The 53,124-nt window shown below is 48.5% G+C and carries 49 protein-coding genes and 1 pseudogene; 19 read left to right on the top strand and 31 right to left on the bottom strand.

Annotated elements, in window-relative coordinates; translation table 11 throughout:
- Window positions 1-166: 166 nt before the first annotated feature.
- From FTU69_RS11905 to FTU69_RS11850, 12 genes are all read right to left on the bottom strand, one after another.
- On the bottom strand, window positions 167-445 hold the full coding sequence (locus FTU69_RS11905; protein ID WP_005182110.1) for a hypothetical protein: 279 nt from the start codon (window positions 443-445) through the stop codon (window positions 167-169).
- Between the two features lie 102 nt (window positions 446-547).
- On the bottom strand, window positions 548-1,051 hold the full coding sequence (locus FTU69_RS11900; protein ID WP_005182107.1) for a DUF6586 family protein: 504 nt from the start codon (window positions 1,049-1,051) through the stop codon (window positions 548-550).
- A 178-nt stretch (window positions 1,052-1,229) separates the two neighbouring features.
- A complete protein-coding gene (locus FTU69_RS11895) occupies window positions 1,230-1,481 on the bottom strand; it encodes an RNA-binding protein (protein WP_005182105.1) in 252 nt (83 codons plus the stop codon).
- Between the two features lie 92 nt (window positions 1,482-1,573).
- A complete protein-coding gene (locus FTU69_RS11890) occupies window positions 1,574-3,565 on the bottom strand; it encodes an ATP-dependent helicase (RefSeq protein ID WP_168417218.1) in 1,992 nt (663 codons plus the stop codon).
- Between the two features lie 68 nt (window positions 3,566-3,633).
- Window positions 3,634-3,987, bottom strand: coding sequence for a hypothetical protein (locus FTU69_RS11885; RefSeq protein WP_005182099.1), 354 nt, complete (start codon window positions 3,985-3,987; stop codon window positions 3,634-3,636).
- 48 nt (window positions 3,988-4,035) lie between these two features.
- Window positions 4,036-5,175 carry a glycerate kinase gene (locus FTU69_RS11880; protein WP_168381746.1) on the bottom strand — a complete coding sequence of 380 codons (1,140 nt, stop codon included), beginning with the start codon at window positions 5,173-5,175 and terminating at the stop codon, window positions 4,036-4,038.
- Between the two features lie 56 nt (window positions 5,176-5,231).
- On the bottom strand, window positions 5,232-5,990 hold the full coding sequence (locus FTU69_RS11875; RefSeq protein WP_152342203.1) for a hypothetical protein: 759 nt from the start codon (window positions 5,988-5,990) through the stop codon (window positions 5,232-5,234).
- A 4-nt stretch (window positions 5,991-5,994) separates the two neighbouring features.
- Window positions 5,995-6,798, bottom strand: a complete 804-nt coding sequence (locus FTU69_RS11870; protein WP_180103935.1) for an NYN domain-containing protein — start codon at window positions 6,796-6,798, stop codon at window positions 5,995-5,997.
- 93 nt (window positions 6,799-6,891) lie between these two features.
- Complete coding sequence (gene topA, locus FTU69_RS11865) at window positions 6,892-9,528, bottom strand: type I DNA topoisomerase (RefSeq protein WP_180103934.1); 2,637 nt, start codon at window positions 9,526-9,528, stop codon at window positions 6,892-6,894.
- A gap of 33 nt (window positions 9,529-9,561) precedes the next feature.
- Window positions 9,562-10,011, bottom strand: coding sequence for an ammonium transporter (locus tag FTU69_RS11860; protein WP_005182089.1), 450 nt, complete (start codon window positions 10,009-10,011; stop codon window positions 9,562-9,564).
- Between the two features lie 70 nt (window positions 10,012-10,081).
- Window positions 10,082-11,104: a hypothetical protein gene (locus FTU69_RS11855; RefSeq protein WP_180103933.1), complete on the bottom strand. Its 1,023-nt coding sequence runs from the start codon at window positions 11,102-11,104 to the stop codon at window positions 10,082-10,084.
- Between the two features lie 221 nt (window positions 11,105-11,325).
- Entirely contained in the window at window positions 11,326-11,571 is a 246-nt protein-coding gene (locus tag FTU69_RS11850; protein WP_005182087.1) for a SlyX family protein, read from the bottom strand.
- A 35-nt stretch (window positions 11,572-11,606) separates the two neighbouring features.
- On the opposite strand from FTU69_RS11850, the gene FTU69_RS11845 reads away from it, so the two are divergent.
- Window positions 11,607-13,517: an ATP-binding cassette domain-containing protein gene (locus tag FTU69_RS11845; protein ID WP_180103932.1), complete on the top strand. Its 1,911-nt coding sequence runs from the start codon at window positions 11,607-11,609 to the stop codon at window positions 13,515-13,517.
- Window positions 13,518-13,617: 100 nt separating this feature from the next.
- Window positions 13,618-14,553 carry an LpxL/LpxP family Kdo(2)-lipid IV(A) lauroyl/palmitoleoyl acyltransferase gene (gene lpxL / locus FTU69_RS11840; protein WP_016659582.1) on the top strand — a complete coding sequence of 312 codons (936 nt, stop codon included), beginning with the start codon at window positions 13,618-13,620 and terminating at the stop codon, window positions 14,551-14,553.
- Between the two features lie 339 nt (window positions 14,554-14,892).
- Here the strand turns inward: lpxL and FTU69_RS11835 are convergent, their stop codons facing one another.
- Window positions 14,893-16,020, bottom strand: coding sequence for an endonuclease/exonuclease/phosphatase family protein (locus tag FTU69_RS11835; RefSeq protein ID WP_016659584.1), 1,128 nt, complete (start codon window positions 16,018-16,020; stop codon window positions 14,893-14,895).
- A 194-nt stretch (window positions 16,021-16,214) separates the two neighbouring features.
- Here FTU69_RS11835 and asd point away from each other — a divergent pair, with 194 nt between their 5' ends.
- The 5 genes from asd (at window position 16,215) to truA (ending at window position 22,115) form a co-directional block, all read left to right on the top strand.
- Window positions 16,215-17,333 (top strand): aspartate-semialdehyde dehydrogenase, encoded by a 1,119-nt coding sequence (gene asd, locus FTU69_RS11830; protein WP_005182074.1) that lies wholly within the window; start codon window positions 16,215-16,217, stop codon window positions 17,331-17,333.
- Window positions 17,334-17,458: 125 nt separating this feature from the next.
- A complete protein-coding gene (locus FTU69_RS11825) occupies window positions 17,459-18,871 on the top strand; it encodes a FimV family protein (RefSeq protein WP_180103931.1) in 1,413 nt (470 codons plus the stop codon).
- A gap of 66 nt (window positions 18,872-18,937) precedes the next feature.
- The gene (locus tag FTU69_RS11820; RefSeq protein ID WP_180103930.1) at window positions 18,938-20,284 is read left to right on the top strand and encodes a fimbrial protein FimV; all 1,347 of its coding nucleotides are present in this window, start codon (window positions 18,938-18,940) and stop codon (window positions 20,282-20,284) included.
- 46 nt (window positions 20,285-20,330) lie between these two features.
- Window positions 20,331-21,299: an asparaginase domain-containing protein gene (locus FTU69_RS11815; protein WP_180103929.1), complete on the top strand. Its 969-nt coding sequence runs from the start codon at window positions 20,331-20,333 to the stop codon at window positions 21,297-21,299.
- A gap of 18 nt (window positions 21,300-21,317) precedes the next feature.
- Window positions 21,318-22,115, top strand: coding sequence for a tRNA pseudouridine(38-40) synthase TruA (gene truA, locus FTU69_RS11810; RefSeq protein WP_180103928.1), 798 nt, complete (start codon window positions 21,318-21,320; stop codon window positions 22,113-22,115).
- A gap of 135 nt (window positions 22,116-22,250) precedes the next feature.
- On the opposite strand, the gene FTU69_RS11805 is transcribed toward truA, so the two are convergent.
- Window positions 22,251-23,258 (bottom strand): AraC family transcriptional regulator, encoded by a 1,008-nt coding sequence (locus FTU69_RS11805; RefSeq protein WP_005182061.1) that lies wholly within the window; start codon window positions 23,256-23,258, stop codon window positions 22,251-22,253.
- Window positions 23,259-23,488: 230 nt separating this feature from the next.
- Here FTU69_RS11805 and infA point away from each other — a divergent pair, with 230 nt between their 5' ends.
- Entirely contained in the window at window positions 23,489-23,710 is a 222-nt protein-coding gene (gene infA / locus FTU69_RS11800) for a translation initiation factor IF-1 (RefSeq protein ID WP_001284370.1), read from the top strand.
- A 163-nt stretch (window positions 23,711-23,873) separates the two neighbouring features.
- Window positions 23,874-24,269 (top strand): hypothetical protein, encoded by a 396-nt coding sequence (locus tag FTU69_RS11795; protein ID WP_127799033.1) that lies wholly within the window; start codon window positions 23,874-23,876, stop codon window positions 24,267-24,269.
- A gap of 80 nt (window positions 24,270-24,349) precedes the next feature.
- On the opposite strand, the gene leuB is transcribed toward FTU69_RS11795, so the two are convergent.
- From leuB to leuC, 4 genes are all read right to left on the bottom strand, one after another.
- Window positions 24,350-25,429 carry a 3-isopropylmalate dehydrogenase gene (leuB, locus tag FTU69_RS11790; protein WP_005182055.1) on the bottom strand — a complete coding sequence of 360 codons (1,080 nt, stop codon included), beginning with the start codon at window positions 25,427-25,429 and terminating at the stop codon, window positions 24,350-24,352.
- Window positions 25,430-25,469: 40 nt separating this feature from the next.
- Window positions 25,470-26,033: a hypothetical protein gene (locus FTU69_RS11785; protein ID WP_016659592.1), complete on the bottom strand. Its 564-nt coding sequence runs from the start codon at window positions 26,031-26,033 to the stop codon at window positions 25,470-25,472.
- Window positions 26,034-26,134: 101 nt separating this feature from the next.
- Window positions 26,135-26,785, bottom strand: a complete 651-nt coding sequence (gene leuD, locus FTU69_RS11780) for a 3-isopropylmalate dehydratase small subunit (protein WP_005182049.1) — start codon at window positions 26,783-26,785, stop codon at window positions 26,135-26,137.
- A gap of 75 nt (window positions 26,786-26,860) precedes the next feature.
- Window positions 26,861-28,294: a 3-isopropylmalate dehydratase large subunit gene (gene leuC / locus FTU69_RS11775; RefSeq protein ID WP_005182046.1), complete on the bottom strand. Its 1,434-nt coding sequence runs from the start codon at window positions 28,292-28,294 to the stop codon at window positions 26,861-26,863.
- 257 nt (window positions 28,295-28,551) lie between these two features.
- Between leuC and FTU69_RS11770 the strand changes: the two genes are divergently transcribed.
- The 3 genes from FTU69_RS11770 to ovoA all read left to right on the top strand — a co-directional run bounded on the left by FTU69_RS11770 (window position 28,552) and on the right by ovoA (window position 32,172).
- On the top strand, window positions 28,552-28,788 hold the full coding sequence (locus FTU69_RS11770; protein ID WP_005182043.1) for a DUF2061 domain-containing protein: 237 nt from the start codon (window positions 28,552-28,554) through the stop codon (window positions 28,786-28,788).
- Window positions 28,789-28,993: 205 nt separating this feature from the next.
- Window positions 28,994-29,860, top strand: a complete 867-nt coding sequence (locus tag FTU69_RS11765) for a LysR family transcriptional regulator (RefSeq protein WP_168381739.1) — start codon at window positions 28,994-28,996, stop codon at window positions 29,858-29,860.
- Window positions 29,861-29,997: 137 nt separating this feature from the next.
- On the top strand, window positions 29,998-32,172 hold the full coding sequence (gene ovoA / locus FTU69_RS11760) for a 5-histidylcysteine sulfoxide synthase (RefSeq protein ID WP_180103927.1): 2,175 nt from the start codon (window positions 29,998-30,000) through the stop codon (window positions 32,170-32,172).
- Window positions 32,173-32,248: 76 nt separating this feature from the next.
- Here ovoA and FTU69_RS11755 read toward each other — a convergent pair whose 3' ends face one another.
- Window positions 32,249-32,497, bottom strand: a complete 249-nt coding sequence (locus tag FTU69_RS11755; protein ID WP_005182035.1) for a DUF2789 family protein — start codon at window positions 32,495-32,497, stop codon at window positions 32,249-32,251.
- Window positions 32,498-32,680: 183 nt separating this feature from the next.
- Window positions 32,681-33,340 carry an HAD family phosphatase gene (locus tag FTU69_RS11750; protein ID WP_005182034.1) on the bottom strand — a complete coding sequence of 220 codons (660 nt, stop codon included), beginning with the start codon at window positions 33,338-33,340 and terminating at the stop codon, window positions 32,681-32,683.
- A 183-nt stretch (window positions 33,341-33,523) separates the two neighbouring features.
- Between FTU69_RS11750 and FTU69_RS11745 the strand changes: the two genes are divergently transcribed.
- Together FTU69_RS11745 and ptsP are read left to right on the top strand one after the other, a co-directional pair.
- Window positions 33,524-34,006 carry an RNA pyrophosphohydrolase gene (locus tag FTU69_RS11745; RefSeq protein WP_005182032.1) on the top strand — a complete coding sequence of 161 codons (483 nt, stop codon included), beginning with the start codon at window positions 33,524-33,526 and terminating at the stop codon, window positions 34,004-34,006.
- 85 nt (window positions 34,007-34,091) lie between these two features.
- Complete coding sequence (ptsP, locus tag FTU69_RS11740) at window positions 34,092-36,389, top strand: phosphoenolpyruvate--protein phosphotransferase (protein WP_180103926.1); 2,298 nt, start codon at window positions 34,092-34,094, stop codon at window positions 36,387-36,389.
- 13 nt (window positions 36,390-36,402) lie between these two features.
- Here ptsP and FTU69_RS11735 read toward each other — a convergent pair whose 3' ends face one another.
- On the bottom strand, window positions 36,403-36,582 hold the full coding sequence (locus tag FTU69_RS11735) for a hypothetical protein (protein WP_005182025.1): 180 nt from the start codon (window positions 36,580-36,582) through the stop codon (window positions 36,403-36,405).
- A gap of 427 nt (window positions 36,583-37,009) precedes the next feature.
- On the opposite strand from FTU69_RS11735, the gene FTU69_RS11730 reads away from it, so the two are divergent.
- Window positions 37,010-37,501, top strand: coding sequence for a macro domain-containing protein (locus tag FTU69_RS11730; RefSeq protein WP_016659595.1), 492 nt, complete (start codon window positions 37,010-37,012; stop codon window positions 37,499-37,501).
- A 151-nt stretch (window positions 37,502-37,652) separates the two neighbouring features.
- Here the strand turns inward: FTU69_RS11730 and FTU69_RS11725 are convergent, their stop codons facing one another.
- Complete coding sequence (locus FTU69_RS11725) at window positions 37,653-39,305, bottom strand: acyl-CoA dehydrogenase family protein (RefSeq protein WP_168396765.1); 1,653 nt, start codon at window positions 39,303-39,305, stop codon at window positions 37,653-37,655.
- An 80-nt stretch (window positions 39,306-39,385) separates the two neighbouring features.
- Here FTU69_RS11725 and FTU69_RS11720 point away from each other — a divergent pair, with 80 nt between their 5' ends.
- Window positions 39,386-40,027 carry a TetR/AcrR family transcriptional regulator gene (locus FTU69_RS11720; RefSeq protein WP_168396764.1) on the top strand — a complete coding sequence of 214 codons (642 nt, stop codon included), beginning with the start codon at window positions 39,386-39,388 and terminating at the stop codon, window positions 40,025-40,027.
- 292 nt (window positions 40,028-40,319) lie between these two features.
- Window positions 40,320-41,840, top strand: coding sequence for a catalase (locus FTU69_RS11715; RefSeq protein ID WP_005182013.1), 1,521 nt, complete (start codon window positions 40,320-40,322; stop codon window positions 41,838-41,840).
- A gap of 69 nt (window positions 41,841-41,909) precedes the next feature.
- Here the strand turns inward: FTU69_RS11715 and FTU69_RS11710 are convergent, their stop codons facing one another.
- From FTU69_RS11710 to hcaE, 8 genes are all read right to left on the bottom strand, one after another.
- Window positions 41,910-42,959 (bottom strand): MBL fold metallo-hydrolase, encoded by a 1,050-nt coding sequence (locus FTU69_RS11710; RefSeq protein WP_005182011.1) that lies wholly within the window; start codon window positions 42,957-42,959, stop codon window positions 41,910-41,912.
- A 183-nt stretch (window positions 42,960-43,142) separates the two neighbouring features.
- Window positions 43,143-44,051: a DMT family transporter gene (locus FTU69_RS11705; protein WP_180103925.1), complete on the bottom strand. Its 909-nt coding sequence runs from the start codon at window positions 44,049-44,051 to the stop codon at window positions 43,143-43,145.
- A 312-nt stretch (window positions 44,052-44,363) separates the two neighbouring features.
- On the bottom strand, window positions 44,364-45,593 hold the full coding sequence (hcaD, locus tag FTU69_RS11700; protein WP_104484194.1) for a 3-phenylpropionate/cinnamic acid dioxygenase ferredoxin--NAD(+) reductase subunit: 1,230 nt from the start codon (window positions 45,591-45,593) through the stop codon (window positions 44,364-44,366).
- Window positions 45,594-45,597: 4 nt separating this feature from the next.
- Complete coding sequence (locus FTU69_RS11695) at window positions 45,598-46,563, bottom strand: 3-carboxyethylcatechol 2,3-dioxygenase (protein ID WP_168381732.1); 966 nt, start codon at window positions 46,561-46,563, stop codon at window positions 45,598-45,600.
- 67 nt (window positions 46,564-46,630) lie between these two features.
- Complete coding sequence (hcaB, locus tag FTU69_RS11690; RefSeq protein WP_168408474.1) at window positions 46,631-47,446, bottom strand: 3-phenylpropionate-dihydrodiol/cinnamic acid-dihydrodiol dehydrogenase; 816 nt, start codon at window positions 47,444-47,446, stop codon at window positions 46,631-46,633.
- Window positions 47,447-47,448: 2 nt separating this feature from the next.
- Entirely contained in the window at window positions 47,449-47,775 is a 327-nt protein-coding gene (hcaC, locus tag FTU69_RS11685) for a 3-phenylpropionate/cinnamic acid dioxygenase ferredoxin subunit (RefSeq protein WP_005181999.1), read from the bottom strand.
- Entirely contained in the window at window positions 47,775-48,293 is a 519-nt protein-coding gene (gene hcaF, locus FTU69_RS11680; RefSeq protein WP_005181997.1) for a 3-phenylpropionate/cinnamic acid dioxygenase subunit beta, read from the bottom strand. Before hcaF ends, hcaC begins: the two co-directional genes overlap by 1 nt.
- Window positions 48,290-49,657, bottom strand: coding sequence for a 3-phenylpropionate/cinnamic acid dioxygenase subunit alpha (gene hcaE / locus FTU69_RS11675; protein ID WP_163142924.1), 1,368 nt, complete (start codon window positions 49,655-49,657; stop codon window positions 48,290-48,292). Before hcaE ends, hcaF begins: the two co-directional genes overlap by 4 nt.
- 284 nt (window positions 49,658-49,941) lie before the next feature.
- On the opposite strand from hcaE, the gene hcaR reads away from it, so the two are divergent.
- Window positions 49,942-50,841, top strand: a complete 900-nt coding sequence (gene hcaR, locus FTU69_RS11670) for a DNA-binding transcriptional regulator HcaR (protein ID WP_168396762.1) — start codon at window positions 49,942-49,944, stop codon at window positions 50,839-50,841.
- 306 nt (window positions 50,842-51,147) lie between these two features.
- Window positions 51,148-51,825 (top strand): annotated as a pseudogene (locus tag FTU69_RS11665) (DUF1345 domain-containing protein).
- A 75-nt stretch (window positions 51,826-51,900) separates the two neighbouring features.
- Here the strand turns inward: FTU69_RS11665 and FTU69_RS11660 are convergent.
- Complete coding sequence (locus FTU69_RS11660) at window positions 51,901-52,761, bottom strand: alpha/beta fold hydrolase (protein ID WP_005181976.1); 861 nt, start codon at window positions 52,759-52,761, stop codon at window positions 51,901-51,903.
- Window positions 52,762-53,124 lie beyond the last annotated feature (363 nt).

The raw sequence follows: 53,124 nt of genomic DNA, 5'->3' as shown, positions 1-53,124 counted from the left end.
CTCATGAAATACGGTATTCTGATGTGACAAAACCTGAATCCTGGTCGTTAAAGTGTTTGTTTGCACTCATATTTTAACTGTTAGGACTCAGGTTTTTTTATTTAAAGCAAACTATGGGACAGCAGTGACCTTCAGGTGCGCTTTTGCATTCCAGAGCATGAGCCGACTAGCTCAGATACTTCGGCTGCTCATCAACCACTTCGGCCTGCCATTCATTGACCTGCTTTTCCAGCAGCCCGAATAATGCGGCCTGAATCATGTGCTGGGCGACAATTGGCGTCTGATCTCCCAGCAGGGCTTTGACTTCATCATTAAACTGGATTTTGACCAGAGGTTCCTGTTCTGAACCAGCATTACGCAATGCCAACTCACCACCTTCAAGCTGAACCAATTCCAAAATCGCGTCCTGATTTCCAAATAAGGCTTTTAACTGTTCTATAGACATAATTCCTCCATGTTCAACATGGTGGCAAAGATGGACTCTTTGCATCGCTTAGATAGTTAATATGATGTCAGGTTTTCAGAATTCAAGGGACTCTGGTCGGGTTTAGAATTCCACCATTTCATTTCTGAAACCATCAATTAACTGCATCAGCTCACGATGCCATTCACGCAGGATTTTGGTATCTGGCAGCCATGCTTGCGGGGTTTGAGTGACTTTAATAATCAGATTCGATGAAGTCTCATCTTCCGGTTCAGGCGCGCTTGGCTCCGGCGTATACTGACAAAGACGATAAGCGCGTTTTAATTCGGCAATAAAGCCTTCTTTGGCCAGTTTTTGCAGAATCACCACTTCAGGCGATACCTGACCTTTGGCCGCCATCGCTTCTTCAATTGATTTTAAAGTCGGCTGCAGCTCATTCAGGCGGTAGTAACGCACCAGTTCCTGCAAAAAGGCCAGTACAGCACCATGCAGATGAAACACCGCTGCTTCGCGATGTGCCTGCGCCTGCTGGATATGTTCGGTTTGTTCGGCTTGCTGACATGAAAGACGGGCAAAATACAGTTTTTGATTGGTACGGTCGGCATGAAAGCGAGCAACACGGGACATGAATAGCGTTCCTAAATTTTGGCTTTTATTTCAACATTAAGCTTAAACGCTCTGCGTCCAAATGCCCAACAAAAAATACATATGAGCGCTATCATCAGCATCGATATTTTCTACGATAAGTTTAAATAGAGAAAAATGCAGCGCTAAAAAAGGAGCCACTAAGGACTCCTGTTGATGTTCAAGCTTTCGGCTTGTCTTCCGCAGCTTTAACGCGAATGCCAGCACCTTTGACTTTCAGGGTATTCAGGCCCTTAATCGCTTTGACGGCTTCACGACCATGCGGCATTTCCACAAAGCCAAACCCTTTGGACTTGCCACTGTCAGCCTCTTTAACAATCACCGCAGATTCGACTGTGCCAAACGGCTGAAACAGCGCCAGCAGTTCAGCATCGGTGATGGAACGTTCTAAATTACGTACAAGAATTTTCATTTACTTTTTCCAAATAGGCCAAATCATCCAAAAGCATGCGCCTACTCTACTCTGGAGATTGTGCATCAAGCTGCACAACACATGACTCTAGTTTAATCGAGATCAATCCCAAAATCTAAACGAATCTTCTGGCGTTCGATCAGCGCACTTTTAACAGTTTGTTCACGGGTTTTATAGTGGGTTTCACTTTGACACAGGTTACGGGTCAAATCGTTCAGAAAATAGCTTTCCACAGTACGCCCCTGTTCATCGACCGTATCTCTGGCCCACCAGCTGATGTTCTGCTTGGTCAGAATCAGCTCGTTTTGCGCCCGGGTTAAAGCCACATACAGCACCCGGCGTTCTTCTTCAACTTCGTCAAAATTCCCTTGCGCCCGTGCATGTGGATACTGCCCGGCAGTGACATTGGCCACATAGCAGACCTTCTGCTCGGTGCCTTTGGCCGAGTGGATGGTAATGAGCGTGACCACGTCATCATCTGACTGGCGCTCAATTTCACTAATTGAAATTGGATCGAGTACATATTCTTCCAGAAACTCGCTGAGCTGACCGTGTTTGCTGGCCAGCTGCTTGACCAGATCAAAATCTTTAAGCCGTTTTGACCAGTCTTTTTTGGCGTAATTCTGTTCCAGCTGCTCCACCAGTGCCTCAATCGCCAGACTGACACAGACGTCGACTTTCTGTTTCAGTACCGCCATTTGCTTCATAATCAAAATGGTTTTATCCGGAATCCGGCCAAATTTCTCCAGCTTTTCCGCAATCTGCTCCATTTCCGGATTCAACAATAACTGCTGTGCCAGTTTACTGGCACCGACATCTCCCACGCCATTCCACAGGGTCAGAAAACGCATCCAGGCAATATCATCGGCCGGATTGGCAATGACCCGCAGCAGACTGAGCAAATCCTTGACATGCGCCGATTCCAGTAATTTCATGCCGCCAATAAAACGATACGGAACATTGGCGGCAATAAAGGCCGCTTCAATATGCCGCGCGGCAAAACTGGAACGCACCAGCACCATATGCTCCTGCCATGCTGCGCCCTGGATAAAGTGACGCTCTTTGATATCAATGGCAATCCATTTGGCTTCATCAAACTCATTCGGGAAAATGTGCATGCGCGGTTTTAAGCCGCTGCCACGATACGCCTCCAGCCGTTTGTCATAGCCGATCGGACTTTGATCCAGCAACCAGTTCGACAGGTCCAGAATTTCCTGGGTTGAACGATAGTTGCGTTCCAGTTTATAAATCTGGGCGCCCGGAACACGTTCTTTAAAGTGATGAATATTTTCAAAGTCAGCACCACGGAAACCGTAAATCGACTGCGCATCATCACCAACACAGAACAGCTGCACCCGCTCTTTTAACGGCTCCAGCAAGGCCCATTGCAAAGGATTGGTGTCCTGCATTTCATCGACCAGCATGTGCTGGCACAATGATGCGACATAATCGACCAGCCCCTCTGACTGGGCCAGCGCCGAGGCGACAATTGCCAGAATATCGTCATAATCCAGAAAATGACGCGCCTGCTTGCGCGCTTCATATTCTTTCATGATCTCGGCAATCTGATCTTTATAATCCAGACATTCCGGCAGCTGCTTTTCCAGGGCAATACTCAGTTTTTGCCGGGTATTGCGGGCAAATGAATAAAGATCACATAGCTGCTGCGGCTTGGGCAAGGCATTTGGATTTTTCTTGTCATCTTTACCACGCAGTAAACGGAACATCATGATCTGGTCATCACGATCAATAATCGAGAACTGTTCCAGCCCAAAGGCTTTTGGAATCCGGCGCAGCAGATACATACAGAAGGTATGGAAGGTCGAAGCACGCAAGCCCTTGGCCTGCTCGCCCAGTGCCAGTTCGACCCGCGCTACAATTTCGGCAGCGGCACGGCGGGTAAAGGTTAAAATCTGAATCTGGTTGGCCGGAACGCCCTGATCAATCAGATAAGCCGCACGCGCCACAATGGTTTTAGTTTTGCCACAGCCTGCCCCAGCCAAGACCAAACTGTGCTTTGCTTCAGTGGTGGCTGCATTTTTCTGTTGGGGATTTAACTCGTCGATGAGCTGTGCAAGTGACATACCAAATCATTTCTCGAAAATTCAAAGCGAGATCTTATCATAAGCATCCCATCAACATAAAAACTAGCCTATTTGTAAACCCGGATCGTTTTCGAATTGAGTACTTCGTATTGCAGCCCCAGCTGTCGGGTCGTTACGTCCAAAAATTCAAGAAAGTTCGCATTGCGTAAATGAAGGGGAAATTGATGATTCATATCGACATCTGAATCCACAATCAGCGTGACCTTCTTTTCAATTGCCAGCAGATTTTTTAAAACACTCAGATGCATCTCATCAAAATGAAAAGACAGTACTCTCGGCTGTGAGTACTGCTGTACAGGATTTTTCCTGAGATAATTTTGCATATTTTCGCGGTAGGCCGGTTTTGCAAAACTGTGTACGGTGATGCAGCTTAATATCAAAACCAAGATGATCTTTTTCATAATTTCCCTATTTATCATTTTTTTAAACCCTATTGGCATCTGGGTTTATCACGCTTTCTTTAGCGATCGCATGACATTTTCGACGCTGTCGGTTAAATTATTTTCCGCATTTCGAATCGCATCTTCTACTGAAATATCAGGTGGATTAATGCCAATAATCTGTGTAAATCCCGCCTCTAGCAGTGGCTCAATGCCTTCACCAATCATTCCTGCAAACGCATAGACCGGTTTATTCAAGCTTTTCGCAACCTGTGCCACGCCAAATGGGGTTTTGCCCATGAAGGTCTGCCGATCAATTTTCCCTTCGCCGGTCAGGACCACATCGGCCTGTGTAATTTTTTCAGTCAACCCGGTTTGCTGAATCAGCAGTTCAACACCTGACTGAATTTTTGCGCGTGCAAAAGCAAGCAAGCCAAAGCCCAGTCCACCCGCTGCACCGGCCCCGGCCTGATGTTGCACATTAACCCCGAGCGTTGTTTCAACCAGATTGGCAAAATAACCCAAGTTCTGATCGAGAATTTTGACCAGCTCCGGTGTGGCACCTTTTTGCGGTCCAAAAATGGCCGAGGCACCATATTCCCCACAGAGCGGATTATTGACATCGCTGGCAATCAGCATCTCGGTGGTTGCCAAACGGGCATCCAAAGCACTAAGGTCAATCTCGCAGATCTGCTTTAAATTGCCGCCACAAGGTTGCACCTCCAGGCCAGCCTGATCTAAAAATTTCACCCCCAACGCTTGCGCCATTCCACTGCCGGCATCATTAGTGACACTGCCGCCCAGTCCAATCACGATTTTAGACACGCCCAGATCCAGCGCCTGGCGGATCATCTCGCCAGTGCCATAAGTAGAAGTAAGCGCCGGATTGCGCTGCGCCAACGGAATAAGATGAATACCATTGGCCTTGGCCATTTCAATGACTGCAGTTTTGCCGTCGTCAATCAGGGCAAAGTAGCTTTCAACCTGTTGCTGCGGCAAAGGACCGCGTACCCGACACGAAACTTTCTGCCCGGTACATGCATTTAACAGGGCATCGACGGTGCCTTCACCGCCATCGGCCAGCGGTACCAAGCGACAGATTGCATCCGGAAACTGCCGCAAGATTCCGCGCTGCATGGCCTGGGCGGCCTGTACTGCGCTCAGGCTTTCTTTAAAGGAATCTGGTGCAATCACAAAACGAAGTGGCATGTGGTTTATCCCCAGCGTGGGTGTCCATTGTGGATAAGTGTTGACTTATCCGCATATTAGCGTAGCCAGCCAATTTCCGCAGCGGTCAGGTCATTAATGACGGTGTATTGCAGGCTGTCCGGCATTTTGCTGGTGCTGCTACTTAGCGGAATATGCCCGCCCATTAACTCAGCTTTCTGCTGTGGATAGCGTGGCTGTTGCTGCGGGTTGGCATAACCCAGCGGATAAATCGGCAGTCCGGTGGCCAGATCATATTTATCACGGGCGCCAAAAGCATGCAGTAATTCATGTGCCAGTACCACATGATTCTGCTGGTTCTGACGCTCGGCGGCAAACAGGTTAACCGAACCAATCCGGCCTTTTTCCAGCGCGGTAGAATGTTTTAAAGCTTTTTGATGAGCTGGATCATAATAGTTTAAATACAGGGTCACATGCGGTGCGCCATCAACTGACTGATGCTGACGCCAGGCATAAAACCGGAACTTGAGACTCCAGATGATGCTATCGAGTAAAGAAGCCTGTTCCGGTACCTGTGGCGGCAACTGTTTCAGTTCCCGGCCAAGCTGCAGATAAAAATATACCGGTTGCTGGCGATACTGTGCTGCGGCCTGCTGCAAATACTGCTGCACCGTTTGAAAACTGCTGTTAGACAGCTGCTGGATATAAAGCTGCGTGCTGTCCTGTCCATCAGCATTCACCGGATGCAAGAGCACCCGCACTGGTTTATTCCAGTCCTGATTCTGGTCACGATAGGCATTTACCGCCACAATGAAAAGAATCAGCAACAGGATCAGGATACGAATCTTTTTCCACATCGGCTTAAGCGCTCTGTTTTTTGAGTTTTCTCAGATACATCTGACTCATTTCAATTTTGGTTTCAAACAGATTCAGAGTTTTAATGAGTCCGGAAAGCTTGGCCCGGCCATAGTTTCTGGAATCAAAATCCGGTTTTACCGCGCTGATATATTGCCCGACCATGCCCAGATTGGCCCAGCCATTTTCATCGGCATTGTCTTTGACTGCTTTATAAATCAGATTCAGTGTGGCGCGATCCATCATCTCTGCAGCCGGGTTTTCTTTCGGCACAGTGCTGGATTTTAGCTCGGAATTTTTTGCACTTTCTATGTTCTTTTTGTCCTGAACCGGGCTTATTTCATCTTCTTCGGCATTTTTCAGTTCATTTTCAGAGATCAGGTTTTCAATATAAATAAATTTATCACAGGCTTTTTTAAATGCTTCCGGGGTCGATTTTTTGCCAAAACCATAAACACTGAGGCCATTTTCACGAATCCGCGAGGCCAGCGGAGTAAAGTCACTGTCACTGGATACAATACAAAAACCATCCAGCGCTCCGGCATAGAGTAAATCCATGGCATCAATAATCAGGATCATGTCGGTGGCATCTTTGCCTTTGGTATAGGCAAACTGCTGTACCGGGGTAATAGCATGCGGCAACAGCACATCATGCCACTTTTTCAGAGTTTCACTGCTCCAGTCCCCATAGACCCGTTTCACGCTGGCAATGCCATATTTGGCCACTTCTTCAAGCACCGAAGCAATAGCGTGAATCGAAGAGTTATCGGCATCAATTAACACCGCAAATTTTTTTGTTTGGATATCCACCGGTTCCCCAAGCGCTTATTATTCAAATTTATTGTGGAGTTGATTTTGACATAAAAAATGCCGACTGATGTCGGCATTTTTTATTTTTAGCTTTTAGGCTTCAACCCATTTGCCATCCTGATATACCAGACTCCATTTGGTCTGCTTGCCTTCAGGGGTTTCAGAGCCAATATATTGCGCCTGATTTTTACGGCTGAATTTCACCAGAGTCGGGTTGCCTTCTGGGTCTACATCGGGTGCTTGCAAAATGAATTGATATTTTGGATCAAGCTGGTCAGCAACCGTACGCAGTTCCGCCACCTTCGGTGCACGGGTTTCACGCACTTTCGGGAACTTGCTGGCCGCCAGGAATAAACCGGCAGCGCCATCACGCAGGACAAAAAAGTCATCATGCTTGGTCGAGCGTAAATGTTCCATCTTGATTGGGTCGACACGCGGCGGCGCAGGCTGACCGTTTTTCAAGACTTTACGGGTATTGTCACAGCTAGTGCAGGCAAAATACGGACCAAAACGGCCAGTTTTCAGCTGCATTTCGCCATCACATTTATCGCATGGAATGGTCGGGCCATCATAGCCTTTAATCTTGAACTCGCCTTCTTCCAGCTCAAAACCGGCACAGTCCGGGTTATTACCGCAAATATGCAATTTACGGCCCCCATCAATCACGTAGCTATCCATGGCAGTTTCACAGATCGGGCAGCGTTTTTTCGACATCAGGTCGGCGGTTTCAGCACTGTCATCATCTGACAGGGCCGCCAGAGATTCAACTGGCGTTAAATTCAAAGTGCCTTTACAGCGTTCTTTTGGCGGCAGGTTATAACCGGAACAGCCCAGGAATACCCCGGTGGTACCGGTACGAATCTGCATTGGACGTTCGCATTCCGGACAATGCACGGCATCCACTTCCACCGGCAGGTTACGGCGCATGCCCTGTTCGCCCTGTGCATTGGTCAAACGGGTTTTAAAATCGCCATAGAAGCTGTCGAGCAGATCTTTCCAGTTGCGTTCACCATCGGCCACTTTATCCAGCTGACCTTCTAAGTCCGCGGTAAAGTCGTAGTTCATCAGGTTGTTAAAGCTTTCATCCAGACGGTCGGTGACAATTTCACCCATCTTTTCCGCAAACAGGCGGCGGTTTTCCAGCTTGACATAACCACGGTCCTGAATGGTAGAAATAATCGCCGCATAGGTCGATGGGCGGCCAATGCCACGTTTTTCCAGTTCTTTCACCAGCGAGGCTTCGGTAAAACGTGCAGGCGGCTTGGTAAAGTGTTGTGATGGGTCCAGCTTTTGCAGTTTCAGCACTTCGCCGACTTTCACTGCAGGCAGCAATACATCATCATCAGACTTGTTCTGACCACGTACTTTGGTAAAACCATCAAAGACCAGGGTACGGCCTTTGGCTTTCAGTTCCACGCCATTAGCATTGACCAGAATGGTCGATGATAAATACTCGGCCGGAGTCATCTGACAGGCCACAAACTGACGCCAGATTAAATCGTATAAACGCTGGGCATCACGCTCGACACCGGCCAGGCTGTCGCCTTTCAGACCAACATTGGATGGACGAATCGCTTCGTGGGCCTCTTGCGCGCCGGCTTTGTTGCCGTAGCGGTTTGGCTTGGCTGGTAAATATTTCTGGCCATACTCGGATTCAATATGCGTACGCACCATATTCACGGCGTCATCACTCAGGAACGTCGAGTCGGTACGCATATAGGTAATAAAACCAGCTTCATACAGACGCTGTGCCAGCATCATGGTTTTCTTGACCGAGAAACCTAACCGGGTACTGGCCGCCTGTTGCAGCGTTGAGGTGATATACGGCGCACTCGGATTCACCTTGGTCGGCTTGTCTTCACGTGCAGCCACCGTATAGTCTGCATCTTTAATCAGGTTCAGCAAGTCATCGGTTTCAGCCTTGTTACGCAGCTTTAGGGTCTTGCCATTTTGCTTGACTGCTTCCAGACGAATATCATCTTGTGCAGATTTGGTATCGGCAAATACCTGCCAGTATTCTTCCGGAATGAAGGCGCGAATTTCACGTTCACGCTCCACCACCAGCTTGACGGCTACTGACTGGACACGACCGGCTGACAGACCACGGGCAATTTTTTCCCAGAGCAATGGCGAAATCATAAAGCCAACCACACGGTCCAGGAAACGGCGCGCCTGCTGTGCATTGACTTTATTGGTGTCTAGACGTGCCGGATGCTTAAAGGCTTCCTGAATGGCATTTTTGGTAATTTCGTTAAATACCACACGCTGATAACGCGCATCATCACCGCCAATGACTTCTTTTAAATGCCAGGCAATGGCTTCCCCTTCACGGTCCAAATCCGTTGCCAGATAGACTTCATCGACCTGCGATGCCAGTTTTTTCAATTCAGCAACAACATTTTCCTTGCCAGGCAGCACTTCATACTGGGCTTTCCAGCCATGCTCCGGGTCTACCCCCATGCGGTTGACCAAGGCCTGCTGGGCTTTTTCTGCTTTTTGTGCTTCGGTCAGTTTGGCACGTGTGGTGGTTTTCTTTTCTGTACTTTTACTGGCGCCTGTAGGCAAATCACGCACGTGACCGACCGACGACTTTACAATGTAATTCGAACCGAGGTATTTGTTGATTGTTTTCGCTTTTGCAGGCGACTCCACAATCACCAAGGCACGCTTAGCGCCATCGGCAGATTTTGCTGTAGTGCTTTTCGATGTGGAGCGAGGAGCGTTCGCCATAGTTAACCGTAGTTCCTGTGAAAATGTTTTAAATTAAAGTTCAGCCAAAGAATGTAAATATGCCTTGATGTCATCCAGTTGGGTGGCTTTCAGGTCAGCTTCTTCATCCCAATAGAGTCCTACACAGTTTGCCTGCATATCAATAGCATAAATGCCCTTTAATGCAACGGGTGTATGATTAAATTTTTCTTCACCATGCACCAGCTCAAGCTGCTGATCGACCACCCGGGCGCGCATTAACGGCAAGCGGGCCTCTGGAATCAGTACGCTATAATAGGCCACCATACTGGCGCGGCTTTCTGTGGCCATCGGAATTTTGGTCCAGTCCGGCGCAGCCACCAGACGCGGATGCAGGCCCATCTTGCGGGCTTTTTCACGCATCAGGCCGAGGGCTTTTTCTCTTGGACTGACACGCAAACCAAAAATCGAGCCCAGCACAAAAATGATGATGGCCAGTGCCACCCAAATTCCAGTATTTTCCATAGCTCAACCTTTATGTTCTTTTATTAGAGTTGCATAAGCGCCATATAAAACGCAAGTTTGCACGATAAAATTAATTCAGGAACATTTCGTGGCTATAGACCACTTCATGCCCATTCCAGTAGATATAGCCTTTTTCCAGCAGTTCCTTGAGCAATAACCGCACGTCGGACTGGGGAAACATCTGTTCTAACAGGTCACGCAAGGCATAAATATCTTTGGGTTTATCGGCTTTCAGTTCGCGCAGTTTACGCGCCACTTCCAGCTGTACCGGATCAATCTGGTCAAAGTTTTTAAACAGCGGCTGCTGCGCACTTTGAATCGGCGCGGCGACAGAGTCCTGTTCAATAACAGGAGCAGCTCCGCTTTCTGTCGACTGTAACTGTTTTAAGGCCTGATCCAGACTGCTGGCCACCGGTGTTTTTTCAGCAGAGGCATTTAAATCCAGCTGAATCCACTGTTTCAGCACCTTCTTGCGAAAGGCAATTTGCTCATCATAACGCTTGATAATTTTCAGATTAATTAACAAACCGACCAGACGCTGGGCTTTTTCCGGCACCACCTGCAAAATATTGCTGAGAGAGTTTTTCAGCTTCTCGACCGTATTCGGTTTACCGCTCATTTTTGCCAGAGCATCGTAATATTTTTTGACCAGTTGCAAATACGGTTTTTGCTGGATGGTGGCAATACTCGGCAAGCTGTATTTTGGCGTATGAAGTGGCTGCGCCGCATCTTCTGGCTGAATTAGAATCAGATGGGCACTGATATTCGAGGCCTGTAGCATCTGCACCAGAATATCGCTGCTGTCCTGGGCCGAAATAATTTCGACATGGCTATCTGGCTCAAGTAATGCCATTAACTGCCCGACCACCACGGCATATTCAAACTCTTTATGTGGCGCTTCTGGGGTTTCCAGCACCACCACCTGAGCGCTGTTCATCCAGCTGGCCAATTCAGTCAGGTCATCCAGCGCGTACTCAAAGCGACCGGCACAATTAAACAGGTAGAGCGTCGAATAATGCTGCAGAATATCGCGCAGCAGTTGTGCCGTAGGCATATTCTGTTCAAGATCTAAAAGTACAACTTTCTGGGTCATGACAAAAAATAAAGGATCTGAGAGCCGAAAGTGGGCATTAGAGCCGGAAGTGAGATAAAGGTCAAATTTTTTTATTGCGGCGCTGTGATCGCTGCCTCAAAAGCGACTGGAGCTAAACCGCCCCACTAGCCCCCGCTTTATATAGATACCTCAACATAAAACCCGCATTCAGGCTGCGGGTGTATTCATAGATTGTGCGGGATGCTCTAGCAATTGACAGATTAATAATGCGGCGGAATATTGGTCAGCGGATCGAAGGGAGCAATGCCTTCTGACAGGTCAGCCGACTCAACCCGTTGATAAAGCAGCTGCATTTGTTTCTTGAGGTCGGCAATTTCCAGATTCTGTTTAGTCACCTGCTCATTCAGCTGTTCAACTAAATCATCTAAAAATGCAATTCGGACTTGCAAATCTTCAATGGGTGCGGAAAATGACGCCTGATCATTTAGATTTTGTTGTTTAGTCATTTTAAATCCTCATTTGAGATTTTTCAGGAAACACTATGGCCTATATTACCCTAAGGGATGTCCAACTCGCGTTTGGTGGACCCGCCCTGCTCGACGGCGCGAACTTTACTCTTGAACGTGGCGAACGAGTGTGTTTGATCGGCCGTAATGGTGAAGGTAAGTCTACCTTACTTAAACTGATTGAAGGAAGCTTACTGCCCGATGCCGGTGAAGTCTCGATTCAAAATGGCTTAACCGTGTCCATGCTCACCCAGGATGTCCCGATGGATTCGGGCAAGGTTGCCGATATTGTCGCCGATGGTGCCGGTGAAGCAGCAGAAGTCCTGCGTGCCTATCATGCCGCCAATGATGCCTGCGTACTGGGCGATATGGCCGCCTGCGAGCGCATGGGTGAACTGCAACACAAACTGGATCAGCTTGATGGCTGGGCACTGGAAAACAAGGTCAACTCTATTTTAAGCAAAATGGGGCTGGACCCGAATGCCGATCTGGCAGATCTTTCCGGTGGCCGTAAACGCCGCGTGCTGCTGGCCCGTGCCCTGCTGACCCAACCGGACATCCTGTTACTGGATGAGCCGACTAACCATTTAGATGTTGAAAGTATCGAATGGCTGGAAAAATTCCTGCTCGATCAGAACAACCTGACCTTATTGTTTATTTCGCACGACCGGACCTTTGTCGACAGTCTGGCAACCCGTATTGTCGAACTGGATCGCGGGATTCTGCGCAGTTATGAAGGCAACTATTCACGCTATCTGGATCTCAAAGCCCTGCAGCTGGAAGCAGAAGAAAAACAGAATGCCCTGTTTGAGAAAAAACTGGCCGAAGAAGAAGCCTGGATCCGTCAGGGTATTAAAGCGCGTCGTACCCGCAACGAAGGTCGTGTTCGTGCCCTGAAAGCCTTACGCGAAGAATCCAAAGCGCGTCGCTTCCAGCAAGGCAAAGTCAACATGGGCGTACAGGAAGCTGCGCGTTCAGGCAAACTGGTCTTTGATATTGAACATCTGGGCGTCAGCTATGATGGCAAGCCGCTAATCAAAGACTTCTCGGCCATTGTCATGCGTGGCGACCGGATTGGTCTGGTCGGAGATAACGGGGTCGGTAAAACCACCCTGATTAAAGCCATTTTGGATGAAGTAGAACACAGCGGTACCGTTAAAATCGGCACCCAGCTGGAAATTGCCTATTTTGATCAGCTGCGTAACCAGCTCGATTTGGAAAAATCCGTCAAGGACAACGTTTCTGAAGGTTCCGACTTTGTTGATGTCAATGGACAGCGCCGTCATATCTACAGCTATCTGCAAGACTTCCTGTTTAACCCGGAACGTGCGCGTACCCCGGTCAAAGCCTTGTCCGGCGGTGAACGTAACCGCGTGCTACTGGCCAAACTCTTGCTGAAACCATCCAATTTAATTGTGATGGATGAGCCGACCAACGATCTGGATATGGTCACGCTGGAACTACTGGAAGAAATGCTGGCTGAATACAAAGGCACCTTGCTGCTGATTTCGCATGACCGTGCCTTTATGGACAACGTGGTCACCTCGACCTGGGTGTTTGATGGCAAAGGCCATATTGAAGAATATGTCGGCGGCTATCAGGACTATTTACAGCAGCGTCCGGATCAAACCGTGGTTGACCAGAAAATGGCGGTGAAAAAGGCCCAGGCCAAGGCAGAAGCAGCAAAAGTAGAAGCTGCTCCGGCGCCTGTGAAAAAGAAACTCAGCTATAAAGATCAGCGTGAGCTGGACCAGCTGCCGGCTGAAATTGAAGCGCTGGAAACAGAACAGGCTGAACTGTTAGAGAAACTGGCTGATGGTTCCTGGTTTGTATCCGATGCCGAAGCTGCAACCCAAGCCTCGCAGCGTCTGGCAGAAATTGAAGAGATTCTGCTGGAAAAATTGGAACGCTGGGATGAGCTGGAAAATATGAGCAAAGGCTGTTAATTCACCCGCTTCACAGCATCTGCCGGACAGCGGCAGATGCTTTTCATCTTCAAAATCGTTCATGCTACACTGCATTTAACCTTCATTTTAAAACGTCACTATGCCGCAACCGCAAGATTATCAACCTGGTGAATTTCAATGGTCCTTTCTGCTACCGAAATACTGGAGCATCTGGATCGGTATTATCTTCCTGATGATTTTGGCAATCTTGCCGTGGGCCATTCAGTACCGTTTAGGCCAGTGGCTGGGCCAGCTGGCGTTTCGCTATCTGCATTCACGCCGTAAAACCACTGTCCGCAATCTGGAGCTTTGCTTTCCAGAATGGTCTGCGCAAGAGGTGCAGGACAACGCGCGCCAGGTTTTTGTTGACCAGATGATTGGCGTATTTGAAACCCTAAATGCCTGGTATAGCCCGAAATGGTTCCAGGGCCGGGTCAGTATTGAAGGTCTGGAATATATTCAGCAGGCGCAAGCGGAAGGCAAAGGCGTCTTGTTGCTGGGCACCCACTCGACCCTGCTTGATGCCGGCGGCTATTTATGTGCCCAGTATTTTGAACCCGATGTGGTCTATCGTCCGCAGAACAATCCGCTGTTAGATATGCTGATTTACCGCTGCCGGGCCACCATTTATGCCCATCAGATTGACCATGATGATATGCGTGGTCTGGTACGTAACCTGAAAAATGGCCATGCCATCTGGTACAGTCCGGATCAGGATTTTGGCCTGAAACAAGGCGTAATGGCGCCATTCTTTGGCGTGCCGGCAGCCACCGTGACTGCGCATCGTCGTTTACTGAAAATGACCAAAGCCGCCGCAATTCCGCTGTATTTCTACCGCCATGGTGATCTTAAAAATCCGAAATATCATGTCTTGATTGAGCCACCGGTTGAGCGTTTACCAAGTGAGGATGAAGTCGATGATGCGACGCGTGTTAATTTGATTATTGAACGTCAGCTGCGCATCGCGCCGACTCAATATATGTGGTTTCATCGCCGTTTTAAGACCCGTCCACAAGGCTATGAGCAGCTGTACTAAGCAATACAGCTGTATTAAGCCAATCTTTCTGCGAGTCAAATACCATATGCTGATCAAAATACCAGGACACGACAGCCCATAAAGTTAAACCCGAGTTCTGCATCCTGCAAAACTCGGGCTTATGAGGTTGTGCTTTCAAAACTTTTTTGTTGTTATCTCTGGCTTTCCATTCCTGCATCATCTCCATGATGACAATCCACCGGCTTCAACTTCCTTAACGGGACTCTCCTTTCCCAACTCCATCTGCCGATATGCTTAGAATACGCAGCTTGCTCGGTTTCAGCTATTGGCCATCGGCCTAAATCTGTGTAAGCCATTTCTTACACTTTTCCTCAAATTTCATGGCGTCTTGCTGCCCTGCTTATAATCCTGAGCCAAATCATCGGTCACGATTTTTTCTTCCCGCTCGGCTTTTTCAATACCCTCCTGAATCGCCTCCTGCGCTTCTTCTTCATCGGCTTCAGTCTGTTCCAGCTCTTCCTGAATGTGCTCAAACACCCGACCGGTCTGTAACACCACATAGACCGGAAAATGATCTGAGCCCATATGTGGCAAACGCTTCATCTCCACCAAGGCAAAATCGGTACTGTGAAACACATGGTCCAGCGACCAGCGCAATAAGGGATAATCTGCATGGAAAGTATTGACATAATGCCGGCCGACGCGCGGGTCCAGCAGGCCACTGATGCGCTGAAACAGACGTGTGGTGCGGGACCAGGCCACATCATTCAGGTCGCCCATCACAATACAGCTTTCATCCAGATCTTTAATCTGATCGCCGACAATTAATAGCTCGGCATCACGCAGGGTCGAATCTTTGGCTTCAGTCGGACTCGGCGGTTTCGGATGCAGACAATACAGCTGCACCGGCTGGCCTGAACGCAAGATGACCGTGGTATGAATTGACGGAATTTCATCGCTAAGGATAAATTTCACTTCAGTCTCTTTTAAGGGCAGGCGGCTATAGAGATGCATGCCATATAAATTGTCCAGCGGCACCGGCACGCGATAAGGATAATCCGGTTCAATCACCGCCAGCTGCTGCTGCCAGACCGTATCGGTTTCCAGCGTCAGTACCAAATCGGGCTGGTATTTCCGGATTTCAGCAATGAGCAGATGATATTTCTGGTTGGTGGTCAATACATTGGAAACCATTAATGAAATTTGCTGATCGGGATTTAACTGCTCCGGCTTGACCTTTTTGACCTGCTTTTTCCAGATAAAGGTATAAGGCAGCACCATTTTCAGTTGGTACGCTAGGGCGGCAATCAGGCCGGTTAAAATCACATAGCGCGGCGTATCCCAGGCCGCATCCCACAGCAGCATCAGCACAAAGGCCACAATCCCCAGCACCAGAACCTGCAATCTGGGAAAATCGGCACCTCGAAACCACCATTCATCCCGCGGAATCAGCGACCAGAAGCTGATCCAGATGACGAAAATGGCCAGCATTTCCACCCAAATCATATGCACCTACTTAGAAAGTTCATTTTTCTCTTTTTTTTTAAATAGAAATCTAACGTTATCAATTTTGTATGTAACACAAACAAGTTATTTCACTCAATAATAATGATGTTTTGATTATGTAGAGCTTGCAGTTGTGTCCCCTTTTGATACACTCATACTCCTTTTTGTTTTTTTACGCACCGAGGCAAAGTGACATGAAAGTAGGTCTGGTCGGTTGGCGCGGGATGGTAGGTTCCGTCCTTATGCAACGTATGGTTGAAGAGAATGATTTTGCTCATTTTGAGCCATTTTATTTCTCTACCAGTAATGCCGGTGGTGAAGCACCAGCGTTTGGCGGTAAAACTGCCCCAGCACTTATGGATGCAACGGACATTAACAGTCTGAAGCAAATGGATGTCATTATTACCTGTCAAGGTGGCGACTATACCTCAGACGTGTTCCCGAAACTGAAAGCTGAAGGCTGGAACGGTTACTGGATTGATGCAGCATCTACCCTGCGTATGGATGATGAAGCAATTATCGTACTTGATCCGGTGAACATGAACGTGATTAAAGATGGTCTGGTGAAAGGCACCAAAACATTTGTTGGCGGTAACTGTACGGTTTCACTCATGTTGATGGGCTTAGGCGGTCTGTTCCAGAACAATCTGGTGGAATGGGCAACCTCGATGACTTATCAGGCAGCTTCGGGTGCGGGCGCGCAGAACATGCGTGAACTGATCACCGGTATGGGCTACCTGTATAACAACACCAAAGAACTGCTAGATGACCCACGTTCTCCAATTCTGGACATCGACTCTAAAATTGCTGAACTGCAACGTGGCGAAGGTTTCCCGTCAGCCAACTTCGGTGTACCGCTTGCTGGCTCTTTAATTCCATACATCGACAAACAGCTGGAAAATGGCCAGTCGAAAGAAGAATGGAAAGGTCAGTCTGAAACCAACAAGATTTTAGGCAACCAGCAAATCGTACCAATTGATGGTCACTGTGTCCGTATTGGTGCCATGCGTTGTCACTCTCAGGCCCTTACCCTGAAACTGCGTAAAGATGTACCTCTGGATGAAATCGAAGATATCATCGCCAGCGCCAATGACTGGTCGAAAGTGGTACCAAATACCCGTGAAGCCTCTATGACAGATTTAACCCCTGTTGCAGTAACCGGTACCTTAACTGTTCCTGTGGGCCGTTTACGCAAGCTGAACATGGGTAAAGAATACCTGGGCGCGTTCACCGTCGGTGACCAGTTGCTTTGGGGTGCGGCAGAACCATTACGCCGTATGCTACGCATCTTAATTGACTACAAAAACGCGTAAGCCTTTTAAGCAAAAGTAAATTACAAAAAGCCGATCTGAAAAGATCGGCTTTTTATGTAACTAGCCTGTAAATATTTTACAATCGACTTACAACTCGCTAATCTATTCTTTTCGCTATGCGATAAATGACCGAGCTAACGATTAAGATGACCGTATATAACAAATTAAAGATCGCGATTTTAGCTATTCTTGCCTCACAACATATTCATGCGATTAATGTCGATCCTGTTCAGATTCAGTCAGCACCTGGGGAATTGCTGTATGCTGAAATGAACTTCCGTCAGTCCAATGTCAATGCGCCAATTGAAGTCAGTCTGGCCTCGGCAGAAGACTTGATGGCCATTGGTGCCAGCCATCGTCCACCGGGTCATTTAAACTTCTTTACCCGACGTGATGGTGCCGGCAACGGGGTCATTACCATTACCTCATCTCGGCCACTGACCGATACCGAATTGAATATTGTGGTCAAAATTCGTGAAGGCTCGGCCACGCGTTTACAGCATATTAAAACCTCACTGAAACGTAGTACCCTGGCAGAACAACGCGCGCAGCTGCAACCGAAAGAGCAGCCACTAACACCGGTCATGGTCGTGAATGAACGGGACATTGCCTTAAACTTGCCGACTAGTACCGCCTATACTGCAGCCACGGCATCTGCCAGCACCACGCGCAGTGTAGAAGCACCCCTAGCGATTCAAGCCAGCCCGCCACCGGCTTTAAGTCCATCAACCACACCAGCTGTCAGCGCAGCAGCACAGCCGGCTGCAAGCCCTGTGTCAGCGGTTACGCCATCAACTCCGGCGACATCAGCTCAACCGGCCTCTACAAATAACGCGGGCAACACAGCTGCCGTAAATACATCTGCCTCGGTTTCAGCAGATCCACTGGTCAAGAAATATGCCGAGCAGTTAAAAGCGCAGCAACAGCAAGCACCGGCAAAGCCGGCACCGGTTACAGCACCCAAAGCGCCAGCTCCATCTGCGCCAGCATCAACCACAGCACGGCATGTGGTGCAATCCAATGAATCGCTATGGGCCATTGCCTCACGTATCGCCGCAGAGAACCAGCAGCCGGTCGGCGAAGTGATGCAACAGATTAAAGCCCATAATGAACATGCCTTTATTCAGGGCGATGCCAACCGTTTACGCCGCGGTGCCACCTTGAATTTACAGGCCGTCAGCAGCGGGCAAAAAGCCGCGAAAAAGACCGTGCCGATCCCAGCAACTCAGCCTTCACGCCAGTCTGGCAAGGCCAAATACCGGATCAGTCAGGCCGAAATGAGCCTGGTGGCAGAAAATCAGCAAGATTCTGCCCAAGGTTCTGCCAAAAAGAACACACAAAGCGCGCAAACCTCAGAAGAGTTGTCACTAAAAGTTATGACAGCGCGTGAGAAAACCGTTAAATTACAGAGAAACGTAACACAGTTAGAATTGGCATTAAGTCAGAAGGATCAAAGAATTCAATTACTCAATGTGCGTCTTGCTGAATTGCAACAACAGTTGAAAAAGCAACAAGCCGAAAATAAGCCAAAACTCTAACGTATTACTCAACATGATTTTTTTCAGGAGAGATGGTTTATCCCTCTCTGCCTAAGGGGTAGCAACATGCTGATTTATGTGATTCCATTTATTTTGTTACTGGTCATCGCGCTGGTGTTAAAAAAGCGTGAAGCCAATAAAGAATCCGAACCAGCAGCAAAAAAACCGGCTGCAGCCAGTAAAACCAAGGCCAAGAAAAGCACCACTACGAAGAAAACTACGGTCAAAACTGCCGTAGTGGCTGAGCCTGTTGCCGAACCACAAGGAAGCACACCACTTCCGGCAGATTTACGCCAGACCATTGAGACCCAGATTCGTGACCGTAACTTTTTCTCGGCCGAAGCGCAGATTAATCAGGCGCTGAAACGTGACCCGTCGTTGCATGAACTGTATCTGCTATTACTGGATGTGCATTTGACCCAAAAAGATGAATTTGCCACCCGCCAATTGCTGGATCATCTGAAGAATCTGGGATTGGAAGATATTCTGGCTCAGGCTGAAGCTAAAATCGAAGCACAGAAAGCTTCTCAAACCAAAGCAGAAACACCGGCCTCTGCAGCGCCAACTACTGCAGCATTTTCTGAAACACCAGTTAGCGCAAAAACACAACCCCCTGCGGATTTTGATGCACTGATTCAATCCAGCAGTTCAAGCACAGCCAGCACGTCATTTGACCAGTTACAACAGTCACTCAAAACCGAAACGCCAGTCGCAAAAACCGAAAGTGCTCCGGTACCAGATCTGGAATTTACCCCAAGTACCTCGGCTGCGCCTGTTAACACCCCTGCGCCAGCAAAAGCAGAAGAGGTTCAACCTCTTGAATTTAATCTGTCTTTTGACTCGGCTGACAGCACCCAAGTGGCTGCACCGGTAACACCGGTTGAGCCAGTGACTCCGGCGGCACAAGAACCTCAGGCACTGGATTTCTCGTTTGAGCTGGAAAAGACCGCAACTGAAGCCACACCTGCGACCACACCGGCCGTCACCACCCCACCTGCGGAAGAAAAATCAGACTTTAGTTTTGATTTCTCGATCAGTCCTACACCGGTGGCTGAACAGCCGGTAGAACCTGCGGTTACCGCACCAGCAGACACTGCACCGCTGTTCCAGTTTGACTTAGATAGCGCACCAACCATTGAAGCGACACCAGCAGCACCTGAAGCACCAATGGTTGAAGAGCCCGCTATTGCTGCGGTGGCGGCAACTGCAGTGGATCCGCATGATCCACTGATTCAGTCCTTCCCGGAACTGGGCGAAGTCAATGAAATCCAGCTGAATCTGGATCTGGCTCAGCAATATATTGAGCTGGGTGCCTATGATGCAGCCCGTGCCCTGCTGGCAGAAAAAGAAGCAAACTATTCTGCAGCACAGCAGAAACACGCCACGAAGTTACTCAATCAAATAGCTTCTTGAAGCAAATCTCACTAAGATAAAGCAGTCATCCTTGGCTGCTTTTTTTATGATGAAAAAAATTGCATTAATTTATATGGGCGGTACCTTTGGCTGTGTCGGCGAGCCACTCAGCCCCATGCCTGCAGAACAGTTTCTTCCCCAGCTGCGCCATGTGCTACCGCTACATCTGTCGGTGGAATGTTTTGTGGCACCGGTGATTCAGGACAGTAGCCGCTGTACCGCGACCGACTGGTTACGTCTGGTGCAGTTTATCCAGCAGCTGCAGTTACAACAGTTTCAGCATTTTGTCATCATTCATGGTACCGATACTTTAAGCTATGCCAGTGCCGTGCTGGCACACTTTATCGCGCAGTCTGCACATGTGGTGCTGACTGGCAGCCAGTATCCACTGCTGACCATAGATGGACAGAACACCCGTGACTTCAGTGATGCGCTGGATAACCTGAATTTTGCCCTGGAATCAGTGCTGCAATTGCCGGTTGGCGTGTATCTGGCGTTTCATCATCAGTGTTTCCATGGTCGCAGCGCCTTAAAATGTCATACCACCGAGCTGAATGCCTTTCAGGGTCAGGCCGCCAGCAGTGCTTTAAATCAAAAAGAACAAGCCGCCTACTTGGTACAAGCTGCAGATCTGGACAAAGCACAACACTTCAACTGCATGAGTGTGATGATGCAGCCGATTGGTTTAGAGCAGCAGCTCGCCAATTTGAAACTGATCGCCCAGCAGCCACCGCATTGCCTGATTTTACAAGGTTTTGGCACCGGTAACCTGGCTGTAAATGAAACACTCCTGACGTTGCTACAATCCTTACAGACGCAAGATTGTGCCGTGATTCTGACCACCCAAGTACCATTTGGCCTATTGGATCAGCGTTATGCGATCAGTAGCTGGATTCAGGACAGTAAAATTTTAGTCAATGATGGCTTTGGACATGCAGATCTGTATGCAAAAGCATTAAAAATGTATTTACAATACCCGCGCAGAGAACAATGGCAACAGCATTGGTATGACTAAGGCCAATTTGAGGTGAATATGCAACGTTTTGCGGTCGGGATTGAATTTTGTGGTATTCGCTACCGGGGCTGGCAAACCCAGCAACCAGGCGTCCCGAGCGTGCAGGAAACGCTGGAAAAAGTCCTCTCTAAAATTGCCGATGAACCGATTATCCTGCATGGCGCTGGCCGCACCGATGCCGGCGTGCATGCCACCAACATGGTGGCACATTTCGACACGACAGCCGTTCGCCCTGAACGTGGCTGGCTGATGGGAGCCAATAGCCAGTTACCCAAAGACATTGCCATTCAGTGGATTAAGGCTATGGACATGGATTTTCATGCCCGCTTTAAGGCCTGTGCGCGCCGCTACCGTTATGTGGTCTATAACCATCCACAGCGCCCGGCCCTGCTGCATAAACAGGTCACCCATGCCTACTATGCGCTGGATGTCGACAAGATGATTGCTGCCGCGCAAAAGTTTGAAGGCACGCATAATTTTGAAAGTTTTCGTGCCGCAGCCTGTCAGTCCAATCAGCCGGTCCGCACCGTCAGCCATTGCCGCCTGATCCGTCATGGGCATTATTTGGTGCTCGATATTCAGGCCGATGGTTTCCTGCATCATATGGTGCGGAATATCATGGGCTGTCTGCTGGAAATTGGCCAAGGTATGTATGATATTGAGCATATTGATACAATTTTTGCCGCACAGGATCGTAAAGCGGCTGGCATTACCGCCCCACCCGATGGCCTGTATTTTATCCAGGCGCACTATCCAGAGCAGTTTGACTTGCCTCAAGTGCCTTTAGGTCCGCATTGGCTGAATATGCCGGAATAATTGTATTCCGCCCCCCTTTTACTCAGGGAGTGGTTTCATTCTTGCCACTCCAAGCTTTAAAAACGAAAGTCACCCTTGCATCAAGCGGCAACTCTAAAAAAATCCCCCTTTAATCAAGGGGGACTGCGGAGATGCTTAACGCTGTTTACGTTTCCGGTACTCGACCGGTGTTTCATTGGTCCAGCGTTTAAAAGCCCGGTAAAAGGTGCTCGGTTCAGAAAATCCGGTCAGATACACAATCCGCTCCACGCTTTCATTGGTATTGGCCAGCAGTTTTTTAGCCAGACGGCAACGATAATCCGAGAGAATCTGCTGGAAACTGGTATTGGCCTCACTCAGCTGGGTGCGTAAACGACGCGGCGTGATATTCAGCTGCGCTGCCACGGTTTCCAATGTGGTTTCCCCACTTTCTAGGGTCGACCCAATCGCCCGGCGTACTTCACCGACCAGATCATAACGCGCCAGTTCCTGCAGCTTCTCCAGCGCCAGCTGCTCATGTAACTGCAACAGCTCCGGCTCGGCCTGCCACAGCGGATATTCTAAAATAGAGGGATCGAAATACAGTCGTGTTTCATTCTGCCCCAGACTGACCGGGCACTCATAGACCCGGAAATATTCATCATCGGCAGCGCCCTGCTGGAAATTAAAGTCGATATACAGCGGCTGGAATTTGCCTTCGGTAATAAACTTGAAGAAACGCAAAATGCCCGACATGGCACATTCAGAAAAGTGACGATTGACAATATTGTCAGCCCACGGCTGTTGACCATTGGTTAAATAACAGCGGTCATCTTCAATCACCAGTTTGGCATCAAAGGCATCACTGATTAAACGCTGATAGGCCAATGCCCGTTTTAAACCTTCACCAAAATTTTCCGAAGAAATAAACAGATGCTCAATCACCTGACCACGATAGAGCGGCAAATGTTCACCCAGATGCAAACCAATATCCGGGTCACGGCTGACTTCTTCCGCCGCCACCCAAAACGCATACTGCGCGCCCAAAGGCGTACGATCATTGGCCTCAACCTGATTAAGTGCGACACCTGCTTTTGTTAATATTTCTTCGGTTGGCAAACCGGCACGACGAATCGCTTGGTAGCCTAATCGCAATACAACCGATGCATCAGTTAGCTGACCCACGCAAAGACCTTCCTTGTATGTTCTTCATTTATACTTAAAAAGATTGATTTTAGATTAACTGTGATTGACCAAACTGACAACCATCCACCACGTTTTTTTGTAGAAAAAATTTAAATGTTTTGTTCGCTTATTTTACTGACAGATGATTCATCTGCGGCGGGTTTCACCTTGATTTTTTCAAAAAAATTGACTATAATTTGCGCCTTTCCAATTTGATCATCAGGTAGGCTATGGCCAATAAAGAGGAACTCATCGAGTTCGAAGGCGTTGTCACCGAAACGCTTCCTAATACTATGTTCCGTGTACGTTTAGAAAACGGTCACGAGGTGATTGCCCATATTTCAGGTAAAATGCGCAAGCACTATATTCGCATTTTAACTGGCGACAGCGTGAAAGTTGAAATGACGCCTTATGACTTAACGAAAGGTCGTATTACCTATCGTGCACGCTAAGTTTTAGCGCAAGCAAAAAGCCACCTTCAACAGTGGCTTTTTTATTGGCTGCTGATGCTGCGTAATAGCGAAAAATGGCGTCAAGATCTGCCGCTTATCGAATATACACATATTTTTAGGCTGTCCTTGCCTAGAATGAAGTTTTATTCAATGGAGATCGCGCATGTTTGTCTCTCGCTCCGTTGCTTTGGCGCTCCTCGCGTTCAGTCTCTCCGCTTGTGTAACCACGCCGTCCAGTACCCGAGCTGAACGTGATGCCTATCTGGCCCAATTTGTCGGCCAGTCCAGCCAGCAGATTCGCCAGCAGCTCGATTTAAGCCTGCTCGGTTACGAACAGGTCAGTTCACCACAAATCAGCCCACAGGCGCTCACCTACACCGTTATACGCCCAATCAGCATTCCGATTCCTGTAGCGAATGCCCCGGCCACCGGTCCAGCCCATATTCCAGCGCCCATTGGCCCAGCCAACAGCTATGATGTTAACCTGCACTGCCAGATTGTGTTCCGGCTGGAACAGAATATTGCCCACTCTGTACACTATACCGGTCGCACCTGTTAAGCGCTGAATCTAGACCTAGCTATTCAATAGCCATAAAAAAACGCAGCCTGCAGCTGCGTTTTTTGATTTGCTGTCGAGACTTAGCCCAATGCCGCAACCACAGCCTGACCCATTTCCTGAGTACCCACTTTATTCATGCCTTCAGACATGATGTCAGCCGTACGTAAACCTTGATCAAGCACATTGCCCACTGCATCTTCAATCGCTTTCGCGGCAGCTTCTTCACGGAAGGTATAACGCAGCATCATTGCCACAGACAAGATGGTCGCCAACGGGTTGGCAATGTTCTGGCCAGCGATGTCTGGTGCTGAACCATGACATGGCTCATACATGCCTTTGCCATTTTCATCCAGAGAGGCAGATGGCAACATGCCAATAGAACCGGTTAGCATTGCTGCTTCATCAGACAGGATGTCACCAAACAGGTTACCGGTTACCAGTACGTCAAACTGTTTTGGTGCACGTACCAATTGCATTGCCGCATTGTCGACATACATGTGTGACAGGTTGATTTCTGGATATTGTTCAGCGTGTAACTGGGTCACGGTCTGTTTCCACAGCTCAGTTACTTCCAGCACGTTGGCTTTGTCCACCGAGCAGACTTTACCACCACGCAGTTTGGCCATTTCAAAAGCCACTTTGGCAATACGCTTGATTTCTGATTCAGCATAGACGTCGGTGTTAAAGCCCTGTTTCTCGCCATTTTCCAGCTCGCGAATACCACGTGGCTGACCAAAGTAAATCCCACCCGTCAGTTCACGTACAATCAGGATATCCAGACCCGATACAATTTCCGGCTTTAAGCTAGACGCATCAGCCAGTTGCGGATACAGAATCGCTGGACGCAGGTTAGCAAACAGGTTTAATTCGCTACGTAATTTTAACAGGCCACGTTCCGGGCGGATCGAACGCTCAATCGTATCCCATTTTGGACCACCAACTGCACCGAGCAATAAAGCATCGGCTTTTTTCGCCTGTTCAGACGTCACATCCGGATAAGGTGAACCATGCGCATCAATCGCGGCACCACCTAACAATCCCTGTTCCCACGTCAAGCCCAGATTGAACTTTTCATTAACACGCGTAAGCACCTGCTCCGCTGCTGTGACGATTTCTGGGCCAATACCGTCACCGGCAAGAATCAAAATATGTTTTGACATGAGTTTTTCCATTTCCTGTAGCAGTCAACGACTGTGGAGACTAAATTTTCTGTTCCACAAATTCCCCCAGTCCATGTAAGACATTATAAGGTTTGCAGAAACGTCGAATAATTTTCTGGTTTTGTAAAAGATCCACACACAGCGGCTCTGGCGCCGAAACATTCAGCAGACTGCCTTTATGCTTGCTGCGGTCACGGTACATTTTAAAAGTGTACGTTTGACGCGGCTTAAACTGATGAATGACGTGCAGGGTTTCGGCCTGATCACGGGAAATCGGATAGAACCGGATCACCACTTCATGCTGTTTAGCTGGAACCGACAGATATAGCGGATTAGGCTGCCGTAGTGAATCTGCCTGCAAGCGCACCAGTCCCTGCTTGATGGCTTCACGACTCAGACGCTGACTTTCAGCATCCATGATCATGACCCGGTTCAAGCGCTCAAACTCGCAATGCTCGGTACCTGAACAATAAATACGTGCATTGGATTGGGATGCCTGTGTCTCTTTTACCTGTTTTAGACGTGCTGTATCCCAGGTTTGACATGCTGTTAACAGCGTAGCCACTCCCCCCAATACAGCAAGCCGACGAAAAACCTTCAACATAGCCCGAGCCCAACCTCATCAAAAAGCAGAATATTTAAATTATTATGCCTTGAATGTTAACAAGAGTTCGACGCCCGTGCTATGCCTATTTACGAAATAACTTAAGCTTGAATTTCCGCAAACACCCACGGACGCGCGGCTTTGGTTTTCTCCTCATACGCGCGAATATCATCGGCATCTTGCAAGGTCAAACCAATATCATCCAGACCGTTTAACAGGCAATGCTTGCGGAATGGATCAACTTCAAACTTGAATGCTTCACCGTTTGGCGTACGGACTTCCTGTGCTTCAAGGTCAATAGTTAACTGATAACCTTCATTGGCTGCACATTCCTTAAATAGCTGATCAACCTGCGCTTCGGTTAAAATCACCGGTAACATGCCGTTTTTAAAGCAGTTATTAAAGAAGATATCCGCAAAACTTGGGGCAATGACTGTACGCAAGCCGTATTCACTTAAAGCCCACGGCGCATGCTCACGGCTGGAACCGCAACCAAAGTTGGCACGTGAAATTAAAATGCTGGCGCCCTGATAACGCGGCTGGTTCAAGACGAAATCTGGGTTTTTAGGACGGGTTGAATTGTCCTGACCCGGATAGCCTTCATCTAAATAACGCAATTCATCAAACAGGTTGTCACCGAAACCGGTACGTTTGATTGATTTCAAGAACTGTTTTGGAATAATTAAATCGGTATCGACATTGGCACGGTCTAAAGGTGCAACGATACCCTGTTCAACGGTATAAGCTTTCATATTTATGTTCCAATGAATCCGTAGTCTCTCTCACATCCGCTCCAGCAAGGAGCGGCCTGGGATGAGGGCTTAAACTTAGAATGAACGAACATCCACAAAGTGACCGGCAATTGCCGCTGCTGCTGCCATGGCCGGGCTGACCAGATGGGTACGACCACCATTGCCCTGACGACCTTCAAAGTTACGGTTTGAGGTCGATGCACAGTGCTCGCCTGGCTGTAACTTGTCGGCATTCATGGCCAGACACATCGAGCAGCCTGGTTCACGCCATTCAAAACCGGCTTCCAGGAAGACCTTGTCCAAACCTTCTGCTTCTGCCTGCTGTTTGACCAAACCAGAACCTGGTACCACCATCGCCTGTTTAATGCTTGGCGCTACTTTACGGCCTTTAATCACGTCTGCCGCAGCACGGATATCTTCAATACGCGAGTTGGTGCATGAACCAATAAAGACACGATCCAGCTGGATATCTGCCAAAGCCTGACCAGCAGTTAAGCCCATATATTGATAAGCACGGGTCCAGTCATTGCGCTGTACCTCATCTTTGGCCTGTTCCAAAGTTGGTACTGCCTGAGAAACCGGAATGACCATTTCAGGTGAAGTACCCCAAGACACTTGTGGTTCAATCTCTTCGCCCTGTAATACCACGACAGTATCAAAATGCGCATCGGCATCTGAATGCAAGGTATTCCAGTACGCCACAGCCTGATCCCATTGCTCGCCTTTTGGTGCATAAGGACGGTCTTTTACATATTCAATGGTTTTTTCATCAACCGCGACCATACCGACACGTGCACCGGCTTCAATTGCCATGTTACACACGGTCATACGGCCTTCAATCGACATATCACGGAACACCTGACCGCCAAATTCAATGGCATGGCCCGTACCACCTGCTGTACCAATTTTGGCAATAATCGCCAGCACCACGTCTTTCGGGGTCACGCCCTGACCCAACTGACCATCTACGCGTACCAGCATGTTTTTCATTTTCTTCTGAATTAAACATTGCGTGGCCAACACGTGCTCAACTTCTGAAGTTCCGATCCCGTGTGCCAGACAACCAAAGGCACCATGGGTCGCGGTATGCGAGTCGCCACATACCACCGTCATTCCCGGCAAGGTTAAACCCTGCTCTGGTCCAACCACGTGAGCAATCCCCTGACGGATATCGTTAATATCAAATTCAACGATATTAAAAGTCTTACAGTTATCGTCTAAGGTTTGCACCTGAATACGCGAAGTATCATCTTCAATACCGGCTACGCCCTGCTCACGCTCTTTTTTCGAGGTCGGTACATTATGGTCCGGAGTCGCAATATTGGCACTTAAACGCCATGGCTGACGGCCAGCCAGTTGCAAACCTTCAAAGGCCTGTGGAGAGGTAACTTCATGCAACAAATGACGGTCGATGTACAATAAAGCCGAACCATCATCACGCTGTTTTACCAAGTGGTCATCCCACAATTTGTCATATAATGTTTTTGCTTTTTGGGTTTCGCCTGCCATGTCGATGTGCTCCACTGGACTGGGTAATTCTGTCATTAATTTCGATTATAACCACACAATTACATAAATCTAATTTATCATTTTTATCAGTTAAAAAACTTTATGGAATAAATATAATTGATTTTTGCTCAGATTAACATCTGATTAAAAATTCAATTTTCCGATTGAATTTTACAAAATATTCGTTTTTACAAATTAATTCGTACTGACTATGATGATGTTATCAGCACTGAATTGTAGATACGAGGAACATCATCATGGCGCATATTCAAAACTTTGTCGCAAACAACCAGCGAATGTTTAAAAAGACTTTTAGCTACTATGTGATGCACATTACGGTGGCCATGCTTGTCGGCTATTTCGTTACCGGCAGTCTGTGGATGGCCATTACCTTAAGCTTATTGGAACCAACAGTACAGGCGGTGGCCTATTTTATTCATGAACGCATGTGGGAAAAGAAAGCACAAGACGGCACAGAGGAAATCACCGCCTAGCCTATTTTTCGCCCGGTGTTCCTCCCAAAAGATCATCTTCAGGATGATCTTTTTTATTTTAATATAACTTAAATTACTGTTTTTAAAATATTTATATTCAAGTTATGGTTGTTGAACTTCAATTTATAGAAAAATAATCTTTGATTAATTCTAAAAATTTCTAAATAATAATTTTAAGCATAAAAAATCTTTATAGGTGATTGCGATGAATCTTGCAGCATTTGAAGCTTTTGTAAAAGTCATGGAAACCGGTTCGATTTCTCTGGCCGCCGATCAGCTGTTTATTACCCAGCCCGCAGTCACCAAACGGATTCATAGCCTGGAAGAATATTTTGGGGTCAAGCTGTTTGAGTCGGCCGGCCGTGGCGTGCAGGCAACCCATGCTGCGCATTCGCTGTTACCCAAAGTCAAAAACTGGCTAAATGAACTGGGCGATATTCATCATACTTTAAGCCATGAACAGGGTCAGGTGCAGGGTCGCCTGAAAATTGGCACCAGCCATCATATTGGCCTGCATCATCTACCCAATCATTTACGTCGCTATGTCCAGGATTTCCCCGATGTCACCTTAGATGTGCATTTTGTCGATTCGGAACAGGCGCATGAACAGGTGCTGGCCGGTGATCTGGAACTGGCCTTTTTAACCCTGCCGCCGCAAGGTGATGACCGGCTGCAATATGTCACCATCTGGAATGATCCGCTGGTGTTTGTGGCTGCGCCTTTTCATCCGCTGGCCCAGCAGAAAAGACTGAAGCTGGAAGATTTAACCCAGTTCCCGAGCCTGCTACCAGCAGCACAAACCTATACCAGCCAGATTACCCTGGCCGAGTTTGAAAAACAGGGCGTGAAGCCAAAAATCACCATGAGCAATAACCCGCTGGAATCCATCCGTATGCTGGTGTCGATTGGACTGGGCTGGTCAGTGTTACCGAAAACCCTGATTAATCAGGACTTGCAACAGCTGGATATTAATCTGGAAATGAACCGCCAGCTGGGCATGGTCTGGCATCCGGGACGCACACAGTCCAAAGCGGCGCAGGCGCTGGTTAACTTTATGCAGCAGCCGGACTAGGTTCATCGACCGGCCGCATCCTTCTGTACAGTTACTGAACAAAACAGCACGCTGCTCCAAATTGGCGTAATTTGAAAAGACAAGGTGCCCGTACAAGACACCAGGATCTTTATAAAAAATGATGCAGGAGCAGAGCGATGAACCAGACCACTTCCCCGCTTGCCTATTCCCCTTCGTTCAGTTCAGCCCAGGCGCTCCAGCAGCGCCTAGCCGGCAGTGCACAGCCTTTACAGCCCAGTCCACGGCTGGATGTCACACAAGCCGATACGCTACGTGCCACCCTCAAGCAATATTTTCTGCAAACCTTTGACTGTTATGAATCACTGTTTAGCTGCCTCAACGGCGATGAGGCCTTTTATCGCAAACCGATTGCGCTGCGCCATCCGCTGATTTTTTACTATGGCCATACCGCGACATTTTTCATCAACAAACTGCTGCTCAGCAAACTGATTGAACAGCGTATCAATCCACATTTTGAATCCATCTTTGCGGTGGGTGTGGATGAGATGAGCTGGGATGACCTGGATGACAGCCGTTATGACTGGCCGACACCCGCGCAGGTGAAACACTACCGCGATCAGGTGCGTGCCACGGTGCTGGAAATTATTGAACAGGCACCACTGAGCACGCCAATTGACTGGCAGCATCCGTGGTGGTCGATTCTGATGGGCATTGAACACGAGCGGATTCATCTGGAAACCTCCTCCGTGCTGATTCGCCAGCATGCACTTGACTATGTCCAGACACAGCCACCATGGCGGCCGAATACCCTGACTAGCACCGCACCAGAGAACGCATTGCTTCCAGTGGCAGCCGGCCGGGTACAGCTCGGTAAAGACCGGCACGCCCCGGTTTATGGCTGGGACAATGAATATGGCCAGCATCAGGCAGAAGTAGCGGCCTTTGCGGCCAGCCGTTATCTGGTCAGCAATCAGGAATTTCTGGCCTTTGTTAAAGATGGGGGCTATCAGAACGCGAGCTATTGGGAAGATGAAGGCTGGCAATGGCGCAGCTTTGCCCAGGCCAAATATCCGACCTTCTGGCGTAAACACGGGTCGGACTGGTCACTCCGGCTGATGACCGAAGAAGTCCCGATGCCGTGGGACTGGCCGGCGGAGGTGAATTATCATGAGGCCAAAGCCTTTTGCCACTGGAAAGCGAAGCAAACTGGTCAGCCAGTACGACTGCCCACCGAAGAGGAATGGTATCGGCTGGTACAGCTGGCTGGCGTAAATGAGCCGTCTGCACCTGCCAATCTGGCGCTGGCCTATGGTGCTTCCTCCTGTCCGGTCAATACCTTCCCGCATGGCGATTTTTATGACCTGCGCGGCAATGTCTGGCAATGGACCGAAACCCCGATTTATCCATTTCCCGGTTTTGTGGTGCATCCGATTTATGATGATTTCAGCACCCCAACCTTTGATGGCCGGCATAATCTGATCAAAGGTGGCTCCTGGATTTCTGCCGGTAATGAAGCCGAACTGGCCTCACGCTATGCCTTTCGCCGGCATTTTTTCCAGCATGCCGGTTTCCGCTATGTGGTTTCTGATCAGGAGCCGCTGGCGATTCAATCTCAATATGAAACCGACCGGCTGGTGTCTGAATATCTGGAATTTCAGTATGGCCGTGAATATTTTGGCGTAGCCAATTTTGCCCAGACACTGGTGCAACTGGCCCTGACCCAGCTGGCTGACAAACCACGACGTAAAGCACTGGATATTGGCTGTGCCACCGGACGCGCCAGCTTTGAACTGGCCCGTTATTTTGATGAAGTGGTCGGGATTGATTTTTCAGCGCGCTTTATCCAGAACGGCGTCAAACTGGCACAGGGCGAAACCCTGCATTACAGCATCTGCACCGAAGGTGAACTGGTGGATTATCATGCCTGTGACTTGGCTCAACTTGGACTGGCCGACGTGCGGGACAAAGTCCAGTTTTACCAGGGTGATGCCTGTAATCTTAAAGCGATTTTCAGAGGCTATGATTTTATTCTGGCGGCCAATTTAATTGACCGGCTGCATCATCCGGCGCAGTTTTTAAGCCAGATTCATACACGGCTGAATATGGGCGGTATTCTGATGCTCAGCTCGCCCTATACATGGATGGAAGAACATACCGTCCGCAGTGAATGGCTGGGTGGCTTTAAAAAAGATGGCGAAAACTGGAGCAGTTTGGATGGCTTAAAAGCCTTGCTAGAGCCGCATTTCCGTTTAATAACTGAACCACAGGAAATCCCCTTCGTGATTCGGGAAACCCAGCGCAAGTTTCAGCATACCTATGCGCAGGTCAGCTTCTGGGAACGGATTGCGTAAACAGATAGAAAAGAAAGCGAAGGATCAGGCCAAATTCTGGATTTGGCCTGATGATCTGGAGGATTAAACGAACGATTTAACGGCGAGGCACAGAGTCTTCATGCAGCGCTTCATTCAGCTGGTCGACCGTAATGGCCCATTCCCCATCCGAGGCAATTTTTTCAGCTAAAAACTGACGTTGACCATCACTCCAGAATTCTGCATCCATAATATGAATTTCCGCCGCCAGTTGATGCTGGCCGATAAAATCTTGAATCGCCTGTTCGCTGGAGTCCAGGCCCAGTTGTTCAAACAGATTGGTCATTCTTGGTCGGGTTTGGCGCATGCGTGAATCTCCCTGTTGTTGTTCTTGTCTTCACCATAGCATATAAAACTGCAAATCCTAGTGCTGTTAAAAAAAATTCACCTTTTCATAAATTTGCAAGATAGATGACAACCAGCTCAGACAAAAAACAGGGCCAGTTATAGCGGCCCTGTCTGCTGATCTTGGTGTAGATGAACTGCGCTTTTATTCGGCAGCAATCGACCAGTCCTGAATCTCCCAGCCCTGCTCGACCGCCAAGGCTCGCAAACGATCATCCGGATTCACCGCAATAGCGTGGTCTGCATATTCCAGCAAGAAACGGTCATTAATTGAATCTGAATAGGCCCAGGATTCGGTCACCTCACGTCCGGCCAGCCACTGTTCCAGACGTACCAGTTTGCCCTGCTGATAACAGGCGGTATTGATCACTTTACCGGTATATTTGCCATCAACCACTTCAGCATTGGTGGCAATGATTTCGCTAATGCCAAATTCACGGAAAATTGGTGCAGTAATAAAATCCGAAGTCGCGGTAATACCGACCAGGGCATGTCCGGCCTCACGATGACGCTGAATCGCCTTAAAACCTTCCGGGCGCATTTGTGGACGAATCACTTTTTGCATAAACAACTCATGCAGTTCGGTCAGGTAGTGTGACTCGTGCTGGGTCAGAAATTCGAATACAAATTCGTTATAGGCAATCGGGTCAAGCTGGCCAGCTTTGTAATCTTCATAAAATTTGTCATTCATGGCGCGGTGATGAACCGGATCGACCAGACCTTCATTGACTAAAAACTCACCCCAGGAATGATCCGAATCTGTATTTAACAAGGTGTGATCGAGATCAAATAGCGCCAATTTCATGAAAATACTCGTAAAAACTGAAATTTAAGAAAAAATTTGTAAATCTATCTCCGCTAGTCGATAGAAATTCGTTAAGATCATAGCAATTTTAACATTTTTAAACTTTGCTTTTTTTCGTGTTGGATACAGAAATAAAAATCCCCGGAAGCAAAGGCATAATTTACAGAATATTTAGGTAGCCAAATGATCGACTCAGAAGGTTTCCGACCCAATGTCGGGATCATTTTGGCAAACGACTTTGGACAGGTTTTATGGGCAAAACGCATTGGACACAATGCATGGCAATTTCCACAAGGAGGTATCCAGCATGGAGAAACCCCTGAGCAGGCACTTTATCGTGAGCTGAGAGAAGAAGTTGGCTTACTGCCCGAACACGTTCAAATTATCGCACAAACGAAAGGTTGGCTGCGTTACCGTTTGCCGCACCGTTACATCCGGCCCGATTCCGATCCGGTATGTATTGGTCAAAAACAGAAATGGTTTTTACTCAAACTCACGGCCTCGGCCCAGTTGATTCAGCTCAACCTGTCCGATCCGCCCGAGTTTGATCAATGGCAGTGGGTCAGTTACTGGTACCCACTGGGTCAGGTCGTGAATTTCAAACGCGATGTGTACCGCAAGGCGATGGTGGAATTATGTCATCAATTGCCATCTAAGAAAGCCTGAAAAAAGCTGTATGATCATGCAGATTTTTTAAACGACTCTTGCTATAAAGAGAACAGAACTGGAACGCTGATTTGGAGCAGACTTTATGTCGAATATGCAACTGGATACCCTAAGACGCATTGTGCAGGAAATTAATGCGTCCACCAGTTTGCATGAATCGCTCGACATTATGGTCAATCAGGTTGCTGAAGCTATGCATGTCGATGTCTGCTCCATTTACCTGCTTGACGAGCGCAACCAGCGTTATCTGCTGATGGCTTCTAAGGGCTTGAATCCTGAAGCGGTCGGCCATGTGTCTCTGCATACAGGTGAAGGTCTGGTGGGGCTGGTCGGCCAGCGTGAAGAAATCGTCAACCTGGACGATGCACCGAAACATGAACGCTTCCTGTATTTACCGGAAACCGGCGAAGAAATTTATAATTCCTTCCTCGGCGTGCCGGTCATGTACCGTCGTAAGGTCATGGGCGTACTGGTGGTGCAGAACAAGGAATGTCAGGACTTTAGCGAAGCGGCTGAATCCTTTCTGGTCACGCTCTGCGCCCAGCTCTCTGGCGTGATTGCGCATGCGCATGCCGTTGGCAATATTGACGTCTTTCGTAAACCCAGCAATCTGCCGGCCTACAAAACCTTCCAGGGCGTTTCCGGCTCGGGCGGGATTGCGCTTGGCCGCGCGGTCATTCTCTATCCACCAGCAGATTTGGCCGCGGTACCCGACCGTGAAGCCGATGACATCAGCGAAGAACTGAAACTGCTCGACACCGCGCTAGATGCCGTGCGTCAGGAAATTCAGGCGCTGGATGACAAAATGCAGGATGCGCTGATGGCCGAAGAACGCGCGCTGTTTAGCGTGTTCCTGCGTATGCTGGATGAAAATGCCCTGCCGGCGGAAATTAAAGAACTGATTCGGGATGGTAATTGGGCACAAGGTGCGGTGCGGATTGTCATTGACAACCACATTGCCCAGTTTGCCCAGATGGAAGATGACTACCTGCGTGAACGGGTTTCCGACTTAAAAGATCTCGGCCGGCGTATTCTGGCCTATTTGCAGGAAGCCGATGCCAGCCACCGCGAACTGACCGATGAAAGTATTCTGATTGGTGAAGAAATCTCGACCGCGGCACTGGTGGAATTACCGGTCGATAAAATTGCCGCAATTGTCACCACCGAAGGCGCCATGAACTCACATATGGTGATTGTCGCGCGCGCACTGGGTATTCCAACCGTGGTCGGGGTGACTGAACTGCCGATCAACACCCTCGATGACGTAGAAATGATTGTCGATGCGCATCAGGGCCGGGTGTTTATTAATCCGCCACGGCGTTTACGCACCCGCTATAAAGAAATTCAGAAAGAAGAAGAACTGATTGCCAAAGACCTGAAACAGTATGAAACCAAGGACGCCGTTACCCCAGACGGCGTGACGGTCAAACTGTATGTCAATACCGGTCTGATGATTGATGTGGTACGCGGGGTACAACGTGGTGCCAAAGGGGTCGGCCTATACCGCTCTGAAATTCCGTTTATGCTGCGGGATCGTTTCCCGGGCGAAGAAGAACAGCGTGCCATTTACCGCCAGCAGCTGAGCCATTTTGCCAATAAACCGGTGGTAATGCGTACCCTGGATATTGGCGCAGACAAAGACCTGCCGTATTTCTCGATTGAAGAAGAAAACTCGGCGCTAGGCTGGCGCGGGATTCGCTTCACCCTCGATCATCCGGAAATTTTTTCTTCGCAAATTCGCGCCATGCTCAAAGCCAGCATTGGCTTGAACAATCTGCACATCCTGCTGCCAATGGTCACCAGCGTCAATGAAGTCGAAGAAGCGCTGTATCTGCTAGATCGTGACTGGCATGCGGTACAGGAAGAAGAACAGGTCAAGATCAATAAACCGCGTATCGGGATTATGGTAGAAGTGCCCAGTGTGCTGCTGCAGATTGATGAATTTGCCGAACTGGTCGATTTCTTCTCGGTCGGTTCCAATGACCTGACCCAGTATCTGCTGGCAGTGGACCGTAACAATCCACGCGTGGCCAACGTCTATTCGCATTTCCATCCATCAGTGCTACGCGCACTGACCCGTCTGGTCAAGGAATGTCACAAGTACGATAAACCGGTCAGCATTTGTGGTGAAATGGCCGGTGATCCGCTATCTGCGGTGCTGTTGATGGCGATGGGCTTTAATACCCTGTCGATGAGTTCGAGTAACATTCTGCGCGTGCGTAAAGCGATTTGCCATGTGTCGATGAGCGAAGCACAGGAGCAGCTGGAACGGGTGCTGAAAATGAATAATTCGCTGATGGTGAAAAGCTGGATGGAATATTATTTTAAAACCCATGGTCTGGGCGATATGGTCAAGGCCTCTACCCGGATTGTTGGCGCTTAAGCCATATTTTGATTTAAATCAGACAGAATGAATAGGGGCGATAATCATCAGAATATCGCCCTTGTTTGTGTTTGCTATAGCCGCGTTTGGCATTCTTTTTCCGGTCGACAAAAACCTGGCTCTTGTTGACCTCATGCATATATTTGGCCACGAAGTTATGCTGAATCACTTCTGGCTGTTTTTTCTTTGCCATCACTTTATCCTTCCGGTTCATGATTTGAATGCAGGTGTTCCTGCGCTGTATTGATGGGTACATTTGCGCAAAATTCAAGCGCATTTTAGCCTTAAAACTGCGTTTTGCTTCCCGTCGACATCCCTTTGGAATGGGGAGTCAATCATACATTTTTTTGGACAATTCAGCAGCAGTTTTGCGACAGTCATGTAACAATAAAAGAAACGGTATAGAAAAATTTTGCAGTGTTTTTCTGAACATTCTTCAGTCAAAAAATGAAAGTAGATTCAGCTGCTCTGCCCCTATAATTATACCACAAAATCTTATATTTTTTATTATTTTGCAAGGACTTAGCAGTTATATAGCACGCTAAAAAAACTTCCTGATAGGCTAAGATGAAGCTAGAAGATCAATTCAAACAGCCTCTTCCAAAACAGGAGTTCACAGCATGATTTATGAAGTTTCTGGAGATATTTTATTGAGCCAAGCCCGTGCCATTGCCCACGGTGTTGCCCCAAATGATAACTTTGCCACCGGACTGGCTTTAAGTCTGCGCGAACACTGGCCGGCGCTGTATAAAGACTTCCGTAACTATTGCCATATTTACCATCCTAAAGCGGGTGAACAATGGACCTGGGTCAATGCCGAAGGTCAGCGCATCATTAATCTGATGACTCAGGAAGCGGCCTATGACAACGGTTCCAAGCCGGGTAAAGCATCGACAGAATACGTCAACCGCACCCTGAAAAATCTGAAACAGCTGGTTGAAGCCGAGAATATTGAAAGTCTGGCGCTGCCACGTCTGGCCACCGGTGTCGGCGGTCTGGATTGGGAAGAAGTCCGCCCGCTGATTTACAAGCATTTAGAAGACCTGAATATTCCGGTTTATATCTACACCCTGTACCAGAAAGGGGTGAAAGCAGACGAACCGGCGCATTAAGCCAAGCTCGTTTGATCGTTAGAGTGAGACTGATGCCGGGATCACACGGCTGCGCAACTGCAGACCGCCATGCATCCAGTCCGATTTCCCCGCTTGGCTGAAGTCAAGCGGGGAATTTTTCTATCAGGATACTCTCTATCACGCGTGATGTCTAAGCCGCCAGCGCACGCTCTAACAGCCGGGCAACATCGACCTGTGCCGGGTCTAACATGCCCACCACCTGACCATGCAGGGTCTGATAACGGCTCTGGATAAAGGCCTGTGCCACAAAATCAGGCGCATGCAGGTTTAAGATGACCGCCTGTGCCAGCAGCACCAAACGGCTTACCAGCGTACGTGCCATAAACTGCAAGGCTTGGGGGTCTGTCTGCTGGAACAGCTGCATCAGCGCCTGTAATTCCTGCTGTAACAGCGGCTGCTGTTGCACACCGTCGGCCAGCGACTGCAACAGGACCTGCATGGAGGCCGGATCACGCTGTATCGCGCGTAGCACATCCAGACACATGACATTGCCCGACCCTTCCCAGATACTATTCACCGGAGCTTCTTTAAAAATACGCGCCATGATGCCAGTGTCGACATAGCCATTGCCGCCAAAGACCTCCATCATTTCGCCGCTCAGCTCGACAGTACGCTTACACACCCAGAACTTGGCAGCCGGGGTCATAATCCGCTTCCAGGCCTGCGCCAGCGGCGTATCCAACTGGTAGCACTGCGCCAGATAAAAGCCCAGCTGCACCGCGGCTTCGGTTTCCAGTGCCAGATCGGCCAATACCGCCTGCATCAGCGGCTGTTCAGCCAGCAGCTTGCCAAAGGCTTTGCGTTGCCGGGTATAGGCAATACATTGCACCAGCGCCTGGCGCAACATGGCACTGCTGCCGACCACACAGGTCAGGCGGGTATAATTGGCCATTTCAATAATGGTGGGAATACCACGGCCAGCTTCGCCAATCATGATGCCCCAGGCCTCATGAAACTCGACTTCCGAGCTGGAATTGCTGCGGTTGCCGACCTTGTCTTTTAGACGCTGGATATGAATCGTGTTCTTGCGACCATCTTCCAGCCAGCGCGGCACAAAGAAGCAGGCCAAGCCATCCTGTTCAGTTTTCGCCACCACCAAATGCGCATCGCACATCGGCGCCGAGAAAAACCATTTATGCCCGGTCAGCAGATAGGGCTGGCCACGACCCGCGGTCCCCACCGGAGTGGCGATGGTTTCATTGGCGCGTACATCGGAGCCGCCCTGCTTTTCAGTCATGCCCATGCCCAGCCAGATTGATGTTTTCTGCGCCATTGGAATATCCCGCACATCATATTCATTCGACAGCAGTTTATCGCCGAACTGTTGCCACAGTTCAGGTTCACGCTGAATGAGCGGAATACTGCCCAGGGTCATGGAGGCAGGACACAGGTTGCCACATTCGACCTGACCACTCAGATAAAAGCGCGCCGCCCAATCGACCCAGGCAGATGCGGACTGAGGTTCAATAAAGGGATGGGCATGGGTCTGAAATTCCCGGTTCAGCGCCATCCAGTAATGCCAGGCTGGATGGAACTCGATCACATCCTGACGGCGGCCGCGAGCATCAAAGGCCTGTAACTGCGGGGTATGGCTATTGGCTAAATGGGCAGAATGATAAGCCTCTGCCGATCCGGCCTGCTGACCAAGGGCGCTAAGGCGTGCCTGATCCTGACTGCCATAGCGCTGCAAGATTTCCTGCAACACGCGGTCACTCGCAAACAGATTATAATCCTGACGTTCATCAAACTGATTCTGAATAGAATGGGTCATCCATGCCTGCATCGTTCATCGTTCCTGATTGATTATGATGATAGGCTTTCAGTATAAAGAATATTCACCCACAGCATGTTCGGTTTTCAGTCATGACCTCCCCCTCTGTACAGCTGCGGCGTAAGCCTCGCCAGTCCCGGGCCAAACAGACCCAGCAGGCACTGCTGGACAGTGTTGTTCGGCTTTTGCAGCAGCAGACACCCGCACAACTGACCATCCGCGAGATTACCGAGCTGGCCGGCGTCGGTCTGGGCACCTTTTATGAATACTTTGCCCAGAAAGAAGATTTGCTGGCCTGGGTGATTCACCAGCAGATTATCCAGCATGCCGAGGCGCTACGCAGTTATACCCAGCCACCGCCACAGTTATCCACAACTGGTGATATTTGCAGCGATATACAGGCCCTGCTGTGCTTTCAGCTCGACCGTATCCGCAGCGAACAGCGGCTGTGGGCCAGTGTGTTTTTACTTGAACGCAGCCTGTCGAGCGAACAGGCCTATCAAAAGCATTATCAGCTGATGCTGGACAGCTGGCAGCAGATTTTAAGCCGCTATATACCTGAAACCCACGAACGCTTGCGCTGTGCCGAAAACCTGCATCGCATCAGTTATGGCTTTATTTCACAAACCCTGTTAATCCAGCCCACATTTCAGGACTGGCCGCAACTGCAGGCCGATATTGAACTGGCCATCCAGCCGTTTTTAGCCCGGCTCATCTCAACAAAATCCGACTAAAACACTCAGAAATCAAAACTTTAAGCTATCGATTATTCCTTTGACCACTAATCGTTTTATCCATTTGAAAAACTGCGGTACTCGGTCTACATTAAATGAGAACCAAGCTACATTTTTATGTTTTTATCCATCGCCATCCTGCCCAGTCAGTCGTTGCAAGGCAGATGTCCATGATGGGCTGGGTTGGTTTTTTAATGACTTTGATAACGGTTAATTTCATGGGATGTCACCTGCCTGGAGAATCCAGCCCGTGTCCAACGTCAGCACATGAATACAATAACGGAGAACGATAATGAGCCAAGACTTTAAAAAATGTCCGGTCACCCACCTCACCACCGATGCCGGTGCTCCGGTGGTCGATAACCAGAACAGTATGACCGCCGGTGCCCGTGGTCCATTGCTTACCCAGGATTTATGGCTCAATGAAAAACTGGCGAACTTTGTTCGTGAAGTGATTCCTGAGCGTCGTATGCACGCCAAAGGTTCAGGTGCATTCGGAACCTTTACCGTGACTCACGACATTACCCAATATACCCGCGCCAAAATTTTCTCTGAAGTCGGCAAGAAAACCGAAATGTTTGCCCGCTTCTCGACAGTGGCCGGTGAGCGCGGTGCAGCCGATGCCGAACGTGATATTCGCGGTTTTGCACTAAAATTCTATACCGAAGAAGGCAACTGGGATTTAGTCGGTAACAACACACCGGTGTTCTTCTTCCGTGACCCGCGCCAGTTCCCGGACCTGAACAAAGCGGTAAAACGTGACCCGAAAACCAACGTCCGTTCCGCCAACAACAACTGGGATTTCTGGACCCTGTTACCAGAAGCGCTGCATCAGGTGACCATTGTCATGTCAGACCGCGGTATTCCAGATGGTTATCGTCATATGCATGGTTTTGGCAGCCACACCTACAGCTTCATTAATGCCAACAATGAACGTTTCTGGGTCAAATTCCATTTCCGTACCCAGCAGGGCATTAAAAACCTGACCGATGCCGAAGCCGCAGCACTGATTGGCCAGGACCGTGAAAGCAGCCAAAATGACCTGTTTAATGCAATTGAACGTGGCGATTTCCCGAAATGGACCCTATTCGTGCAGATCATGCCGGAAACCGAAGCGGAAACCGTGCCTTATCATCCGTTTGACCTGACCAAAGTCTGGCCAAAAGGTGATTATCCATTAATTGAAGTCGGTGAGTTTGAACTGAACCGTAACCCAGAAAACTATTTCCAGGATGTGGAACAGGCCGCTTTTGCACCAAGTACTCTGGTGCCGGGGATCAGCTATTCACCAGACCGTATGCTGCAAGCGCGTTTAATTAACTATGCCGATGCCGCACGTTATCGCGTGGGGGTAAACCATTCCCAGATTCCGGTAAACGCAGCCCGTTGTCCGGTCCACTCTAACCGCCGTGATGGTCAGGGCCGTATGGATGGCAACTATGGCGGCTTGCCACACTATGAGCCAAACAGCTTCCAGCAATGGCAGGAACAGCCACAGTACCGTGAACCACCACTGAAAATCCGTGGCGATGCCGATTTCTGGGATTATCGTCAAGATGACAGCGATTACTTTAGCCAGCCGCGTGCCCTGTTCAACCTGATGAATCCTGAACAGAAACAGGCGCTGTTTGACAATACTGCGCGTGCCATGGGCGATGCCTATGACTTTATCAAGTACCGTCATATCCGTAACTGCTTTATGTGTGACCCGGCCTACGGCGAAGGTGTAGCCCAAGCCTTGGGGATGACCGTGGCAGATGCTCAGGCCGCTCGAGCCACCGACCCTGCGCTGGGTCAGCCAGGCGTGCTCTAAGCCTCTACACAGAGAGTTCAAGCCATAAAAAAACCACCTTCGGGTGGTTTTTTGTTGCAGGATTTAAACTTAAACAATCAGCTTCTTGCCTTCGCGAATGCAATAAAACGGATTCATCAGTTTTGAGGATTTACGCATGGCATTTTGCAAATCGACTTCCGGCTGTTCACGGCCTTCATCGGTGAGCTGGAAGGTACGGTAATGAATGGCCAGCGAACATTTGGAATGCAGGTCTTTATGCGCCTGAAAAGCATCTTCCGGATTCATGTGCATATAGCGCATCAGGTCCCGTGGCTCATAGGCACCAATCGGTAATAGTGCAATCCGCGGTGCGCCAATACGGGCATGGATTTCCTTAAAATGCGAGGAATAACCGGTATCTCCGGCAAAGAAGCAGTGATCTTCACCATGCAGAATCGAGAAGCCACCCCAGAGGGCACTGTTCTGGTCGCGCATACCACGGCCTGAACCATGCTGCGCCGGAATATAGACCAGTTTTAATTCATTAAATAGCGCCGATTGCCACCAGTCCATTTCCACCACATGAAAGTTTTTTGGCAAATACCAGCTGTTGCCCAGTCCGGTATAAATTGGCATGGCAAAACGGGCATGTAACCAGCGCAGGGTGGCCAGATCCATGTGGTCATAATGGTTATGGCTCAACAGCACCGCATGAATGGTCGGTAACTCTTCCAGGGCAATTCCAGCCGGGCAAATCCGTTTCGGACCTCTGCCCTGCTGCGGTCCGGCATATTCACACCAGACCGGATCGGTCAGGAAATTATAGGGGCCAATCTGAATCAGAACGGTAGCATGCCCTACAAACCAGATCTGCCAGTCATCCAGGCTGGCATTCGGACGTTCCTGCGGAATCGGACGCTTGCCTTCAGCGGGCTGCTCTGGTGTGTTTTCTGCGGTCCAGCTATTGCGTTTACGCTGTAACAGCCATTTCAGCAAATCACTGCGGCTACGCCCTTCGGGTGCCGGCACCGGATTGAAAAACTGGGCACCGTTATAATGCCGGGAAGGTAAAAACTGCAAAGCAGGCTGACGCCAGGCGTGTGACCAACATGTTTCGGTTGGTAGCTGAAAATGCTTAGGTTCCGCGTTTTGATTCATGTCAGTCCGATAAAAATTGAAGCACGTAGAGCAAATCCTGTGATTTCTTAAGTCTTCATTACACAGGACAGCAAGTGCCGATGCAATATGCATAGTATCCAAAATTGTGGAATATTTTGTTTTATGTTTTTGTTGTTTTTAGCAAAAGCCAAAACAGCAGGAAGCGCATGGCTTCCTGTGCTGTCACCATTTAGAAAAATACTGACGCTGCCAGTCTTTCCAGAAATACATCACAATGCCCAGCATCACCACCGCAATCCCGGCCACCGCATGTGCACTGATATGCTCATGATTCAGGGTCGCTCCGAGTACCAGTGCAATAATCGGGGTCATCACATTGCTTAAAGAGACAGTGGACGCAGCCAGACGGCGAATCAGCCAGAAATAACACAGCATCGCCACAATCGAAGACATGATCATGGTAAACAAAAAGCCAATCATGGTTTGCATGCCCGGCCATTCGGTTGGCATATGTGACCAGATGAATGGCAACATCAGCATTGAACCCAGTGCCGAGACCAGCAAGGAACCGGTGGCCTGTGACATCGGACTCAGTGGTGCATTAATCTGCTTGACCCAGAAAATCGAGCTGATATACGACACCATGCTAATTAACATCAGCACAATCCCAATCGGGTTGATCTTGCTGTCTGCCGAGTCAGCAAAGACATAACTCAGCCCGGCCACCGCCACCGCCATGCCCAGCCATTGCAGGGCCACCAGTTTCTGGGTTTTTAAAATCACATGGCCAATTAAACCGGCAATAAGCGGGGAAAAACCAAAAATCAGCGCCATTAAACCCGAAGTCAGGTAATTGGCTGCCAGATAAATAAACAGCTGCGCACCAATCAGGTTCAGGCTGCCCGCCACATAACTTTTGAGTGAGGTTTCATCCAGCGGCAACGGATCACGCATCAGTTTCAGTAAAAACAGCGCAATCAGCGAAGCCCCGAAATAGCGGATAATCAGCACCCACATGGGATGGACTTCTTCCACACTCCACACAATCGCCAGCGGCGTGGTGGCCCAGATCAGCACCAGCAAGGCATAGATACTGGCGGTAACGATTATGGGAGATGAGTTTGAACTCATAGACAACTCAACTAAATTTGAAAACCATAAAATGAAGGCATCTTTATTCAAACCCATCTTGAAATAATGAGGATGACGACCTGAATGTCACCACGGAACGAAGAGAGACGCCCAAACAATGAAAAGAGTTTTGCCCTGCGAACTCAAAAATAAATTTTGAGGATTCTTATCAGCTTTAAAAAGTAAGACCTACCGACACAAAGTCATGTACAAATCACCATGCACATTGTGGACATGTCTCAACAAGAAAATAAAACAGCCATAAAAAAGCAGACCAAAGTTACCCAAGGTCTGCCCTGCCGTATCGCCGGATTATTTTACCAGCTTACGAAGATCCTGACTCAGATCGAGATATTTGTCAGCCTCAAAAGCCGCCTGTTTACTGATCAGCTTTTTCAGGTGACGCATATCTTTGGCTGCATTCACGGTAATCCCGCCAACGATCACGCCATCGGTGACACCAAACAATACGAATGATGATTCAGCACGCAGTTCAGGTTTGATCTCGCCACGCACATGCCATTCAGCCGCTGCCATATCACCAACAAACTGATAGTTGATGTCCAGCTGATCGGTCCAGAACCAGGCCGGGTTTGCCGCTGGATGTTCAACGCCCATCACGTGACGCGCGAAGATACCCGCTTGCAGGTTGGCATTTTCCCAGGTTTCAACGCGGCGGTGGTTACCACAGTCACGCAGTTGCGTGGCCACGTCACCGGCTGCATAAATATCCGGATTTGAGGTCTGGCAGTTTTCATTGACTTTAACCGCAAAGTCCGCATCCAGACCGGCTTCAACGGCCAGCTGTGCATTCGGGATAATCCCGATGCCATAGACCACAGCATCTGCACGCAGCTCTTCACCGCCTTCCAGTGTTACCACAATTTCTTCGCCATCCAGCTTGCATTCTGCAATCTGGGTCGACAGGCGTACATCAACACCGGCCAGTTGTTGCTGCTGCAGCAGGAACTCGCTCAGGATGCGTGGTGATGAACGACCCATCACCATTGGACCCATTTCAATCACGGTCACTTCACATTCTTTAAAACGTGCGCTTGATGCAAGCTCCAGACCGATCACACCACCACCAATCAGGATGATACGGCGGCCCGGCTGTAATACCGGCACCAGCGCTTGTGAATCTTCCAGGTTACGCAGGGTGTACACGTGTTTACCCAGCGCATCGAAGTTGGGTAAACGACGCGCTGCACCACCGGTGGCCAGCAGTAACTTGTCATAAGCAACGACATCACCGTTTTGCAGTTCAACCGTTTTTGCCTCGGCATTGATTTTGGCCACACCGTTACCACGGATGGTTTCAACGCCCAGTTCCGCCAGTTTTTCTTCTGACAGAATTTCGATTTTGGTTTCGGCTGGTTTGAGAATCACATCTTTAGACAAAGGCGGACGCTCATACGGCAAATGGGTTTCATCCCCGATCAGGGTGATTTTGCCTTCGTATTTGTTGCCACGTAATTCCAGAATTGCGCTGGCACCGGCCTGACCTGCACCGACAATCACGATGCTGTTTACATTGCTCATTCAGTTAACCTTTTAATTCTGCAGAAACGATACCGAAACCGGCAATCCACTCGCTGATTTCTTCATAGCAGTGGGTGGTCATGTCATATTCGCCCAGCTCATGCAATGCAGCAAATGCCGCCATCCATGAACGGACTTCCTGACCGCCACGGCCGCCATCACGACGGATTTCCGCTTCAGTCATGGCTTCCAGTGCTGCGAAATCTGCCTGCTTGAATTTCTCCAGCAAAGCAATATCCCATTCCGCATTCAGCGGGACTGCCACAGAAGTATCCCCCGCGGCCAGCTTCTGACCCACGGCAATAATTTTTGCCTGACGGGCTTCACGGGCTTCCGGGGTCGGGTTACGACCGGCAATCAGGAATTCTTCCACTTCTGGTGGTACCGAACCCATTTGCGGGGTTGGTGGATCGTGAGACAGACCACCCGTACCCAGAACCAGTACGCGTTCGTTTTCAAGATTCAGTGACTTGATAAACTGACCGACCGCACGACCTAAAGCGATGGTACGCTTCGTAGTTGGCATTGGCGCAGCTGCACCATTAATGAAAATTGGAATCGTTGGATAACGATCAAGTTTGCCGTCGCACAGGAAGTGCAATGGCTGAGTCACACCATGGTCAGCTTGCATACGGTAAGAATACGCAACGTCCACGCCCTCATCGAGTACACGACGCACTAAGCCCAGTGCTTTGTCTTCTGGTACATCAATGTGTGCATTGTCTTTACCATAGTCCCAGTCACCTGCTGCAGTGGCACGAATACCCACACAGAAACTTGGCATCAGGTCATAGAAGAAACCATTGAAATGGTCTGGACCAAAGGTAATGATCAGGGTTGGATCGTAGGCTTTGACTTCCGCAGACAGTTTTTCAAACGCCTGACGAACAGCTTGTTCTTTGCGTTGTTCTTGCGGAGTGGCAAACTCCATTAAAGGACTGTGCGATGCACAAATAAGTTTAACGGCCATGTGTGACTCCTAAACGGAAGGCAGCCAAAAGGCTGCCGGGTTAGTCCATTATGTTTTAAGGCGTGAATTACTCGTCAAAGAAACCGGCACGTGGTTGACGTAAACCACGAATGCCCAAGCCACATTCCGCGTTAATCAGCACGCCGGTCAGTGGACGGTTATTTTGACGTGAAGCCAGCAGCACATATGAACCGGTCATATCTTCTGGTTCTGGCAAGAAGTTCAGTGGCATACCACGGGCAATTTTCTCAGGATCACGTGCATCGAGCAGGCCAACATTTTCCTGACCGAGTGATGCCGCACCTTTGATATTCACATTCATGGCAGACGGTGCCACGGCATTAACACGAACTTTTGGCGCTAATTCATAGGCCAGTTCTTTCATGATGCCTACACCAGCATGTTTGGATGCGGTATAAACAGGACCACCGCCCGATGAATACAGCGCAGAGTTCGATAAAGTGAAGATGATTGAACCTTCTGACTTGATCAGCTCGTCTAGCGCTGCTTTGGCACCCAGAATCAGCGACTTGGTATTAATGCCCATGATTTCATTAAAGGCTTTATCCAGTTGCTCACCCGAGGTGTTAACGATATCGGCATAGTGATCCCAGATACCGGCATTACCCACAAAACAGTCAAGCTTGCCAAAACGCTCAACGGTCGCTTGAACAGCACGGACATTGTCTTCATAGTTGGCAACATCACCAGCGATTGCAAGAATTCGGTCACCAAAGTGTTCCTGTAAAGCATCAACTTTAGACTGAGAACGCTGAAGAACGGCCACCTGTGCTCCTTCTTCCAAAAAACGCTCAACCAAAGCCCAGCCTAAACCTGAACCACCACCAGTGATCAGTGCAACTTCGCCTTTTAGCCAACCCATGATTACTCTCCTGCCATCTCTACGTATAACGCGCCATCTTCAACAATCACTGGGAATGTCTGGATTGGATCTGTTGCTGGCAAGCATAGTGCTTGACCAGTTTTCAAACAGAAACGTGCAGAGTGCAGCGGACATTCAACTGTACCGTCGTCTTCCAGATAACCTTCAGACATCGATGCATTACCATGTGAACAGCGATCATTCATTGCGAAGAATTCACCGCCATTGTTGAATACTGCCAGCGCATCGATACCGTTTACGCCGCAGTCCACTTTCAATGCTTCGCCTTCGTCAAGCTCGTCAACTTGGCAAACAAAAATCTTATTCATTAGAAGAACACACTCAGGTTATGTGAGTTATAGGTAACTTGGTCAAGCGTGATCTTACGGTTGAAGATCTGGAAGCCTAAGCCGCCTTCAACTTTACGGATCTTGTCATGACGCTTACCACAGTAAATCGTAACGTCTTTCTCTTTTTGGGTACGGTACAGTAAATAAGTCACGTACACATCGTATTCGCCTTCTACTTCAGACGCTTCAACAATCACGTTAGACACCATGTGAGTCGTACGTGATGGAGGCTCTTCTGCCCAGGCCATACCGGTTTCAAGACGGGCAACACGACGTTCCAACAGATCTTTCGTATCGTTGAACACCCAAGTCGTCGGTGGTTCAACCGAACGACGACGGTCACGGGTTTGTGCGTTTGGTGTGGTACGTAGCGTGTAAGAAATATCTTCAGCTAGCGTGTCTAACCACTCGCGGAATTTCCAGTCATCAAGAAGCTTGGCTTCTTGATACAGGAACTGACTAATTTGGTGATGAAGTTCTAAACTGATTTGACTCATTTCATAAGCTCCTTCTCATATTCGTCAGCCGCAGCTTCAACGTCTTCCCATTTTTCATGAATCAATAAATCTGCCCAACGGCGGTACATACCACGTGCTGCAGTTTCAGAGAAAATATAGTTAGTGATACCCGGGATACCATCTTCACGTACTTTCTCGTTACCTTTACCCATTTCCATAATGAGTTTGTTTTGACGCGCTTTGTAACCACGTAAAACTTTTTGGATTTCGATCCAGTTTTCAGAGTCATCTTGCTCCAGGAAGCCTGCAGGACCGAAGGCACGAGTTGCAGAACGTTCAAATGCTGCTTGTACATCTTCTGGTGCGTCCGCATCACAGATACAGAATGCCCAAACTTCAGTTTTGTTTGGACCACGTGGGTGCCATACACGAAGAGTCGCAGTACCGTTCAACCAAGACAATGTAGGGAACATGGTGTTGTGACCCGCTAAACGAAGCGCACGAGTTTCACCTAGGCGTTCTTTCACTTCTTCGTAAGTTTCACGGAAGTAGTTCGCTACTTCACCGTCAACCCATACGTTTGCATCTGGTTTCTCTGTGAAGAAGAAGCCTGAACCGTGACCACGTGAACCGTATTGGATCGCGTCTTTCGCAGTTTCCCAAACTGGACGAGCAGTTTGTGCAGCACCTAATTTCTTAGAAGATTCGTCGTCTGGTTTTGCACCCAGCACCTGAATTGCAGATGCGTGAGAGAACAACGCGTGGTATTGGTCAGATGCGAACTGTTCGGCTGCAAATTTCCAGTTACACTCGATTTCCCATTTGTGTACACCACCCACGATCACAGTACCGCCTTCACGACGATCGACAACACCGTCCAGGTACCAAGCGATATCGCCCATGTATTCTTCTAGATCTGGAGTCGTTTCATCCCAGCAGCCGAATACCAAGCCTTTGTAAGACTTCACACGGTTTACTTCAACCAGACCCCATTGCTCTTTACATGCACCATGCGGGTACGCACGATCTTCAAGCGGGATGTCTTTTAAAGAACCGTCAATACCGTAAGACCAGCCGTGGTATGGGCAAGTGAACGCACGGGTATTACCACAGTCTGCGAAGCTTACGCGCATAGAACGGTGACGGCATTGGTTTAAGAATGCTTTGATCGAGCCATCTTTTTGACGTGCCACAATGATCGGATCTTCTCCCATATAGGTGTTGAAGAAGTCGCCCGCCTTAGGAATTTGGCTTTCATGGCAAAGGAATAACCAGGTACGACCAAATACACGTTCAAGTTCTAACTCGTAGATATCTGGATCAGTATAGATAGATGGCGTAATACGTCCATTTTGTGCATCGACTAAAGCGTCGATTTCGCGCACATCAATTTTTCCACTCATTGAAAGCTCTCCTGTGACCGACACAACGGCACAAAATAAATAGACTCAACTTTGCATGGATAATGATTTTTTAGCGGGGTTTAGTGAAATATTTTTTTTGTTTTAATTAAGATATTTTATCAATTACTTATCGCTTATTTCTCTTTATTAAAGCATTAATAAAATTTGAAAGCCTATTTATTTCCTAAATGGCAGAATAATCTTCACCTAATAGTTGATTATAGATTATACTCTTAAGACATGATAGTTAGACATTTTTTGAATTAATCTTTTGGAATGGGTTTATGGAATTACGTCACCTTCGCTATTTCATTACCGTGGCTGAAGAACTGAACTTCAGTAAGGCTGCCTTGAAGCTCTACACAGCCCAGCCTTCTTTAAGTCAACAGATTAAAGACCTCGAAGAAGACGTTGGCGTAAAACTGTTACACCGGACCAAACGTAAGGTCGAACTGACAGAAGAAGGCGCAGTGTTTCTGGAACAGGCGCGCTTGACCCTGGCGCAGGCCGACAAAGCCGTGGCTATGGCGCGTCAGGTGTCCCAGGCCAAACAGCAGATGCTGCGCATTGGCTTTGTACCGGTCGCGGAAATGAAGATTTTCCCGTATGTGTTGCCGAATCTGCGCGTACAGAACCCCGATCTGAAAATTGAATTGCTCAGTATGAACAACAATGATCAGATGAAAGCCATTAAAAAAGGTGAACTGGACATCACCTTTACCCGTCACAACTTTAATAATGATGAAATTGAAAGCCAGTTCGTGCTGCGTGAACCGCTGATTTTCATTTTGCCGAAAGACCATCCGCTGGCCAAATACGAACGTATTCCGGTCAAAGCCCTGAATGGCATTGATTTTATTATTCCGGCTGCAGAGCAATCTCTTACCCTTCACAACACCATTTTAGATTTTGCCAAAGCTAATAATATTGAATTTAATATCGTGCAAAAAGCCGATAACATCTTGTTTAACATCAACTCTATTGGTATTGGTCTAGGTTGTACGATCCTTCCAGGCTATATTACACCACTGACCATGAATAACACCATCATCCGTCCGCTGGATATCGAACTGCCTTATCTGGACCTGTATGTCAGTTACCGCAAAAACAGCAACTCGCCATCGGTCGACAAGTTTATGGAACTGCTGACCCGGGTGTTTTACCTGGATATTAACCGCGATTAAGCCACGCTTTGGCTGACTGCCTGTAAGCATCATTATTTCGAGACTAAATAATGGTGCTTTTTTTATGGCCAATTTGCTGGCTTTTTAATCAGATTAGACTTAAGTCGCAGGCTTTTTTGCACCATTTTTTATCATTTTTGCACTTTTACGACTTTTTCTCTGCTAGCCGCGCAGATTTATTTTCAGCCGTAAACTACAACTTAAGTCTAATAAGCTAGACTACAGTGAAGTGCCGCTATGTTCTGCCCCTGAAGCAGGATGCTAGGCATGCTTTTATCTGTTATGGGCCAGATCAAAGGAATAAGAATGATAAAAACACCGTTTAGCCATATTAAAACCGGGATGCAGTCTCATCCTTATTTTTTTATCAGTTTTCTGATCACCACGGTGCTGTACGGTATTTTTCAGTGCTTGAGCCCGTGGACCTGGTCGACCTGCCTGCTCATCAGCTGGAATATTGCCGTGTCCGGCTATCTGCTCTTTACCCTGCTGAATTTCTGGCATAGTGATCATCAGCATATTCTGCAACGCGCCTAGCAGCAGGATGCCAGTAAATGGCTGATTCTGTTACTGCTGTTTCTAACCCTGGTGATGTGCTTTATTGCGATTATTGTCGAGATCAACTTATTTGCCCAAACCGACTTTGCACGCATGGGGCATTTTCTGCTGGCGATTACCACTATTTTATGTGCCTGGCTGTTTATGCATACCATTTTTGCGATTCACTATGCGCATGACTATTATCTGGCGCTGCAACAGCATCAGGCAGGTGGGCTGGAGTTTCCGAAAACCCCTTACCCGACCTATCCGGATTTTCTCTATTTTAGTTATGTGATTGGCACGTCGGCACAAACCGCCGATGTCAGCATCAGCTCACGCGCGATGCGTATCCTGAACATGCTGCATATTGTGCTGGCCTATATGTTTAACACCACTATTCTGGCGATTTGTATTAATCTGGTGGCCAGCTTTATTCAGCACTAAACCGGTTGAGCCAGAAATTCCGCCCATAAAAAAAGGATGGCCTGTCACCATCCTTTTTTCGCTTTTATCACCGGCTTATTTTACGCCGTGCGCCGCCAGGTAGTTTTTAATAACTGTGTTGAACTCATCGGCTTTTTCAACTTGTGACCAGTGACCACATTGACTGAAGATGTGCGCATCTGCATTTGGCACCACATTCAGAATGTCCCAGGTACGGGATACTGGAATCACCACGTCTTGAGTACCATGAATCAGAAGTACAGGTACCGTGATGTCTTTCATTTTTTCGAAGTCTAATGGGAATTCGAAACGGTCACGGTCACGTGCGCCAACCACGTCCATTAAACGGTCAGATGCATAGTCATTTGCAGCCGAGTCAAAACGGACTTTCACCAGTTCATCTGTGATCAGGTCTTTGTTCACCACGAACATAGACAGTGTCTTACGGATACCTTCTTCAGTCAGTACTGGGTTCGCGTGCGCTTTCAGTGCAGCAGTTTGCTTGGCACCACCGGTACCCATAGACACGATACCCAGAACGCGCTCTGGATAATCCAGTGCCAATTGAAATGCCAACCAGCCACCTAAAGAGTTACCCACCAACCAGGTTTTCTCGATACCTAAAGCATCTAAGGTACGGATTGCGTGATCAACCCAGGCACGGATCCCGTATTGGGTACCCGGTGCAACAACGGTTTGACCATAACCAATGGTATCAATCGCGATACAACGTGCCTGTTCACCAATTTGTGGCAGGTTTAACCACCAGTTGGCCGCTGCAGATACACCCGTACCTGAACCGTGCAAGAACAGAATTGGCGTACCTTCACCAATTTCATGGTAATGGGTGAGTTCGCCTTCTGCGGTTTCAATCCATTTATCTTCTAAGCCAAAGAATGAATCTGTTGTATAGTCAGGGATTTGGACAGTGCTCATACTTACTCCTCATACAGTCTTTAGCTTGCGTTTCCCTCAATCTTGGAAGGTCTGGACGTCAAGTGACTCGTTGAACATGCGTTTTCTATAGGCTTATATTAACCGCTCCTGCGCTTTCAACTGATACAAAATTACGATTTTAAGCTACAAAAAAACGATTATTTAAGCCATTGTTTTTAAACATTTTAGTTAATTTTAAATCCTTATTTTTATTAGGACTTTCATCTATTTTTATATATAGTCAAACTACTTTATTATTCATACAGGATTCGAAAAAAACTCGAAATAACTCATCGACTGAGTCGATCAACCATTCTTTACGTTTACGTTTACGTTTAACCCATGCCCACATCTGTTCTATAG

The organism is Acinetobacter sp. YH12134, from assembly GCF_013418555.1.
Lineage (GTDB): Bacteria > Pseudomonadota > Gammaproteobacteria > Pseudomonadales > Moraxellaceae > Acinetobacter > Acinetobacter indicus.
The sequence above is the reverse complement of the archived record's forward strand: the minus strand, read 5'-3'. Positions and strand labels throughout refer to the sequence as shown.

What these genes read in the sequence shown, in the direction of transcription:
- FTU69_RS11905 (WP_005182110.1), bottom strand. Translation starts at nt 445, where the DNA reads ATGTCTATAGAACAGTTAAAAGCCTTATTTGGAAATCAGGACGCGATT.
- FTU69_RS11900 (WP_005182107.1), bottom strand. Translation starts at nt 1,051, where the DNA reads ATGTCCCGTGTTGCTCGCTTTCATGCCGACCGTACCAATCAAAAACTG.
- FTU69_RS11895 (WP_005182105.1), bottom strand. Translation starts at nt 1,481, where the DNA reads ATGAAAATTCTTGTACGTAATTTAGAACGTTCCATCACCGATGCTGAA.
- FTU69_RS11890 (WP_168417218.1), bottom strand. Translation starts at nt 3,565, where the DNA reads ATGTCACTTGCACAGCTCATCGACGAGTTAAATCCCCAACAGAAAAAT.
- FTU69_RS11885 (WP_005182099.1), bottom strand. Translation starts at nt 3,987, where the DNA reads ATGAAAAAGATCATCTTGGTTTTGATATTAAGCTGCATCACCGTACAC.
- FTU69_RS11880 (WP_168381746.1), bottom strand. Translation starts at nt 5,175, where the DNA reads ATGCCACTTCGTTTTGTGATTGCACCAGATTCCTTTAAAGAAAGCCTG.
- FTU69_RS11875 (WP_152342203.1), bottom strand. Translation starts at nt 5,990, where the DNA reads ATGTGGAAAAAGATTCGTATCCTGATCCTGTTGCTGATTCTTTTCATT.
- topA (WP_180103934.1), bottom strand. Translation starts at nt 9,528, where the DNA reads ATGGCGAACGCTCCTCGCTCCACATCGAAAAGCACTACAGCAAAATCT.
- FTU69_RS11860 (WP_005182089.1), bottom strand. Translation starts at nt 10,011, where the DNA reads ATGGAAAATACTGGAATTTGGGTGGCACTGGCCATCATCATTTTTGTG.
- FTU69_RS11855 (WP_180103933.1), bottom strand. Translation starts at nt 11,104, where the DNA reads ATGACCCAGAAAGTTGTACTTTTAGATCTTGAACAGAATATGCCTACG.
- FTU69_RS11850 (WP_005182087.1), bottom strand. Translation starts at nt 11,571, where the DNA reads ATGACTAAACAACAAAATCTAAATGATCAGGCGTCATTTTCCGCACCC.
- FTU69_RS11845 (WP_180103932.1), top strand. Translation starts at nt 11,607, where the DNA reads ATGGCCTATATTACCCTAAGGGATGTCCAACTCGCGTTTGGTGGACCC.
- lpxL (WP_016659582.1), top strand. Translation starts at nt 13,618, where the DNA reads ATGCCGCAACCGCAAGATTATCAACCTGGTGAATTTCAATGGTCCTTT.
- FTU69_RS11835 (WP_016659584.1), bottom strand. Translation starts at nt 16,020, where the DNA reads ATGATTTGGGTGGAAATGCTGGCCATTTTCGTCATCTGGATCAGCTTC.
- asd (WP_005182074.1), top strand. Translation starts at nt 16,215, where the DNA reads ATGAAAGTAGGTCTGGTCGGTTGGCGCGGGATGGTAGGTTCCGTCCTT.
- FTU69_RS11825 (WP_180103931.1), top strand. Translation starts at nt 17,459, where the DNA reads ATGACCGAGCTAACGATTAAGATGACCGTATATAACAAATTAAAGATC.
- FTU69_RS11820 (WP_180103930.1), top strand. Translation starts at nt 18,938, where the DNA reads ATGCTGATTTATGTGATTCCATTTATTTTGTTACTGGTCATCGCGCTG.
- FTU69_RS11815 (WP_180103929.1), top strand. Translation starts at nt 20,331, where the DNA reads ATGATGAAAAAAATTGCATTAATTTATATGGGCGGTACCTTTGGCTGT.
- truA (WP_180103928.1), top strand. Translation starts at nt 21,318, where the DNA reads ATGCAACGTTTTGCGGTCGGGATTGAATTTTGTGGTATTCGCTACCGG.
- infA (WP_001284370.1), top strand. Translation starts at nt 23,489, where the DNA reads ATGGCCAATAAAGAGGAACTCATCGAGTTCGAAGGCGTTGTCACCGAA.
- FTU69_RS11795 (WP_127799033.1), top strand. Translation starts at nt 23,874, where the DNA reads ATGTTTGTCTCTCGCTCCGTTGCTTTGGCGCTCCTCGCGTTCAGTCTC.
- leuB (WP_005182055.1), bottom strand. Translation starts at nt 25,429, where the DNA reads ATGTCAAAACATATTTTGATTCTTGCCGGTGACGGTATTGGCCCAGAA.
- FTU69_RS11785 (WP_016659592.1), bottom strand. Translation starts at nt 26,033, where the DNA reads ATGTTGAAGGTTTTTCGTCGGCTTGCTGTATTGGGGGGAGTGGCTACG.
- leuD (WP_005182049.1), bottom strand. Translation starts at nt 26,785, where the DNA reads ATGAAAGCTTATACCGTTGAACAGGGTATCGTTGCACCTTTAGACCGT.
- leuC (WP_005182046.1), bottom strand. Translation starts at nt 28,294, where the DNA reads ATGGCAGGCGAAACCCAAAAAGCAAAAACATTATATGACAAATTGTGG.
- FTU69_RS11770 (WP_005182043.1), top strand. Translation starts at nt 28,552, where the DNA reads ATGGCGCATATTCAAAACTTTGTCGCAAACAACCAGCGAATGTTTAAA.
- FTU69_RS11765 (WP_168381739.1), top strand. Translation starts at nt 28,994, where the DNA reads ATGAATCTTGCAGCATTTGAAGCTTTTGTAAAAGTCATGGAAACCGGT.
- ovoA (WP_180103927.1), top strand. Translation starts at nt 29,998, where the DNA reads ATGAACCAGACCACTTCCCCGCTTGCCTATTCCCCTTCGTTCAGTTCA.
- FTU69_RS11755 (WP_005182035.1), bottom strand. Translation starts at nt 32,497, where the DNA reads ATGCGCCAAACCCGACCAAGAATGACCAATCTGTTTGAACAACTGGGC.
- FTU69_RS11750 (WP_005182034.1), bottom strand. Translation starts at nt 33,340, where the DNA reads ATGAAATTGGCGCTATTTGATCTCGATCACACCTTGTTAAATACAGAT.
- FTU69_RS11745 (WP_005182032.1), top strand. Translation starts at nt 33,524, where the DNA reads ATGATCGACTCAGAAGGTTTCCGACCCAATGTCGGGATCATTTTGGCA.
- ptsP (WP_180103926.1), top strand. Translation starts at nt 34,092, where the DNA reads ATGTCGAATATGCAACTGGATACCCTAAGACGCATTGTGCAGGAAATT.
- FTU69_RS11735 (WP_005182025.1), bottom strand. Translation starts at nt 36,582, where the DNA reads ATGGCAAAGAAAAAACAGCCAGAAGTGATTCAGCATAACTTCGTGGCC.
- FTU69_RS11730 (WP_016659595.1), top strand. Translation starts at nt 37,010, where the DNA reads ATGATTTATGAAGTTTCTGGAGATATTTTATTGAGCCAAGCCCGTGCC.
- FTU69_RS11725 (WP_168396765.1), bottom strand. Translation starts at nt 39,305, where the DNA reads ATGCAGGCATGGATGACCCATTCTATTCAGAATCAGTTTGATGAACGT.
- FTU69_RS11720 (WP_168396764.1), top strand. Translation starts at nt 39,386, where the DNA reads ATGACCTCCCCCTCTGTACAGCTGCGGCGTAAGCCTCGCCAGTCCCGG.
- FTU69_RS11715 (WP_005182013.1), top strand. Translation starts at nt 40,320, where the DNA reads ATGAGCCAAGACTTTAAAAAATGTCCGGTCACCCACCTCACCACCGAT.
- FTU69_RS11710 (WP_005182011.1), bottom strand. Translation starts at nt 42,959, where the DNA reads ATGAATCAAAACGCGGAACCTAAGCATTTTCAGCTACCAACCGAAACA.
- FTU69_RS11705 (WP_180103925.1), bottom strand. Translation starts at nt 44,051, where the DNA reads ATGAGTTCAAACTCATCTCCCATAATCGTTACCGCCAGTATCTATGCC.
- hcaD (WP_104484194.1), bottom strand. Translation starts at nt 45,593, where the DNA reads ATGAGCAATGTAAACAGCATCGTGATTGTCGGTGCAGGTCAGGCCGGT.
- FTU69_RS11695 (WP_168381732.1), bottom strand. Translation starts at nt 46,563, where the DNA reads ATGGCCGTTAAACTTATTTGTGCATCGCACAGTCCTTTAATGGAGTTT.
- hcaB (WP_168408474.1), bottom strand. Translation starts at nt 47,446, where the DNA reads ATGGGTTGGCTAAAAGGCGAAGTTGCACTGATCACTGGTGGTGGTTCA.
- hcaC (WP_005181999.1), bottom strand. Translation starts at nt 47,775, where the DNA reads ATGAATAAGATTTTTGTTTGCCAAGTTGACGAGCTTGACGAAGGCGAA.
- hcaF (WP_005181997.1), bottom strand. Translation starts at nt 48,293, where the DNA reads ATGAGTCAAATCAGTTTAGAACTTCATCACCAAATTAGTCAGTTCCTG.
- hcaE (WP_163142924.1), bottom strand. Translation starts at nt 49,657, where the DNA reads ATGAGTGGAAAAATTGATGTGCGCGAAATCGACGCTTTAGTCGATGCA.
- hcaR (WP_168396762.1), top strand. Translation starts at nt 49,942, where the DNA reads ATGGAATTACGTCACCTTCGCTATTTCATTACCGTGGCTGAAGAACTG.
- FTU69_RS11660 (WP_005181976.1), bottom strand. Translation starts at nt 52,761, where the DNA reads ATGAGCACTGTCCAAATCCCTGACTATACAACAGATTCATTCTTTGGC.